This is a genomic window from Pantoea sp. X-Soil-ISGK-421 (genome assembly GCF_059730785.1).
This window is the reverse complement of record NZ_AP035979.1, coordinates 2,526,171-2,583,841: the sequence shown is the minus strand read 5'-3', so window position 1 is coordinate 2,583,841 and position 57,671 is coordinate 2,526,171. Positions and strand designations below refer to the sequence as shown.

At 56.2% G+C, this 57,671-nt stretch carries 52 protein-coding genes, 1 tRNA gene and 1 other annotated feature (1 of these 54 only partly in view); of the genes, 40 read left to right on the top strand and 13 right to left on the bottom strand.

Annotation, left to right across the window (positions count from 1 at the left end; genetic code table 11):
* From hisD to hisL, 3 genes are all read right to left on the bottom strand, one after another.
* A protein-coding gene (gene hisD / locus AC6I8K_RS12100) for a histidinol dehydrogenase (RefSeq protein ID WP_497826792.1) crosses the window boundary here: on the bottom strand, positions 1-10 show its 5' portion. The gene continues 1,298 nt to the left of window position 1, outside the view; the window shows 10 of its 1,308 coding nt (coding positions 1-10); the start codon lies at positions 8-10; the stop codon falls past the left edge of the window.
* Between the two features lie 4 nt (positions 11-14).
* Complete coding sequence (gene hisG / locus AC6I8K_RS12095; protein ID WP_483817710.1) at positions 15-914, bottom strand: ATP phosphoribosyltransferase; 900 nt, start codon at positions 912-914, stop codon at positions 15-17.
* 53 nt (positions 915-967) lie between these two features.
* Positions 968-1,089 (bottom strand) — a sequence feature (His leader region).
* A complete protein-coding gene (gene hisL, locus AC6I8K_RS12090) occupies positions 1,065-1,112 on the bottom strand; it encodes a his operon leader peptide (protein ID WP_100396937.1) in 48 nt (15 codons plus the stop codon). Its footprint overlaps the feature before it by 25 nt.
* 176 nt (positions 1,113-1,288) lie before the next feature.
* Between hisL and AC6I8K_RS12085 the strand changes: the two genes are divergently transcribed.
* Positions 1,289-2,116, top strand: a complete 828-nt coding sequence (locus AC6I8K_RS12085) for an SDR family oxidoreductase (protein WP_483817709.1) — start codon at positions 1,289-1,291, stop codon at positions 2,114-2,116.
* 61 nt (positions 2,117-2,177) lie between these two features.
* On the opposite strand, the gene AC6I8K_RS12080 is transcribed toward AC6I8K_RS12085, so the two are convergent.
* Genes AC6I8K_RS12080 through puuD form a run of 3 tightly spaced genes read right to left on the bottom strand, consistent with a single transcriptional unit; the run spans position 2,178 to position 4,798 of the window.
* Positions 2,178-3,455 carry an NAD(P)/FAD-dependent oxidoreductase gene (locus tag AC6I8K_RS12080; RefSeq protein ID WP_483817705.1) on the bottom strand — a complete coding sequence of 426 codons (1,278 nt, stop codon included), beginning with the start codon at positions 3,453-3,455 and terminating at the stop codon, positions 2,178-2,180.
* Between the two features lie 24 nt (positions 3,456-3,479).
* Positions 3,480-4,037, bottom strand: a complete 558-nt coding sequence (gene puuR, locus AC6I8K_RS12075; protein ID WP_483817704.1) for an HTH-type transcriptional regulator PuuR — start codon at positions 4,035-4,037, stop codon at positions 3,480-3,482.
* The gene (puuD, locus tag AC6I8K_RS12070; RefSeq protein WP_497826791.1) at positions 4,034-4,798 is read right to left on the bottom strand and encodes a gamma-glutamyl-gamma-aminobutyrate hydrolase; all 765 of its coding nucleotides are present in this window, start codon (positions 4,796-4,798) and stop codon (positions 4,034-4,036) included. The genes puuR and puuD overlap by 4 nt, the downstream gene beginning before the upstream one ends.
* Positions 4,799-5,011: 213 nt before the next feature.
* Here puuD and AC6I8K_RS12065 point away from each other — a divergent pair, with 213 nt between their 5' ends.
* Positions 5,012-6,427: a glutamine synthetase family protein gene (locus AC6I8K_RS12065; RefSeq protein ID WP_497826790.1), complete on the top strand. Its 1,416-nt coding sequence runs from the start codon at positions 5,012-5,014 to the stop codon at positions 6,425-6,427.
* Positions 6,428-6,801: 374 nt separating this feature from the next.
* The gene (locus tag AC6I8K_RS12060) at positions 6,802-8,160 is read left to right on the top strand and encodes an APC family permease (RefSeq protein WP_064739198.1); all 1,359 of its coding nucleotides are present in this window, start codon (positions 6,802-6,804) and stop codon (positions 8,158-8,160) included.
* A gap of 157 nt (positions 8,161-8,317) precedes the next feature.
* Here the strand turns inward: AC6I8K_RS12060 and ygbI are convergent, their stop codons facing one another.
* Complete coding sequence (gene ygbI / locus AC6I8K_RS12055) at positions 8,318-9,079, bottom strand: DNA-binding transcriptional repressor YgbI (RefSeq protein ID WP_483817701.1); 762 nt, start codon at positions 9,077-9,079, stop codon at positions 8,318-8,320.
* A 259-nt stretch (positions 9,080-9,338) separates the two neighbouring features.
* Here ygbI and ltnD point away from each other — a divergent pair, with 259 nt between their 5' ends.
* From ltnD to AC6I8K_RS12030, 5 genes are all read left to right on the top strand, one after another.
* A complete protein-coding gene (gene ltnD, locus AC6I8K_RS12050; RefSeq protein ID WP_073991666.1) occupies positions 9,339-10,247 on the top strand; it encodes an L-threonate dehydrogenase in 909 nt (302 codons plus the stop codon).
* A gap of 2 nt (positions 10,248-10,249) precedes the next feature.
* Complete coding sequence (gene otnK / locus AC6I8K_RS12045; protein ID WP_497826789.1) at positions 10,250-11,509, top strand: 3-oxo-tetronate kinase; 1,260 nt, start codon at positions 10,250-10,252, stop codon at positions 11,507-11,509.
* Complete coding sequence (gene otnC, locus AC6I8K_RS12040) at positions 11,506-12,132, top strand: 3-oxo-tetronate 4-phosphate decarboxylase (protein WP_497826788.1); 627 nt, start codon at positions 11,506-11,508, stop codon at positions 12,130-12,132. Before otnK ends, otnC begins: the two co-directional genes overlap by 4 nt.
* Positions 12,132-12,911, top strand: a complete 780-nt coding sequence (locus AC6I8K_RS12035) for an HPr family phosphocarrier protein (RefSeq protein ID WP_497826787.1) — start codon at positions 12,132-12,134, stop codon at positions 12,909-12,911. The genes otnC and AC6I8K_RS12035 overlap by 1 nt, the downstream gene beginning before the upstream one ends.
* A gap of 115 nt (positions 12,912-13,026) precedes the next feature.
* Positions 13,027-14,379 (top strand): GntP family transporter, encoded by a 1,353-nt coding sequence (locus tag AC6I8K_RS12030; protein WP_497826786.1) that lies wholly within the window; start codon positions 13,027-13,029, stop codon positions 14,377-14,379.
* Between the two features lie 196 nt (positions 14,380-14,575).
* On the opposite strand, the gene sbcB is transcribed toward AC6I8K_RS12030, so the two are convergent.
* Positions 14,576-15,997: an exodeoxyribonuclease I gene (sbcB, locus tag AC6I8K_RS12025; protein ID WP_497826785.1), complete on the bottom strand. Its 1,422-nt coding sequence runs from the start codon at positions 15,995-15,997 to the stop codon at positions 14,576-14,578.
* 202 nt (positions 15,998-16,199) lie between these two features.
* Here sbcB and dacD point away from each other — a divergent pair, with 202 nt between their 5' ends.
* From dacD to AC6I8K_RS12000, 5 genes are all read left to right on the top strand, one after another.
* Complete coding sequence (dacD, locus tag AC6I8K_RS12020; protein ID WP_497826784.1) at positions 16,200-17,366, top strand: serine-type D-Ala-D-Ala carboxypeptidase DacD; 1,167 nt, start codon at positions 16,200-16,202, stop codon at positions 17,364-17,366.
* Positions 17,367-17,640: 274 nt separating this feature from the next.
* Positions 17,641-18,699, top strand: a complete 1,059-nt coding sequence (locus tag AC6I8K_RS12015; RefSeq protein ID WP_064739189.1) for an FUSC family protein — start codon at positions 17,641-17,643, stop codon at positions 18,697-18,699.
* 161 nt (positions 18,700-18,860) lie between these two features.
* Positions 18,861-19,181, top strand: a complete 321-nt coding sequence (gene tmaR, locus AC6I8K_RS12010; protein ID WP_008110563.1) for a PTS system regulator TmaR — start codon at positions 18,861-18,863, stop codon at positions 19,179-19,181.
* Between the two features lie 141 nt (positions 19,182-19,322).
* A complete protein-coding gene (locus AC6I8K_RS12005; RefSeq protein WP_497826783.1) occupies positions 19,323-19,511 on the top strand; it encodes a type II toxin-antitoxin system HicA family toxin in 189 nt (62 codons plus the stop codon).
* A 17-nt stretch (positions 19,512-19,528) separates the two neighbouring features.
* Positions 19,529-19,942, top strand: coding sequence for a type II toxin-antitoxin system HicB family antitoxin (locus AC6I8K_RS12000; RefSeq protein WP_064739188.1), 414 nt, complete (start codon positions 19,529-19,531; stop codon positions 19,940-19,942).
* A gap of 91 nt (positions 19,943-20,033) precedes the next feature.
* Here the strand turns inward: AC6I8K_RS12000 and AC6I8K_RS11995 are convergent, their stop codons facing one another.
* The 3 genes from AC6I8K_RS11995 to AC6I8K_RS11985 form a co-directional block, all read right to left on the bottom strand.
* Positions 20,034-20,861, bottom strand: a complete 828-nt coding sequence (locus AC6I8K_RS11995; RefSeq protein ID WP_497826782.1) for a glycosyltransferase family 8 protein — start codon at positions 20,859-20,861, stop codon at positions 20,034-20,036.
* Positions 20,862-20,879: 18 nt separating this feature from the next.
* A complete protein-coding gene (locus tag AC6I8K_RS11990; protein ID WP_497826781.1) occupies positions 20,880-22,262 on the bottom strand; it encodes a D-arabinono-1,4-lactone oxidase in 1,383 nt (460 codons plus the stop codon).
* 74 nt (positions 22,263-22,336) lie between these two features.
* Positions 22,337-22,978 carry a TetR/AcrR family transcriptional regulator gene (locus tag AC6I8K_RS11985; RefSeq protein WP_064739661.1) on the bottom strand — a complete coding sequence of 214 codons (642 nt, stop codon included), beginning with the start codon at positions 22,976-22,978 and terminating at the stop codon, positions 22,337-22,339.
* A 213-nt stretch (positions 22,979-23,191) separates the two neighbouring features.
* Here AC6I8K_RS11985 and AC6I8K_RS11980 point away from each other — a divergent pair, with 213 nt between their 5' ends.
* The 5 genes from AC6I8K_RS11980 (at position 23,192) to AC6I8K_RS11960 (ending at position 28,411) form a co-directional block, all read left to right on the top strand.
* Complete coding sequence (locus tag AC6I8K_RS11980) at positions 23,192-24,019, top strand: MetQ/NlpA family ABC transporter substrate-binding protein (protein ID WP_483817693.1); 828 nt, start codon at positions 23,192-23,194, stop codon at positions 24,017-24,019.
* Between the two features lie 12 nt (positions 24,020-24,031).
* The gene (locus AC6I8K_RS11975) at positions 24,032-25,162 is read left to right on the top strand and encodes a methionine ABC transporter ATP-binding protein (RefSeq protein ID WP_483817692.1); all 1,131 of its coding nucleotides are present in this window, start codon (positions 24,032-24,034) and stop codon (positions 25,160-25,162) included.
* Positions 25,143-25,802: a methionine ABC transporter permease gene (locus AC6I8K_RS11970; RefSeq protein ID WP_497826780.1), complete on the top strand. Its 660-nt coding sequence runs from the start codon at positions 25,143-25,145 to the stop codon at positions 25,800-25,802. Before AC6I8K_RS11975 ends, AC6I8K_RS11970 begins: the two co-directional genes overlap by 20 nt.
* 93 nt (positions 25,803-25,895) lie before the next feature.
* Complete coding sequence (locus tag AC6I8K_RS11965) at positions 25,896-27,095, top strand: M20 family metallopeptidase (protein WP_483817691.1); 1,200 nt, start codon at positions 25,896-25,898, stop codon at positions 27,093-27,095.
* A gap of 11 nt (positions 27,096-27,106) precedes the next feature.
* Positions 27,107-28,411 (top strand): NtaA/DmoA family FMN-dependent monooxygenase, encoded by a 1,305-nt coding sequence (locus AC6I8K_RS11960; protein WP_497826779.1) that lies wholly within the window; start codon positions 27,107-27,109, stop codon positions 28,409-28,411.
* Positions 28,412-28,635: 224 nt separating this feature from the next.
* Here the strand turns inward: AC6I8K_RS11960 and AC6I8K_RS11955 are convergent.
* Positions 28,636-28,711 (bottom strand) — tRNA-Asn (locus tag AC6I8K_RS11955).
* Between the two features lie 507 nt (positions 28,712-29,218).
* Here AC6I8K_RS11955 and AC6I8K_RS11950 point away from each other — a divergent pair.
* The 22 genes from AC6I8K_RS11950 (at position 29,219) to AC6I8K_RS11845 (ending at position 56,936) form a co-directional block, all read left to right on the top strand.
* A complete protein-coding gene (locus AC6I8K_RS11950) occupies positions 29,219-30,142 on the top strand; it encodes a sugar ABC transporter substrate-binding protein (protein ID WP_064739180.1) in 924 nt (307 codons plus the stop codon).
* A 33-nt stretch (positions 30,143-30,175) separates the two neighbouring features.
* A complete protein-coding gene (locus tag AC6I8K_RS11945) occupies positions 30,176-31,660 on the top strand; it encodes a sugar ABC transporter ATP-binding protein (protein WP_064739179.1) in 1,485 nt (494 codons plus the stop codon).
* Positions 31,661-31,674: 14 nt separating this feature from the next.
* A complete protein-coding gene (locus AC6I8K_RS11940) occupies positions 31,675-32,706 on the top strand; it encodes an ABC transporter permease (RefSeq protein ID WP_064739178.1) in 1,032 nt (343 codons plus the stop codon).
* A 456-nt stretch (positions 32,707-33,162) separates the two neighbouring features.
* Positions 33,163-34,080 carry a nitrogen assimilation transcriptional regulator NAC gene (gene nac, locus AC6I8K_RS11935; protein ID WP_483817689.1) on the top strand — a complete coding sequence of 306 codons (918 nt, stop codon included), beginning with the start codon at positions 33,163-33,165 and terminating at the stop codon, positions 34,078-34,080.
* A gap of 268 nt (positions 34,081-34,348) precedes the next feature.
* Entirely contained in the window at positions 34,349-35,308 is a 960-nt protein-coding gene (cbl, locus tag AC6I8K_RS11930) for an HTH-type transcriptional regulator Cbl (RefSeq protein ID WP_008109354.1), read from the top strand.
* Positions 35,309-35,513: 205 nt separating this feature from the next.
* Positions 35,514-36,971, top strand: a complete 1,458-nt coding sequence (locus tag AC6I8K_RS11925; protein ID WP_497826778.1) for an NAD-dependent succinate-semialdehyde dehydrogenase — start codon at positions 35,514-35,516, stop codon at positions 36,969-36,971.
* Between the two features lie 358 nt (positions 36,972-37,329).
* Positions 37,330-38,799 (top strand): aldehyde dehydrogenase family protein, encoded by a 1,470-nt coding sequence (locus tag AC6I8K_RS11920; protein ID WP_064739175.1) that lies wholly within the window; start codon positions 37,330-37,332, stop codon positions 38,797-38,799.
* Positions 38,800-38,829: 30 nt separating this feature from the next.
* The gene (locus tag AC6I8K_RS11915; protein ID WP_064739174.1) at positions 38,830-39,498 is read left to right on the top strand and encodes a haloacid dehalogenase type II; all 669 of its coding nucleotides are present in this window, start codon (positions 38,830-38,832) and stop codon (positions 39,496-39,498) included.
* 14 nt (positions 39,499-39,512) lie between these two features.
* Positions 39,513-40,790 carry an NAD(P)/FAD-dependent oxidoreductase gene (locus AC6I8K_RS11910; RefSeq protein ID WP_497826777.1) on the top strand — a complete coding sequence of 426 codons (1,278 nt, stop codon included), beginning with the start codon at positions 39,513-39,515 and terminating at the stop codon, positions 40,788-40,790.
* A gap of 155 nt (positions 40,791-40,945) precedes the next feature.
* Positions 40,946-42,550 (top strand): ABC transporter substrate-binding protein, encoded by a 1,605-nt coding sequence (locus AC6I8K_RS11905; protein ID WP_064739172.1) that lies wholly within the window; start codon positions 40,946-40,948, stop codon positions 42,548-42,550.
* A gap of 162 nt (positions 42,551-42,712) precedes the next feature.
* Positions 42,713-43,666 (top strand): ABC transporter permease, encoded by a 954-nt coding sequence (locus AC6I8K_RS11900; RefSeq protein WP_008109594.1) that lies wholly within the window; start codon positions 42,713-42,715, stop codon positions 43,664-43,666.
* Complete coding sequence (locus AC6I8K_RS11895) at positions 43,666-44,517, top strand: ABC transporter permease (protein WP_483817685.1); 852 nt, start codon at positions 43,666-43,668, stop codon at positions 44,515-44,517. Before AC6I8K_RS11900 ends, AC6I8K_RS11895 begins: the two co-directional genes overlap by 1 nt.
* A complete protein-coding gene (locus AC6I8K_RS11890) occupies positions 44,514-46,178 on the top strand; it encodes an ABC transporter ATP-binding protein (RefSeq protein ID WP_064739170.1) in 1,665 nt (554 codons plus the stop codon). The genes AC6I8K_RS11895 and AC6I8K_RS11890 overlap by 4 nt, the downstream gene beginning before the upstream one ends.
* A gap of 153 nt (positions 46,179-46,331) precedes the next feature.
* The gene (locus tag AC6I8K_RS11885) at positions 46,332-47,177 is read left to right on the top strand and encodes a GNAT family N-acetyltransferase (protein WP_497826776.1); all 846 of its coding nucleotides are present in this window, start codon (positions 46,332-46,334) and stop codon (positions 47,175-47,177) included.
* Entirely contained in the window at positions 47,177-48,103 is a 927-nt protein-coding gene (locus AC6I8K_RS11880) for a 2-hydroxyacid dehydrogenase (protein WP_497826775.1), read from the top strand. The genes AC6I8K_RS11885 and AC6I8K_RS11880 overlap by 1 nt, the downstream gene beginning before the upstream one ends.
* A gap of 7 nt (positions 48,104-48,110) precedes the next feature.
* Positions 48,111-49,244 (top strand): M20 aminoacylase family protein, encoded by a 1,134-nt coding sequence (locus AC6I8K_RS11875; protein WP_497827246.1) that lies wholly within the window; start codon positions 48,111-48,113, stop codon positions 49,242-49,244.
* 114 nt (positions 49,245-49,358) lie between these two features.
* A complete protein-coding gene (gabT, locus tag AC6I8K_RS11870; protein WP_483817682.1) occupies positions 49,359-50,675 on the top strand; it encodes a 4-aminobutyrate--2-oxoglutarate transaminase in 1,317 nt (438 codons plus the stop codon).
* Between the two features lie 140 nt (positions 50,676-50,815).
* A complete protein-coding gene (locus AC6I8K_RS11865; protein ID WP_007890964.1) occupies positions 50,816-51,328 on the top strand; it encodes an Lrp/AsnC family transcriptional regulator in 513 nt (170 codons plus the stop codon).
* Positions 51,329-51,522: 194 nt separating this feature from the next.
* On the top strand, positions 51,523-51,969 hold the full coding sequence (locus tag AC6I8K_RS11860; RefSeq protein ID WP_064739165.1) for a GNAT family N-acetyltransferase: 447 nt from the start codon (positions 51,523-51,525) through the stop codon (positions 51,967-51,969).
* An 18-nt stretch (positions 51,970-51,987) separates the two neighbouring features.
* A complete protein-coding gene (locus tag AC6I8K_RS11855) occupies positions 51,988-54,036 on the top strand; it encodes a hydantoinase/oxoprolinase family protein (RefSeq protein WP_497826774.1) in 2,049 nt (682 codons plus the stop codon).
* 1 nt (position 54,037) lies between these two features.
* Positions 54,038-55,993: a hydantoinase B/oxoprolinase family protein gene (locus AC6I8K_RS11850; protein ID WP_497826773.1), complete on the top strand. Its 1,956-nt coding sequence runs from the start codon at positions 54,038-54,040 to the stop codon at positions 55,991-55,993.
* Positions 55,994-56,093: 100 nt separating this feature from the next.
* Positions 56,094-56,936: an oxidoreductase gene (locus tag AC6I8K_RS11845; RefSeq protein WP_483817678.1), complete on the top strand. Its 843-nt coding sequence runs from the start codon at positions 56,094-56,096 to the stop codon at positions 56,934-56,936.
* A gap of 74 nt (positions 56,937-57,010) precedes the next feature.
* Here the strand turns inward: AC6I8K_RS11845 and AC6I8K_RS11840 are convergent, their stop codons facing one another.
* The gene (locus AC6I8K_RS11840) at positions 57,011-57,451 is read right to left on the bottom strand and encodes a transposase (protein WP_497826772.1); all 441 of its coding nucleotides are present in this window, start codon (positions 57,449-57,451) and stop codon (positions 57,011-57,013) included.
* Positions 57,452-57,671 lie beyond the last annotated feature (220 nt).

The following is a 57,671-nucleotide window of genomic DNA, read 5'->3' as shown; positions in this document are numbered from 1 at the left end:
GCGTGCTCATCGTGTTACTCCAACATTTTTTCGATTGGCAATACGAGGATTGAGCTGGCACCCAACGCTTTCAGTTTTTCCATGGTTTCCCAGAACAGGGTTTCGGTGCTCACCATGTGCATCGCCACGCGGCTTACGTCTCCGGCCAGTGGCAGCACGGTTGGACGCTCAGCACCTGGCAGCAGTGCAATCACTTCTTCCAGGCGCTCGCTCGGCGCATGCAGCATGATGTACTTGGATTCACGCGCTTTAATCACGCCCTGAATACGCGTCATCATTTTGTCGATCAGCTCTTGCTTAGCCGCAGGTAATTCGCCATCGCGCTGAATTAACACCGCTTTCGAGCGGTAGATCACTTCTACTTCGCGCAGGCCATTAGCTTCTAGCGTCGCGCCGGTTGAAACCAGGTCACAAATGGCATCAGCCAGGCCGGCGCGTGGTGCCACTTCGACAGAACCGTTCAGCAGGCAGGATTTAAAAGCAACGCCTTGTTTATCGAGGTATTTCTTCAGCAGGTGCGGATACGAGGTGGCCACGCGGGCGTTATTCAGACACTGCGGGCCGGTGTACTCTGCATCAACCGGCATCGCCAGCGACAGTCGGCAGCCGCCGAAATCCAGCCGACGCAGTGTGAAGTAACGCGGATCTTCGCCCTGGGCACGACGGTTCAGCAGCTCTTCTTCCAGCACGTTTTCACCGACGATGCCGAGATCCACCACGCCATCCATCACCAGGCCAGGAATATCGTCATCACGCACGCGCAGGATGTCGATGGGCATGTTCTCCGCAAACGCAATCAGACGCTGCTGCTGAAGGTTGATTTTGATGCCGCAGCGCGCCAGCAGTTCGCGTGATTCATCGCTTAAACGGCCAGATTTCTGCATAGCTATGCGAATACGGGTGTTATCTAACATGGTTCCTGTCCTCTTTTTCAATCCTGTCTGAACGTATTGGTTTGCGTTCGCCCATAAAAAAACCCCCGGAAGACGATCTTCCGGGGGCTCTCTTTGCGTTCGCACCACTGGAAGATCCTAATCGTCTCCCAGCACACATCGCCTGAAAGACTAGTCAGGGTGATGGTGATGATGGTGGTTGAACTGAACGCGTGTCATAGTAAATTCCGTTGCTGAATGAGTATTCATTTGCGTGCTGATTAACCTAACGAAGATGGTGGCAATTGGCAACCCTTTTTTAACTGTCAATTTCCGGAATCTCCCGAAACAGTTTGCGCTGGTTTGGCACATCTACCCGCACTAAGATGAAGTGTGAGCCCATAGCAGGAGTCGATATGAAAAAGGTCGCGATTGTAGGTCTTGGATGGCTGGGTATGCCGTTGGCAATGGCGCTAACGGCACGCGGCTGGCAGGTAACCGGCAGTAAAACCTCGCCGGATGGTGTGGACGCCGCACGCCGCTGTGGCATTGAAGCCTTCCAACTGGTTTTGACGCCAGAGCTGGAGTGTGAAGCAGAAGAGCTAGATACGCTGATGGCGGTGGACGCGCTGGTGGTGACCTTGCCTGCCAGCCGCACCGTAAAAGGCGGAGAGGATTACATGCAGGCGGTGCAGAACGTGGTGGACACCGCACTGGCAAAAAAAGTGCCGCGCATCATTTTCACCAGTTCTACCTCGGTTTACGGCAGCGGCGCGGGTGTAATGAAAGAGAGCAGCCCGCTGCAACCGGAAACCGTCGCCGGCAAAACGCTGGTGGAATTGGAAAACTGGCTACACGATCTGCCCGGCACCAGCGTGGATATTGTGCGCCTTGCCGGATTAGTGGGACCAAATCGTCATCCGGGGCGTTTCCTGGCGGGTAAAGCCGGACTGGAAAATGGCGGTCACGCAGTGAATCTGGTGCATCTGGATGATGTGGTGGATGCGATTGTGCTGTTGTTGCAAACCCCGAAAGGCGGGCACGTTTACAATCTGTGTGCCTCGAAACATCCATCGCGCGATAGTTTTTATCCCAGCGTGTCGAAGCAACTGGGGCTTGAGCCACCCACGTTTGTTTCCGAACCGGAACGTTCTGCCGGGAAGGTGATTGATGGCTCGAAGATCGCGAATGAGTTGGGGTTTGAATACAACTATGATGACCCGATGAAAATGCCGCTGGAATAGGTTTACAGGTGCGCATTAATGCGCACCCTACGATGTAGGGTCGCCATTCATGGCGACCTGGTCACACCCCAAACCGATCCCGCAACGCATACCAAGCCGCGCCCATCGCCGTCAGCGGCACCTTAAACCGCCGCCCACCCGGAAACGGCAGGTGCGGCAATTTCGCAAACGCATCAAACCTCTCCGCGTGGCCACGCAGCACTTCAGCAATCAATTTCCCAGAAAGATGGGTGCAAGTGACGCCATGCCCACTATCGCCCTGCATAAAGAACGCATTTTTCTCAACCTGCCCAAACTGCGGCATACGCGACAATGTGAGCAGGAAATTGCCGCTCCAGCGGTGGCTGATTTTGATGTCACGCAGCTGCGGGAACGTGCGCAATAGCTTGGGACGAATCAGCGCTTCGATATCATCCGGCTCGCGCGCGCCATACACCACGCCGCCGCCGTAAAGCAGGCGGTTATCGGCGGTGAGGCGGAAGTAATCGAGCAGATAATTACAATCTTCTACGCAGTAATTATTCGGCAGTAAACCCAGCGCCTGGTCGCGCGTTAAGGGTTCGGTGGTCACGATCTGCGAGCCGCACGGCATGCTTTTGCGCGTCAGGCGCGGTTCAAGCTGCGACGGCAAATAAGCGTTGCCGGCAAAAATCACGAAGGTGGCGCTGACTTCACCTTTGGCGGTTTTTACCCGATGGGGTGCGCCATATTTCACTTCTATCGCCGCCGACTGCTCATAAATACGTCCGCCGTGCCGGCGAATCGCTTCCGCTTCACCCAGCGCCAGATTGAGTGGATGCAGATGCCCGCCGCGCTTATCGAGTAAACCACCGACGTAGCGATCGGTGGCTACTTCCCGGCGAATGCCGCGCTCGTCGAGCAGCTCCAAATCGTGATTTCCGTAGCGCGCCCAACTGGCCTGCTGGCTGCGCAGATGGCCCATTTGACGTTGATTCAGCGCGGCAAAAATGCCGCCGGGACGATAATCGCAGGCGATGGCGTAACGGTCGATGCGATCGCGAATGATCTCCGCGCCTTCAAACATCATGCTGCCGAGCATCTGCGCGGTCTGTTTACCGTAGCGCTGCTCAATCACGTCCACGTCACGGCTGTATGAGTTGACGACCTGGCCGCCATTACGCCCGCTGGCGCCAAAGCCGATTTTCGCCGCTTCAAGCAGCACCACGTCGTAACCGGCTTCGGTAAGAAACAGCGCCGACGAAAGTCCGGTAAAACCGCCGCCAATAATGCAGACATCGCACTGTACCGATTCTTGCAGCTCCGGCCAGGGCGCATGAGCGTTGGCGGTAGCAGCGTAATAACTTCCCACATGTTGCATTACATCCTCCTTAAGCGCGAAATCTTAGAAATTGGCGGGCGTATGCGCGCTAACAATGCGACACGGTTGATCTGAGGTATTGGTAAAACTGTGTGGCAACCCGGTGTCAATCACATAGCTCTCTCCGCGATATAAATGATAACTCTGGCCGTTCACCACCAGCGTGATTTCACCTTCCAGTATCGTGCCGGTTTCCTCGCCGGGATGGCGTAACTTCTCACCGGTGCTGGCGCCCGGTTCGTAACGCTCTAGCAGCATCGCCAGCGCACGACGCGCGGCACCGTTATCAATCAACATCAGCGATACGCCAAGACTGCCGATCTCCACACACTCTTCCGGGCGCACAATCACCCGCGGCGTGGTATTGATTTTGGGTTCGGAGAAAAACTCCGACAGCGATAGCCCGTAAACTTTTAGCAGCTTCTGTAAAGTGCTGACGGCCGGGCTCACTTTGTCCTGTTCGATGGTGCTAATGGCGCTGTGCGTTAATCCTGATAACTCAGCGACGCGACGCTGAGACAATCCCAACGCCTGCCGGATTTGCGATAAGCGCCGTCCGGGTGCCAGAGTGGCATCATTCATGGCTGTTTTTCCTTGTGATAACAGACAGCGGCGTGGATAAAGGCCTCAAACAAACGGCGCGAAACCGGATCGCGGTCGGACTGCCATTCTGGATGCCATTGCACCGCGAGGGCGAAAGGGTGCTTTGGCAGGCTAACGGCTTCAATCAATCCGTCAGGCGCGCGCGCTTCCACGCGCAGCTGCGGACCGGTTTCACGAATTCCTTGCCCATGTAACGAATTGACTGCAAAAGATTCGGCGCTGCCAAGCAGCTGGCTCAGCATGCCACCAGCTTCTGGCTGCACATCATGTACCGGCGCGTATTGCTCATCCAGGGGCAGCGCATCGTTTTCGCGATGCTCCTGAAAAAGATGCGTCATATGCAGTTGGCGATGCAGTGCGCCGCCGTTGGCGACCACCAGCTCCTGCAGGCCGCGACAAATGCCAAACATCGGCATCTTTTTACCCACCGCATGGGTGATAAGTCCGAAGGCGAGACGATCGCGCGCTGGATCGGCATGCGCCTCTTTGCCATCTTCGCCATAGTGCCAGGGTTCAATGTTGCTGGGGCTGCCGGTCAGCAAAATGCCATCCAGCACGGTCATACTGTTTTCTAATAGATGAGGGGAATGCATTAACTGATGCGGTAATGGCAGCGGCACGCCACCGGCGAGTACGATAGCGTCGAGATATTTATTGTGAACCGTTTGACCAGCATGGCTGCCGATCATGTTTTGGCACATCACTACGCCAATCAAAGGCTTGTCAAAAATAATGCCCATAACGTCTCCACGCTGCTGTTCAATATTTTCGCCGAAACGGCACGGCTGGCATTAAAAGTGTGCAATATTTTGTCAATCTAGCAATCAGCCGTTCATTCCTCCAGCAGAATTGTTACATTTGCACACTTTTTGCGTTAGCGCTATGTTAGAAGAGTGGCTGTTATTTTGAGCATTTCGCGCACCAATTCTAAACGGTATAGGGCGGGTGGGATCATGACGAACCTCGTAGAAGTAGAAGACTTCACGCGACACAGTGAAGAGAAACGAACAAGCGCGTTCCAGCTGGAGGTCAAAACCTGGCTGGAACGCCATCCTGAAACGCAGTATGTCGATATTCTTCTTAATGATTTAAATGGGGTATTTCGCGGTAAACGCATTCCCATCTCCGCATTAGCAAAACTGGAAAAAGGGTGTTACTTCCCGGCTTCGGTTTTCGCTATGGATATTCTCGGTAACACCGTCGAAGACGCCGGACTGGGCCAGTCACTGGGCGAACCCGACCACCTCTGCATGCCGGTTCCCGGAACCTTAATACCTTCTGCAGCCGACCCCACGCACATCGCTCAGCTGTTGTTGACCATGTGTAACCAAGATGGCACTCCCTTTGACGTTGAACCCCGTAATGTCCTTAATCGACTGTGGCAACAGCTGCGTAATCGAGGATTGTTCCCGGTGGTAGCGGTAGAGCTGGAGTTCTATCTGGTGGATAAAAAGCGCGATGCGGAGGGCTTCATTCAGCCGCCATGCTCGCCGGGCAGTGACGATCGCAACATGCAGAGTCAGGTTTATTCGGTCGATAATCTCGACAATTTCGCCGACGTTCTGCGTGATATCGATCATCTTGCCAGGCTGCAAGGGATTCCCGCCGACGGTGCGCTGGCAGAAGCCTCGCCCGGCCAGTTTGAAATTAACCTGCATCACGCGCGCGACGTGCTGAAAGCCTGTGACCACGCCATTCAATTGAAGCGGCTGGTGCGGCAAGTGGCCGAGAATCACGGCATGACGGCGACGTTTATGGCTAAACCTTACGAAGAGTATGCAGGCAGTGGCATGCATGTTCACATCAGCATGCTGGATGCCGCCGATCATAACGCCTTCGCGCTGGACGATGGCAGCGATTCACCGCTGATGAAACGTGCGCTGGCGGGGATGATTGATCTGATGCCGGCTTCAATGGCCCTGCTGGCACCGAATGTGAACGCCTATCGCCGCTTCCTGCCGGAAGCTTATGTGCCGCTGCAGGCGTCGTGGGGGCACAATAATCGCACGGTCGCACTGCGTGTGCCCTGTGGCGATGCGGATAACCACCGCATCGAGTATCGCGTTGCCGGTGCAGATGCAAATCCCTATCTGGTGGTGTCAACTATTCTTGCCGGTATTTTGCACGGTCTGGATAATCAGCTACCTTTACCGCATGCGGTGCAGGGCAATGGGCATGAAGCAGAAGGGCTGGCATTACCGATTCGGCAAAGTGATGCGCTGTATGAATTCGAGAATAGCTATCCGCTGCAGAAGCTGTTGGGCGAGCGTTTCAGCGGGGTATGGCACAGCTGCAAACAATATGAGTTGATGCAGTTTGAGCGCTTAATCACCTCGACGGAAATCGACTGGATGCTAAAGAATGCCTGACCGCGTGAAGAATTGATCTAACGTCTTGTGCCGATGGCATAAGTTGGGGCAAAATACGCGCCCTGCAAAATGAGAACTAACCGACGTTAACCGCGTCGGTTATTTTTTTGCATGATGTAGTACTCACTGACATTCAAACGAGGCCGGACACGCATCCGGATAGATAGATACTGACAAACACGCTTGTGCGTGAGATTTGAGGAAAACAAAGATGGGACTGTTTAACATTGCACCAGCTCAGGCTGGTTCTCGCTTCCGTGATGACTACGGCGCCGCGACAATCGCAAACACGTATTTCACTTCTCACTGCAGCAAATTGCGCAGTATCCCTGTAGCTCAGCCGATCGCGGTTGTCGCTTGCGGGGGCCTGAACAATGTCGCTTAACACCTCTGCCGCACCTCAGCGTGCACATCTGAAAAAATCCCTGACCTTGATCCCGGTTGTCATGATGGGCCTGGCGTATATGCAGCCAATGACCCTGTTTGATACCTTCGGTATCGTGTCTGGATTGACCGACGGCCACGTCGCCACCGCGTATGCTTTCGCCCTGATCGCGATTCTGTTTACTGCCGTGAGCTACGGCAAGCTGGTACGCCGCTTCCCATCTGCGGGCTCCGCTTACACCTATGCTCAGAAGGCAATCAGTCCGCATGTCGGCTTTATGGTTGGCTGGTCATCACTGCTGGACTACCTGTTCATGCCGATGATCAACATCCTGCTGGCGAAAAGTTACTTTGAAACGTTGGTGCCTGGCATTCCGTCATGGATTTTCGTGGTGCTGCTGGTGGCCTTCATGACCATCTCTAACCTGCGTGGAATCAAAACCGTTGCCAACTTCAACAGCGTGATCGTGGTGCTGCAAGTGGTGGTGATGGTAGTGATCACCGGTATGGTGGTTTACGGTGTGGCACACGGTGTGGGCGAGGGGACATTGACCAGCAGCAAACCGTTCTGGTCTGAGAATGCGCACGTGGTGCCGATGATTACCGGTGCGACCATTCTGTGCTTCTCGTTCCTCGGCTTTGACGGCATCAGTTCGCTGTCGGAAGAGACCAAAGATGCAGAACGCACCATCCCACGCGCGATTTTCCTCACCGCGCTGATTGGTGGTGTGATCTTTATCGGTGTCTCTTACTTCCTGCAGCTGTACTTCCCTGACATTTCGCGTTTCACCAACCCGGACTCTTCACAGCCAGAAATCATGCTGTTCGTGGCGGGTAAAGCGTTGCAGATTGGCATCCTGATCTTCTCAGTGGTGACAGTGCTGGCGTCGGGTATGGCCGCGCACGCCGGTGTTTCACGTCTGATGTACGTGATGGGCCGTGATGGCGTGTTCCCGCAGCGTTTCTTTGGCTTCGTGCATCCGAAATATCGCACGCCGTCACTGAACGTGCTGCTGGTCGGTGCGGTGGCGCTGATGGCGATCAACTTCGACCTGGTGACCGCAACGGCGCTGATTAACTTCGGTGCACTGGTGGCGTTTACCTTTGTGAACCTGTCGGTGATTGCGCAGTTCTGGATCCGTGAGAAGCGTAACAAGACGCTGAAAGATCACATCAACTATCTGCTGCTGCCGGTCATGGGCGCACTGACAGTCGGTGCGTTGTGGATTAACCTGGAAGAGACCTCAATGGTGCTCGGCCTGGTGTGGGCGGCGATTGGTATCATCTACCTCGCGTTTGTTACCCGCACTTTCCGCAATCCGGTTCCGCAGTTCAGCGAAGAAGTGTGATTTGATTGAAGTCGCTGTCCCCCATCCTGGCCTTCCCCCGCAAGCGGGGGAAGGAGACGCTGCCACATGAAACTCCTAACTCGCATGTAGCAGCATCTTCCTCCCCCATCAATGGGGGAGGACCGAGGAGGGGAACAGCAAGCACAATTTAAAAAACTCAACCCGCTAACACCAATTCCCAACGCCCCGCACTCAACGCTTCACGTCCCGCTTTACTTAGCTCTGCATCCGTAATTAATGTATCAAACTGCTCCAGCGGCAACGCCAGATGCGTCGCAATCTTGTTGTACTTGGAACTGTCGCTCAGCAACACGCGCTTGCTACTGACATCGCTCGCCGCCTGCTTGACCGGCACTTTATCTTCATCTGGCGTATACAGTCCGCGCGTGCCCCAGCATGATGCGGAGATAAACGCGATATCGATCGCCAGCTGACGCAAACTGCGTGCTGCCGCTTCACCCACGCTGGAACGGTTCTCACGGCACACCGTGCCGCCGGTGTGAATCAGCTTGCAGTCGCTACTTTCCATGAGTAGACGCGCAATCACAAAATCATTGGTCACCACCAGCAAATCGTCACGCTCTATCAACTCGCGTGCCAGTGCTAACGTGGTAGTGCCGGCATCAAGATAAATACAGCTATTACGCGGAATGTGGCGCGCAGCATACTGGCCAATCGCCATCTTCTCACCGCTGTACATATTGGTTTTTGCCAGATGCGACGGCTCCGCCGCCAGGCGATCCGCCGAGCGCACACCACCAGAAACCGACAACACCGCGCCTTGCTCTTCCAGTTTCTGCACATCGCGACGAATCGTCATATGTGACACGCCCAATCTTTCGGTCAGCTCAGCAATGCTCACCACGCCGCGTTCAGCAACCAGCGTTAAAATTTGTTGATGACGTTCAATCGGAATCACCCTGCTCTCCCTGAATTATCATTTTTTCACATTGTAGATCATCGATTCACAGCTCGCAGCACAATTTATCTTCACGAATTTTCTGCAGAAATCCCACGCAGACCGGATCCTAATCAATCAGGTTGAGGTGTGAATTCATGTTAAGCAGTGCGCAGCGAAGTTAATTTTTGTGATATTACGCACGTTTATTGCGCAGTAACTGCGGCAGACTTAACACCAATGAACAAATTATCACTTAAATTAACAATGGAGGTGTGCTGTGTCAGCAACCGTGAATAACATCGGCGTGATTGGTTTAGGTTCCATGGGCATGGGTGCGGCGCAGTCTTGTATCCGTGCAGGATTGAACACCTGGGGCGTTGACCTAAATCCGCAAGCGCTGGAAACCCTGCGTCAGGCCGGTGCGCGCGATGCACAGACCTCCGCTGCCCGTTTTGCTGCTGAACTGGATGCGGTGCTGCTGCTGGTGGTCAACGCCGCGCAGGTCAAAGCGATTCTGTTTGGTGAAAACGGTGTGGCCGCGCAGCTCAAGCCCGGCACCGTGGTAATGGTCTCTTCCACCATCTCTTCACAGGATGCGCAGGCGATTGAACAACAGCTGGCGCAGCATCAGTTGCTGATGCTGGATGCGCCGGTTTCCGGCGGTGCAGCCAAAGCCGCAGTCGGTGAGATGACCGTAATGGCATCCGGCAGCGATGAAGCCTTTGCACTGCTAAAACCGGTGCTGGATGCGGTAGCGGCGAAGGTCTATCGCGTCGGCAGCGAGATCGGTTTGGGCTCTACCGTCAAAATCATTCACCAGCTGCTGGCGGGCGTGCACATTGCCGTGGGTGCCGAAGCGATGGCACTGGCCGCGCGGGCCGGGATTCCGCTCGACACCATGTACGACGTGGTGACCAATGCCGCCGGTAACTCGTGGATGTTTGAGAACCGCATGCGTCACGTGGTGGATGGCGATTACTCGCCGAAATCTGCAGTCGATATCTTCGTCAAAGATCTCAACCTGGTCGCGGATACCGCCAAATCGCTGCACTTCCCGCTGCCGCTGGCCTCTACCGCGCTCAACATGTTTACCGAAGCCAGTAATGCCGGTCACGGCCGTGAAGATGACAGCGCGGTGATCAAGATCTTCAGTGGCATCACGCTGCCGCAGGCAGAGGAGAAGTAATCATGCGTTTAGGCGTTATTGCAGACGATTTTACCGGAGCCACTGACATTGCCAGTTTCCTGGTGCAGAACGGTCTGCCGACTATTCAGTTCAACGGCGTGCCCGATGCGCACGACGCACTGCGCGCGCAGGCGATTGTGATCAGCCTGAAGTCGCGTTCTTGTCCGCCTCAGCAGGCGATTGAGCAAACATTGGCGGCGCTGGCGTGGCTACAACAGCAGGGCTGTGATCGTTTCTACTTCAAATATTGCTCGACCTTCGACAGCACCGAGCAAGGCAATATCGGTCCGGTGACCGATGCGCTGCTGGCGGCATTAGGCGAAACGCAAACGGTGATTTCGCCGTCGCTGCCCGTTAACGGGCGTACGGTGTATCAGGGCTATCTGTTTGTTGCCGATCAGCTGCTGTCTGAATCGGGCATGCGCCATCATCCGGTCACGCCAATGACCGACAGCAATCTGGTGCGTTTGATGACGCGTCAGGCCAAAGGTCAGGCGGCGGTGATCAACGCGGCGCAGCTGGATCAAGGTGCCGAGGTGGTGCGTGCGCAGCTGGATGCCTTGAAAACACAGGGCATTAACTATGTGGTATTGGATGCGCTGCACGAGCAGCATCTGCTGACGCAGGGCGAAGCGTTGAAAGAGACGCGTCTGGTCACCGGCGGTTCAGGATTGGCGATCGGGATTGCCCGCGCCTGGGCAACGCAGCAGCAGAACAGCGATGCCGAGCAGGCGGGTCGTCCGCAAGGCGACCGTGCGGTGGTGATCTCCGGTTCCTGTTCGCAAATGACCAATCGTCAGGTTGAGGCGTATCGCCAGCACGCGCCATCGCATGAAGTGCGGGTGGAACGTTGCCTGGACGATGCCGAAAGCTATGCACAGGAACTCTGCAATTGGGTCGAAGCGCATCATCAACCTGCGCTGGCTCCTTTATTGTTCGCTACTGCCGATGCGCAGCAGCTGCAGGCAATTCAGCAGCAGTTTGGTGCGGCGCGCAGCAGCGAAGCCGTTGAGCAGCTATTTGCCGCGGTTACGCGTGAACTGAAAGTTCGCGGCTGGCAGCGCTTTATCGTGGCGGGCGGCGAAACCTCGGGTGTGGTGGCACAAAGCCTCGGCGTCACCGCGTTCCACATCGGACCGATGATTTCGCCGGGCGTACCGTGGGTGCGCGATATCCATCAGCCGCTGTCGTTGGTATTGAAATCCGGCAACTTTGGCGATGAACAGTTCTTTGCTCGCGCACAAACGGAGTTTTCAGCATGACCGAACAACAAGCACGCGAAGAAATGGTGCAGCTTGGCGCCTCCTTCTTTCAGCGCGGTTACGCCACCGGTTCGGCAGGCAACCTGTCGCTGCTGCTGGAAGATGGCAACTTGCTGGCGACGCCAACCGGATCGTGCCTCGGCGAACTGCAGGCCGATCGCCTGGCAAAAGTGACGCTACAAGGCGAATGGATCTCCGGCGATAAGCCATCGAAAGAGGTCGCTTTTCACCGCGCGCTCTACCTGAATAATCCCGAGTGCAAAGCGGTGGTGCACCTGCACAGCCACTATCTGACGGCGCTCTCCTGCCTCAACGATCTCGATAGCGAAAACTGCATCCGGCCGTTCACGCCCTACGTGGTGATGCGCGTCGGTGATGTACCGGTAGTGCCGTATTACAAGCCGGGCGATCAGCGTTTAGCTGACGATCTGGCCAATCTGGCCTCGCGCTACAGCGCCTTCCTGTTGGCCAATCACGGCCCGGTAGTGGTGGGTAAATCTCTGCGCGAAGCCGCCAATAACACTGAAGAACTGGAAGAGACCGCGCGTCTGATGTTCACGCTCGGCGACCGCTCGATTCGTTATCTGACCGATAGCGAAGTGGCGGAATTGAGGAGTTTCTAATGCCTAAGTTTGCAGCCAATTTATCCACGCAGTTCGGTGAACTGCCGTTTATCGAACGCTTTGCCGCCGCGGCTAACGCCGGTTTTCGCGGCGTCGAGTTCTTGTTTCCATATGACTATCCAGCCGAGGCGATCAAAGCCGAGCTGGAGACACATCAGTTGGAGCTGGTGTTGTTCAACACCGCGGCTGGCAATGTGCAAGCGGGTGAATGGGGCGTTTCTGCCATTCCCGGCCGTGAAGAGCAAGCGCGCGCCGATATCGATCGCGCGCTGGAGTATGCGTTGGCGTTGAATTGTAAGCAGGTGCACATCATGGCGGCCACCGTGCCGAACGGTGCCAATCGTGCAGAATATGAAGCGACATTCGTGCAAAATATGCACTATGCCGCTGAGCGTTTTGCGCCGCATGGCATTCGCCTGCTGCTGGAAGCGCTAAATCCGGTCACCAAGCCGAATTATCTCTATTCAAGTCAGTACCAGACGCTGGCGATGATGGAACGCATCGATCGTCCGAACGTATTTACCCAGCTCGATCTTTTTCATGCGCAGTTGGTGGACGGCAATCTGACGCATCTGATCCGTGAATATGCGGGCCGTTATCGCCACGTCCAGATCGCGTCGGCACCACATCGCCACGAGCCGGACGAAGGCGAAGTTAACTATTCGTATCTATTTAATCTGCTGGATGAAGTGGGCTACGACGGTTGGGTGGGATGTGAATATTTCCCGCGCGGCCGCACCGAAGCCGGTCTCGGCTGGTTCGCGCCATACGCTAAGTAAATCAATACCCTTCCAGCACAGTGCGTAGAAGCACTGTGCTGGATAAGTCATGCCTGAATCTGTCAATGCCAAAGAAAACTGTACCCAAAAAATACTTATAAAATAGAGGATTATCATGTCAACCGCGTTGTTGTTAGCTATCGCTACCGCCAGCATCGTGATCTTGCTGTTGCTGGTGATTAAAACCAAAGTTCACCCCTTCGTGGCGCTGCTGATTGTTAGCCTGCTGGTGGCGATTGCTACCGGCATCCCGGCGGATAAAATTATGGAAACCATCTTTAGCGGGATGGGCAACTTGCTGGGGCACATCACTATTATCATCGTGTTGGGGGCGATGCTGGGCGCAGTCATTGAAGCTTCGGGCGGCGCAGAGTCGCTGGCGCAGCGCTTCAGCAAATCGCTGGGCATTAAGCGCACCGTAGCAGCGCTAACCATAGCCGCCTTTATCCTCGGTATTCCGGTCTTCTTCGAAGTCGGTTTCATTATCGTCATTCCGCTGATTTACGGCTTCACCAAAGTGGCGCGCGTGTCACCGCTGAAGTTTGGCCTGCCAATGGCGGGGGTGATGCTGACGGTACACGTGGCGTTGCCAACCCATCCGGGCGCAGCCGCAGCCGCCGGTATTCTGCATACCGATATGGGCTGGCTGATGATGCTCGGTATTTTGATTTCAATCCCGGTCGGAATCGTCGGTTACTTCGTCGCCAAAGCGATGAACCTGCGTCAGTATCATCTTTCGGTGGATGTGTTGGAGCAGTTGCAGCTGGCGAAACCGGAAGGCACGCCGAAAAACGACGCGTCACCGCCGGGTGCGCTCACCATCACCGGTCTGATTGTGGTACCGATTCTGCTGATCGTGATGGGGACCGTGGCGCACACCACGCTGGCTGAAGGCAGCACGCTGCGCTCGGTGATGACGGTGATTGGCACACCCGCGATTGCGTTGCTGATTGCGCTGGGTTTGGCGGCATGGCTGCTGGGCGTGCGCCGCGGCTGGAGCAAGGAGAAGCTGGAAGATCTGACCGGCCGTGCGATTCCCAGTTCCGCCAGCGTGATTCTGGTGGCGGGCGCGGGCGGTGCCTTCGGTAAAGTGTTGGTGGAATCGGGCGTGGGCAAAGCGCTGGCATTAACGCTGGAAACCTTGCACCTTCCGTTGCTACCCGCTGCGTTTATCCTGTCGCTGGCGCTGCGTGCCTCGCAGGGATCGGCAACGGTCGCGATTCTCACCACCAGCGGTTTGCTGAGCCAGGCGGTGGGTGACGTGACGGAAATGCAGCGCGTGCTGATCACGTTAGCGGCCTGTTTCGGCGGTTTGGGCTTGTCGCATGTCAATGATGCTGGATTTTGGGTGGTGACGCGTTATCTGGGCTTGTCGGTAGCCGACGGTTTGAAGACCTGGACGGTATTAACCACCGTGATGGGCCTGAGCGGATTTGTATTAACGTGGCTGGTGTGGGGAATGATTTAAGTTTCCGGGTCGCCATAAATGGCATAACGCTCGTTAGTTAAGAGATGAAACCCCAATCACCGGGCGCACACATTGTAGCGGCGCAATTCATTGCGCGATAAATCGCGCCGCTACGGAATGTGCGGTGATTTGATACGGTGCTTAACTGATCGGCATTACGCCATTTATGGCGACCGCTTTTAAAAAGCGCAGAGGACTAAGAAACCAACTCCTGCGCATACAAATACAGCGCTTTCAACTGCGCCATCTTATCCGTATTTCCCTCGTGTAAACTCGCCAGCGACTCCAGCTCCAGCAAAAATGCCTGCACGCGTTCGGCATTCAACGCTTCGCGGCGATGCTGCAGCCAGCGCTGCTGCTCGGCGTCATCCAGCGTGCCGGGGAAATTACGCGCACGATAGCGGAACAGCAGTTTAGCGATGCGCTTATCTTCAAAGGTCAAATCCAGCGCCGGAAGGTTCTGCGGCGGCGTCTGGCGGATAATGTTCATACCAGCACGATCGGCATCGCTAAAGAAACCGTCATACAGCTGGGCATCCACATCATCCGATGGCGTGAACGGCTCGGCGTCGGCAAATAGCGCCACCACTTTCTCTCGCACTTCAGCATGTTCACGCAGCAGCTTGAGGTTGGCGAGGCACTGCTGGCGATCGATGTTCAGGCGCTCGGCATCTTCCGGACGCAGCGTACTCGCGGGTGCCAGCACCGGACACTTATTGATATGCACCAGCTTGATCGGCACGGCAGGCAGATCGCCCAACTCGCTATGACGGGTATACAAACGTTCACGCAGTTCGTCAGATTCCAGCGCCAGCAGCGGCGACATATCACCGGCCAGGTCGGCGACAATCAATGCATTACGATTATCCGGATGCCAGGCCAGCGGCACAATCCAGCTGGTATTGCCACGTGCCGCGCCGAACATGCCGGAGACGTGCACCAGCGGTTTCATCTGCGGGATATCAATCAGCGTTATCAGTTTCTGTTTGTTGCGATGGGTAAACAGAAACTCAAACAGCTTCGGCTGCTTCTCTTGCACCAGTTTGGCCATGGCCAGCGTGGCATAAACGTCAGACATCGCATCGTGCGCCTGTTCGTGTGCCACGCCATTGGCTTTGGTGAGATGTTCCAGCTTAAAGCTCGGGAAGCCATCGTCATTTTCCGGCCACTCAATACCTTCCGGGCGTAACGCGTAACAAGCGCGCATCACGTCGAGCAAATCCCAGCGCGAATTGCCGTTCTGCCAGCTCCAGCCGTACGGATCGAAGAAGTTGCGATAGAAGATATTGCGCGTCACTTCATCATCAAAGCGCACATTGTTGTAACCAATCACACAGGTTTGCGGCTCGCTAAACAGGCCGTGGATGCGTTCGGCAAACGCCGCTTCTGTCACGCCGCGCGCTTTGGCGGTTTGCGGCGTAATGCCGGTGATCATTACCGCTTCCGGCTGCGGCAGATAATCGTCGGCCGGTTGGCAATAAAATACCTGCGGTTCACCTACCGCGTTGAATTCTTTATCGGTACGCAGGCCGGCAAACTGCGCCGGACGGTCTAGCGATGGGCTTTTGCCGAAGGTTTCATAATCGTGGAATAAGAAGGTGAACTCAGAGGCGGGCACGGCGTTATCCTGGCAATGGAGAATCAACGCACAGGATAGTCGTCCCTGGGTAGCAGTACAACCTCGATCATCCTCGCTGCGAGCGGGCACGCAGCATTTATGCGCAGTTCATACTTTTTTTCAATTTATTCAGATCTGTAAGCGCTATTTGCCGTACAACGTGCGGCGGTAAATTCATTTTTTTGATTTCGAGGAAGAAGTGTTGAAAAGGCGTCTGCTGGTAACTGTATCTGGAATGATTGTTTGGGCATCGTTGGCGCAGGCTGACGACAGCATGCCGTTTCCCCTGACGCCTCCGCCGATTGATGCGGCGTCGTGGGTGCTTATGGACGCCACTACCGGGCAAATTCTCACTGCGGGCAATCCGGATGAAGAGCGCAACCCGGCCAGCCTGACCAAACTGATGACCGGCTATGTCGTTGATCGCGCTATCGATCAGAATAAAATCAGCCGCGATGACAAAGTCACCATCGGCAAAGATGCGTGGGGCGCGGGCAATCCGGTGTTCAAAGGTTCTTCGCTGATGTTCCTCAAACCGGGCGATCAGGTCACGGTGCGCGACCTGATGCGCGGTGTGATCATCGATTCAGGTAACGATGCCTGCGTGGCGCTGGCGGATCACGTGGCCGGCAGCGAAGGTAGCTTCGTTAACATGATGAACAGCTATGTGCAGAAGCTGAATTTGACGCACACCCATTTTGAAACCGTGCATGGTCTTGACGCGCCGGGCCAGCACACCACCGCACGCGATCTGGCAACGCTATCGCGCGCGATTATCAGCGGCGAGCCCGATTTCTACGCCATGTACGGTGAGAAAACCCTGACCTGGAACGGCATCACGCAGAACAACCGCAACGGTTTGTTGTGGGATCAAAATCTGCACGTCGATGGCCTGAAAACCGGGCATACCGAAAGCGCGGGTTTTAACATCATCGCGTCTAACGTCGTCGGACGTCATCGCCTGATCGCCGTGATCATGGGCGGCAAAAGTTCGAAAGGCCGTGAAGATCAGGCGCGCAAGCTGCTGGTGTGGGGCCAAAACACCTTTGATACGGTGCAACTGTTCCACGCAGGGAAAAAAATCGGTACGGAAAACGTCTGGTACGGCAATCCGCATAAAGTGGATGTCGGTACCACGCAGGATATCTACCTGTCGCTGCCGCGCAGCGAAGTCGCCAACGTGATGGCCAAATACGTGATTGACCGTAAAGATCTGGAAGCGCCGCTGAAAGCGGGCGAGCAGATTGGGGAAATTCAGGTGATGGACAAAGATAAGCAGTTGGCAAGCTATCCGCTTTATGCGCTGCAAGCGGTTGATCAGGCAGGCATCATTACGCGCATCAGCGATTACGTGAAACAGAAACTGTAATCCGTCGCATAATTTTGCGTCATCGCCGTCGCCGTGCTGCGGCGGCGTGATTCTGGTCGCCATAACTCACGCGCCCGTAGGGTCGCCATTCATGGCGACCGTTTCAAACATCGCACCTAACATGAAGCGTTACATCAATGTTTCCATTGATAAGGTTAGATGTAACGCACATGTTGAATTTCACCAAAACTCGAAAAAAATTGCGTTCAACACTGATGGTGCACCAACCGCCAGGGTAACATAGCGCGCAAATTTGTATCGTTCCCGGACAACCATGTTACGCGCTGACAAGCCCATCTCGCAGATTGAGTTCTGGTTCTACCGCCACTATCGCACCGTACACGGCGTGCGCATTGCCATCGCCTTTGTACTGTGTTTCCTGTTTGTGCGGCTTACCGACATTCCAGAAGGCACCTGGCCGCTGATTACGCTGGTGGTGGTGATGGGGCCAATTTCAACCTGGGGCAACGTGTTGCCGCGCGTAGTACAGCGTATTAGCGGCACCTTCGCCGGTCTGATTTCCGGGTTGATTGCGCTCAAGCTTGAGCTGTTTTCATTGCCGGTAATGCTGGTATGGTGCGCCATTGTGATGGTGGTCTGCGGCTATTTGACGCTGGGAAAACATCCCTATATGGCGTTACTGATCGGTATCACGCTCGGTGTGGTGGTTGGCGCACCGGCCGGGGATTTCACTATCGCCATGTGGCGCGGCGGTGATGTGATTCTCGGTTCGTTGATGGCACTGCTGTTCAGCGCCATTTGGGCACAACGCGCGTACACCCATTGGCGCATCCAGCTGTCGGATGCGTTTATCGCCATGGCCAAGCTGCATCACACCGGCTTCTCTGCTAATTTGCTGGAAAAACCACGGCTAAACAAACCCTTCCAAAAGTTGCTAAGTGGCGTGATTAAGATGCGCGCGTTATTGGAACCGGCAAGCAAAGAGACACGCATTCCCAAATCGGTGTTTGAGGCAATCCAAACCATCAATCGCAATATGGTGAACACCATGCAGATGCAGATTGATGCGTGGTGGTCATCGCGTGAAAGCCATCTGATTATGCTTAATGCTCCCACGTTGCGCCGCACGCAGCAGATGACGGAAGACACGCTGAATGCGCTGGCCACGCTGATGGTCAAAGGCGAAACCGAGCAGATCACCGCTAACAGCCACGCGCTCGATGAGATTACTCAAGAGTTGGAGCAGCTGATTGCCAATCGCAGCAGACGCCCGGAAACCACGGCGATTTACGGCTACGTTTGGCTGAGTCTTGAACAGGCGCGTCAGCTGGAGCGTATGACTGATTTAGTGCGTCTGGCGCTACGTAAATAGTTTTCTCAGGCAATGACTTAATGTGAATCACCCATTCTTTGCGCTAAGATAAGCGCCAGTCCGAATTTAGCGGTGAGAATTGCAACCCTGGCGGCCAAGCCGCTAAGCTAAACGTTATGACTATTCCGCCTGCCAACGCAGGCCTAAAGAAAGGTGCCAACATGGAAAATGCCAAGCAATCATTTCAGGACGTACTGGAGTTTGTGCGTATGTTCCGTCGTAAAAACAAGCTGCAGCGCGAAATCGTGGATAACGAGAAGAAAGTCCGTGATAACCAGAAACGTGTGTTGCTGCTGGACAACCTGAGTGAATACATCAAACCCGGCATGAGCATCGAGGCGGTTCAGGAAATTATCGCCAGCATGCGTGTGGACTATGAAGATCGCGTTGATGAATACATCATCAAAAACGCTGACCTCTCCAAAGAGCGTCGTGAGCTGTCGAAGAAGTTGAAAGCGATGGGCGAGCCAAAAGCACAATAAATTTCCATCCACCATTAATCATGAGGTCGTCATTTATGACGACCTTTTTATTTGGGAAAAAGATAACCCCAATAACTCTTCTTGCGATTTGGGGTTATTGGGGGTATCTTTTGTGCTTTCAGGACGCTGTAAGGCAATGGCATGGATAGCAGATCATTAATGGCCGAGATCAAGGCCGATGGCTGGGAACTGATACGTGTGAACGGTAGCCATCACCATTTTGTCCATCCGGTTAAAAAAGGGCTGGTGACGATACCGCACCCCAAAAAGGATTTGCCGACCAAAACGGTGAAAAGTATCAGGAAACAAGCCGGACTGACTGTCCATTAATTCGAAAGAGGTGACATATGTTTTATCCCATCGCGATTGAGGCTGGCGACCAAAGCACGGCATTTGGCGTCACGGTGCCGGATTTGCCGGGCTGTTTTTCTGCTGGAGATACGCTGGAAGCGGCGGTAACAAATGCCAAAGAGGCGATTATCGGCCATCTGGAGCTGCTGGTAGAATTAGAGCAGGACATCCCGGCGGTTTCTGAATTGAAATCGTTGATGAAAGATCCGCAATATGCAGGTTATGTTTGGGTACTTATTGATGTGGATGTCACTCGCATTTTGGGCGGGTCCGAGAAAATAAATGTAACCTTGCCAAAACTGCTGATTGATCGCATTGACCGCTGCGTAGCAACGCATCCCGAATTCAAAACCCGTTCAGGTTTTTTGGCACAGGTCGCGCTCGAGCGCATTGCGAAGACCAGCTCATAAGCTTCGTCGGGAACCCATTTATGGCGAACTGGCCCGCAGTAATGGGCAATTCACATGAAACAGCGCGATGTATCGCGCTGTTTTTTTTGTATTATTCCGCCGCTAACTCCCACCACAGCTTATCCATTGCGTAATAGCGGTCGCGTTCCGATTCAGGCTGATTCAAATCGCGTTTCCACGGTTTTGCCAGAATGAAATGCAGGTTCTTCACCTCATCTTCACGCCACATTGCGCTGTGCTGGAACGGTAATGTTTTCAGCGCGTTGTAGATATAAGGCAGCGGCAACCAGCGGTTTTCGAACACTTCATTAAGCAAATCTTGCTCTGAGAACGGATAGCGGCGCAGATCGGTAATGCCCGCCACTTTTTCCTGCAGCCACTCAAACACCGCCAGATCTGGCTTCAGCACCAGGAAACCGCCGTTGAGATAACGATCGAGCGTGGACGGTGCGGTTTCGCCACGATCCTGCCAGGTATAATGACAATTCTCGGGCTGCCAGCTTGCGGGATAGCTGGCGATCTTATTGGGATTGCAGCGGCACGCGTGACACGCCGCCAGCGCATGTTCGCCCAGGTCGAGCGTAAACAGCTCATCCATATTGCGCAGCACCAGCATGTCGGCATCCAGAAACACCACGCGCTCACAATCAACCAGCTCCCACGCACGCAGCTTGCTCCACACTTCACCAAACTGCGCTGAAGCATAATGCTGCTCCAGTTCGGCATTCGGCATCAGCGGCGCGACAGGATGAATCACACAGCCCAACGCCTGCAACGCTTCACGCGTCTCCAGATCGATAGCGTCGGTGACCATCACAATCAGCGGCCAGCGTGTTTCACTGCGCTTAAGCGAGTGTTGCAGTGCCTTAACACCAATAAAATAGTCTGGCTGCGTTAACAGCGTTACCCATGCAAACATGGTTTCTCCCTTTCAAACTTAATCAAATAAAGCAGTGACATAATCATTGCTAAAACGGCGTTGTGGATCGAGCTGATTGCGCACGTCGCGGAAAGCGTCCCACTGCGGATAGAAATCGCGCCACTGGTAACGTTGCGGATCGTAATATTTGCCCCAGTGCGGACGTCCGCCTTCGGCTGCCAGCAGTTTCTCCACTTCGGTGAGAAAGTGCAGGCCATCTTCAGACAGCGATCCATCATCGGCGTAATAGACCACGAAGCCGAAGAAGCAGGTGGCATGCTGATACGCCGGGCTGAGCCAGGCTTCGGACGCGCCGGTGCAACGCAGGATAATCGGATAGTGCATATGCGGATGATTTTCGGCATACCACGCTTTGATCTTGCTGATAATCTGCGGCGTTTTCGCCAGCGGCACGCCGATCTCGACGTTAATTTGCGGCACGGCAATGCCGCGACAAAACAGCTGATAGATATCGCCGCTGACGTCGGTAAAATCACGGAAACGCGTCACGGTGCGGAATTGTTTGCCGCCTTTGCCGTGAATCTGTGTATCGCGATGCATCTGCGCCAGCGTCTGGTCGATGGTGTCGTTCAGGCTGCTGTCGGTGTTGTCGCCATGTTCAATCACCTCGCGCTGATTGGCGTGCCAGGCTTGCGACTCTTCATCGCTGGCCTCGTGCGCATTCCACACGTGCATCAGGTTGTCATCGACAAACCACCAGGCTTTGCTCATCTCATACTGATTATTCCACTCGACCAGATCCTGCTCCAGCGTATCGGCTGAGACGGCAAACTTGTGGCACGTAAACAGACGGAAAGGGCGCGTGCGCAGCGTAACGGCGGTGACGATACCGAGCGTGCCAAGTGAAACCTGCGCTGCAGCGAAATCGGGCTCGCCGCGCACAAATTCGCGCACGCTGCCATCGGCCAACACCATACGAATGCGCAGCGCTTCGTCAGCCAGTGAGCTTTGCCCCAAACCCTGACCGTGCGTGCCGGTGGCCATCGCACCGGCCAGCGTTTGTACAGCAATCACGCCCGGCGACGAGGCCAGCATGCGATCCCTCTCGGTTAACGCGCTGTAAACCTGCTCCAGCGGCGTGCCGGCGCCAAAGGTGACGCTATCTGCATCTTGCTCAATTACGCCGTTAAACGCGCTAAGGTCCAACAACAAATCCTGCTCATCCACGCCCAGCATGCGGCCTGGCGACAAGCGGCTACCCAGCACGCGCACTTTGCCCTTGGCAGCGCGCAGCAACTGTTGTAGCTCCGCTTCATTTTGCGGCTGTTGTAACTGCGTACGCAGACCAACCACCGTGTTCTGCGCCCAGTTCCACAGTGCGCTGTCCTGGTCAGTATTGTGCGTATGGCGTAAGGGATAAAGGTGGGGGTCTTTGTTCACTACGGCGTTCCTTAAATTGAGGTCTGTGACGGTCCCAGGATTTTAAGCGTAGACCATCACTGCGCAGCCGCAGCCTACGGGGCTTTGCGCACATAACGCAGCGTCGCCGTGACCGCGAGTTGGCGATTGCGACGAATGCTGTCTTCTTCACTGTCGTTGGGTGTGAAGAGTGTGTGAAAGGTGTAGCGATTGGAGACGTGATGCACGCAGATGCTGCTCAGTAAGCGGTGGACATCCACGGTGTCGAGGCCTTCAATAAACACCCCTTGCTGCTGACCGCGCGCCAGAATGTCATCGAGCACATCCAGCGCGCTTTTATTCAGCGTTTTAATGCGTTCAGATTGCATGATGTAGCGCCCGCGCAGCAGGTTTTCGGTACACACCAGCCGCATAAAATCCGGGTGCGATACGTGGTAGTCGAAGCTGGCTTCCACCAGTTTGGTCATCGCCCGTTCCGGCTCCATCTCTGCAAGGTTCAGACCGGTTTCATGCTGGCGAATCGCCTGATACACCTGCTCCAGCACCTCAATATACAGCTGCTCTTTATTGCCGAAGTGATACACCACCATACGTTTGGTGGTCTGCGCGTGCTCAGCAATCTGCTCCAGTCGCGCGCCTTGCATGCCGAACTCGGCAAACATTTTCAGCGCGCCGGCCAGGATGCGTTTCTTTAGCCCTTCAGGGTCATTTTTTCGTTTGGTTGTGGTGTCCGACATAGCGCTCAGTAACAAGTCCAGCAAAAGGGAAAGGATAACACAGCCATGTTCTCGCTTGTGGCGATGCGAGCGGCGCTGCGGCTTTATGCTTTTCAGGAATAGCATTTCTGAATAAATCATAATGTAGGAATAAGCAACTGCGTATACTGCGGTCATCTGTCGTTACGACAGCTTATTTTGACTCGCGCAATTATAACGATAGGGAAGCATTTTATGCACACACGTCTGTCAGCAGTAAAAAATAAATTCATGTTAACGGCCGGCGCCGTGTTGTTGGCCAGCGCCGCGTTGTCGTCGTTATCCATCGCGCACGCGGCGGATAAAACCTCGATCAAAGTCGGCATCATCAGCGGCGAAGATGAAGACGTCTGGCGTGAAGTGATCAAACAGGCGGCGGCAAAAGGCTTAACGGTGAAAACCGTGATCTTCAACGATTACAACCAGCCAAACGAAGCGCTGCAAAACGGCGAAGTGGATGCCAACGCCTTCCAGCATCAGCCGTTCCTCAATAACCAAATCAAGGTCAATCACTACGACATCGTGCGCGTCGGCGATACCGCAGTGTGGCCAATTGGTCTCTATTCGAAGAAAGTGAAAAGCGCCAAAGAACTGAAAGAGGGCGCAGTGATTGGCGTACCCAACGATCCCTCTAACGAAGCGCGCGGCTTGGTGCTGCTCGAACAACAAGGGCTAATCAAATTGAAGCCCGGCGTTGGCATCGCGGCGACCACCGCCGATATCACGTCTAACCCACATCATCTGCAAATCAAAGAGCTGGATTCCGGCATCATCGGCCGCTCCGTTCCTGACCTGGACGCCGCCGTGGTCAACACCGATTGGGCGCTAAAAAGTGGCCTGACCGCCGCAGACCGCATTGCACAAGAGCCGGTAAAAGATAACCCGTATAACAACTTTATTGCGGTGAAGAAAGAGAACGTCAGCGCACCGTGGGTGAAAACGCTGGTGGCTTCTTATCAGAACGATGCCGTGAAGACTGTGTTTGACAAGGTCTATAAAGGCACCGGTGAGACGGCCTGGTAAGGAACGAAAAAGATGACGTTATTCTCAGCAGCCGAAACGCCCTATACCGCCATCAAACGCGGCGTGGCGGAAAGTATCCATGACGAGGCGCAGGTGACGTTTCGTGACAGCAGCAGCGTGGTGCGTCTGCAAGGCGTGTCACGTCGCTTTGGACAAACCCAGGCGCTGCGCGATATCTCGTTGACGGTGCAGAAAGGCGAAATTCTTGGCCTGATTGGTCGCAGCGGTGCGGGGAAATCCACGCTGATCCGCTGTCTCAACGGGCTGGAACAACCTGATGAAGGCGTCATAGAAATCGAAGGCCGGAACATCACCGGCCTGTCGGAAAAGCAGCTGCAAACGGTGCGCAGCCGCGTGGGCATGGTGTTCCAGCACTTCAATCTGCTGTCGGCGAAAACGGTAGCGCAGAACGTCGCGCTACCGCTGAAAATCGCCGGCATGGATAAAGCGCAGCGCCAGCAGCGCGTGGCGGAACTGCTGGCGCTAGTGGGACTGGCGGACAAAGCGCAAAGCTATCCGGCGGCGTTATCCGGCGGACAAAAACAGCGTGTCGGCATTGCCCGCGCACTGGCAGCCAGTCCGGCGCTGTTGCTGTGTGATGAAGCGACATCCGCGCTTGATCCGGAAACCACGCGCTCGATTCTGGCCTTGCTCAAATCACTGAATCAAAAACTCGGCATTACCATTCTGCTGATCACGCATGAGATGGAAGTGATCAAATCGGTGGCGCACCGCGTGGCAGTGATTGATGCCGGGCACATTATCGAACAGGGGCCGGTGTGGCAGGTGTTTGCGCATCCGCAATCGGACCTGACGCGCACGCTGTTGCGCGGTTTGCTGCCACAGCTGCCGGAAAATATTGCCGCGCGCCTCAGCGATCAACCGCAGGGCGACGTCATTTATAGCGTGCATTTTGCCGGCGACGATGCGCAGGGTGATCTGCTCACCCGCTTTGCTGGCGCGCTGCCGGGCAAATTCCGCCTACTGCAAGGCGGCATCGATCACATCCAGCACTACGCGGTAGTGCGTTTCTTTATTGCGCTCCCGGCGGCGAACGCGGCCGACGAGCAACAGATTCTCAGCTGGCTGCACGCGCAGCAGGCTCAAGTGGAGTTGGTGGGTTATGTCGCCAGTGATGATTGATCTTTTACTGAATGCGTTAGGCGAAACGGTATTAATGACCGCGATTTCCGGCCTGTTTTCGCTGGTAGCCGGTTTGCCGCTCGGCCTGATTTTAGTGATGACCAGCCCCGGCGGTATTGCCGAGCATCGCGGCGTGAACCGCGTGCTGGGTCTGATTATCAACAGCTTCCGCTCGCTGCCGTTCATTATTTTGTTAGTGGCGTTGATTCCGTTTACCCGTTTTCTGGTCGGCACGTCGCTCGGCACCTGGGCGGCGATTGTGCCGCTGTCGATTACCGCCACGCCGTATTTTGCGCGCGTAGCTGAAGTGTCGCTGCGCGAGGTCGATCGCGGGCTGATTGATGCGGTACGCGCCATGGGCGCCAGCAAGTTGCGCATTGTCTGGGACGTGCTGATCCCGGAAGCCTTACCCGGCATTTTGTCTGGTTTTGTGGTGACGCTGGTGGCGCTGATTGGCGCTTCGGCGATGGCCGGCGCGATTGGCGCAGGCGGGCTGGGCGATCTGGCGATCCGTTACGGTTATCAGCGTTTTGAAACCTCGGTGATGATTGCGGTGATCGCGGTGCTGATTGTGCTGGTGTGCGGCATTCAGTGGGTCGGTGACCGGTTGGTGCAGCGTATTGATAAGCGGCATGCGTAATCGGTGGCCATGAATGGCCACCCTACAAAACCCACACGGTTCCATCGTAGGGCCGCCATTTATGGCGACCGCCACGCAAAAAGGAGAATGCCCATGACGCTGAACCCTCTTCAGCTCACGCTCGAAAGCAGCCTCGAACAACACAGCGCAACCTACATCACGGTCGCGCAAGCCATCTTCCAAAAGCCCGAAACCGGCAACAACGAATATTTCGCCAGCGAGCAGCTCACGCAGTTGCTGACCGCGCAGGGCTTTGAGGTCACGCGTAACGTTGCCGGGCATGAAACCGCGTTCTATGCGGTGAAAGCCAGCGACAAACCCGGGCCAACCATCGCCTTTCTCGCCGAATATGACGCGCTAATCGGCATTGGACACGCCTGCGGTCACAACCTGATTGGCACCACCAGCGTGGCGGCAGCCATCACACTTTCGCAGGTGCTGGATCAAACCGGCGGACGGGTGGTGGTGCTGGGTACGCCAGCGGAAGAGGGCGGATTAGCCGGGCCGGGCGGCCCTAAAGGCAACGTGAAAAAGCGCTTTGTCGAAGCCGGATTACTTAACGATGTCGACGTAGCGCTGATGGTGCATCCATCAGGTAAAACCCGACTAACCGAATCCACGCTGGCCAATAATCATCTCTATTTCCACTTCTACGGCAAGCCATCACATGCTGCCAGCGCGCCACATGAGGGCATCAATGCGCTGGATGCCTTGGTGCTGCTGTACAACGGCATCAGCGTGCTGCGTCAGCAACTGCCCGACGGCGTGCGCGTGCACGGCATTATTACCAACGGCGGTCAGGCCCCGAACGTGATCCCGGAATACGCGTCGGCGCATTACTACATCCGCGCGGACAGCCGTGAAGTGGTCGAATCACTTGAACCGCGTCTGCGCGCCATTGCCGAAGGCGTGGCGCTGGCGACCGGCGCGCGCGTCGAGATTGATCATCAAATTGGTCCCCGTGATTTCAAACTCAATCCGGCGCTGGATGCGCTGCTGCTGGAGGCGTTTAGCGCGGCAGGCGAACAGGTCGATTTATCCCCGCAGAAGAACAAAGTCTCGACCGATGCCGGCGATATCAGTCATGCAGTACCGACTGCGCATCCGTGGCTGAAAATCGGCCCCGACGATCTGATTTTCCATACCGTGCCATTCCGTGAAGCGGCCAACTCTGAGCGTGGCTATCAGGCGCTGCTGATTGGCGCCCGCGTGCTGGCGCGCACCGGCTTACGTCTGCTGACCGATGCGGACGCCTTAAACACCGTCAAAGCGGATTTCGCGCGACAACTATAAAGGAGCGTGTTGTGTCGCAAACTTATCGCAGAAAATTGAAAACGCTGGTCGGCGCCAGCAGTGTGATTTCCGCCGCCAATGATAACCAGCCGGGCGTCGGCATCGCGCGTGCCATTGAGCTGGCGAAGATTGCCGAGCGCGAAAAGATTACCGGACTGTTCACCGCCGATTTACTGCAAGCCGATCCGGCAGGATTAGCCGGCACCACCGGCACACAAGATCCGCTGATTGCGCTGGCGGCTTTGAGCCAGGTGACGTCGCACATCGGGTTGATTGCCACCGTCAGCACCAGCTGGCTACATCCCTACAATCTGGCGCGTCAGGTCGGCACGCTGGATCACATCAGCGGCGGTCGTGCGGGTTGGAACGCGGTGACCTCATCGGTTGGCGAAGAGAACTTTGGCGAAAGCCAGCTGCCGCCACCGCAGGAACGGTATGCGCGCGCCACCGAATTTATCGAAGTAATGAACGCGCTGTATGACGCTAACGAACGCGCGGCGGTGCAGCGCAATGCCAGCGGTGGCATTCGTCTCGATCACACCAAACTGCATCCGATTAACTATCGCGGCGACTATTTCCAGGTGGCGGGTCCGCTCAACGTGCCGCCGCCACCGCAGCGCCGTCCGGTGCAGTTCCAGGCGGGCCAGTCTGAAGCAGGCGTAACGCTCGGTGCACGTTACGCCGAAGTGATTTACACCTCGCAACCGACCTTCGAGGCCGCGCAGGCGTTTGTCGCTGATGTGCAGCAGCGTGCGCGACGTGTTGGCCGCGAACACAATCCGCCGCTGATCATGAATTCGTTCCACGCCATCATTGGCGACAGCGACGCCGACGTAGCGCGCCGTTTGCGCGATAAGCATGAGCGCATCAACTATGAACAGGGGAGGTTGCGTGTGGCCGATATGCTGGGCGGTCAGATCGATCTGCGTGAGTTGCCGCTCGATCAACCGCTGCCCGCCGCGTTTATTCCCGAGCTGGCGCAGGTGCATCGTCGTCAGGGGCGCGCGGCCATTTTCCGTGACTATGCGCTGGAAGGATTAACCTTGCGTGAGCTGATCATCAAAGCCGAAGAGACCGGCCACTGGTTTGTTGCCGGTACGCCAGAAATTTTGGCCGATGCCATCGAACAGCGTTACCGCGCCGGCGTACTGGATGTGATTTCGCTGCATGGACTCGGCCAGCCCGATCAGCAGGATTTGCTGCTTAACGGCCTGCTGCCGGAATTGCGTCGCCGCCAGCTGATCGATACTGATTATGTCGGCAACGATTTCCGCAGCAGTCTGGAGCTGGTGGCTTTGCCACGCGGCATCGATTAACGAATGATTAAATGAAAAAGCCCGCCCAGGTGATCCTGGGCGGGCTTTTTCATTTAGAGCGCACGCCTTGTAGCGGCGCAATTCATTGCGCATTGCCGCACTGCGCATGAGAACCGCGCGATAAATCGCGCCGCTACAAAAGCATGCGAGTAGAGAAGAGTGGCGTCAGACAATACAGAAAAACAAAAAGCCCGCTTAGTTTCCTAAGCGGGCTTCTCTAAATTTGGCTCCTCTGACTGGACTCGAACCAGTGACATACGGATTAACAGTCCGCCGTTCTACCGACTGAACTACAGAGGAATCGTGTGAACGAGGCGCATATTAGCGATGCCGATCCCCGTTGTCAAAGCCCTACTGCACACTTCTGGTTTAAGTGCGCGTAAAAGCAGCGGAATGCTGCTTTTCTGCCTTGAATGATCAGATTCTAAACTGCCAACAGGATCTCAATTTAAACGCAATTCCTTTGAGATGTTAGATGCATGTCAAAGTTTTGTTATTTGCCGATTTTAAAACAATCATTTCAGTGCTTTTATGATGAAAGTTTCAAATGTCAATTGGATGAAATAAATGAACTGCTTATCATCACCGGCGAAACGACTTCATTCATCTGAAACGACATTTCGAAAATAACTAGCTGATAAGTAGTGAGTTACACCGAAAATATGCAGTAAACCGATAGCGTTAGACCAGAAGCCTTACCTCTACAACCACAAAAAAAACGCCAGCGACGTTGGGTGAATGTAAAAGATATTTTTCATTCGCGGTCTCAGCCAACCTGAGCATGTTAACGAATAAGAAGGGTTACCTATGAAATTCAAAAAAGCGTTATTAACTTCCCTGTTAGTTTGCATGTTACCTGCCGCTGTCATGGCAAAAGATCTTCAGGTGGGCGTTTCTATGGCGCTGTTTGATGACAACTTCCTCACCATTCTGCGCACCGCAATGCAAAAAGAGATGCAAAAAGACAACATCAAGGGCCAGGTTGAAGACGCCAAAGGCGATGTTTCACAGCAGCTGCAGCAGGTACAGAATTTCATTGGTCAGGGCGTTGACGCCATCATCGTTAACCCGGTGGATACCAACGCGGTAAAACCCCTGGTAGATGCAGCGGCGAAAGCCGGTGTACCGCTGGTATTTGTTAACCGCAAACCGGCGGGCGAGTTGAAAGACAAAATGGCGTTTGTCGGTTCTGACTCTGAGCTGGCGGGCCGTCTGCAGATGGAAGCGCTGGCTAAAAAGATGAACGGCAAAGGCAATGTGGCCATTCTGTTGGGCGACCTTGCCAACGAATCGACTCGTGAGCGCACCAAAGGTGTTGAAGCGGTAGTGGCGAAATATCCGGGTATCAAAGTGATACAGAAACAGACCGCGAAATTTACCCGTAACGATGCGGTAGACGTGGTGAGTAACTGGCTGACAGCGGGCGATGACATTCAGGCGATTGCCTCCAACAACGATGAAATGGCCATCGGTGCACTTCAGGCTTTGGGCAAAAACCCCAACCACATCCTGGTGGCGGGTGTTGATGGCACCCCCGATGCACTGCAGATGATCAAGAATGACAAAATGGTCGCGACGGTGTTCCAGGATGCTAAAGGCCAGGGTGAAGGCGCTGTCCAAACGGCGGTCAAACTGATTAACGGCGAGAAAGTGCAGAAAGTGGTCGATATTCCTTTCCAGCTGATCACCAAAGAAAACTACGAAAAATTCGCCAGTCAGAATCAGAAATAAACCGTAACCGACTTAGCCGTACGGAGGTGATGTATGACCGCTTTTGCGCTTGAAGCCGAAGGCATCAGCAAGTTCTTCCCTGGAGTGAAGGCACTCGACAATGTCTCACTGCGTATTAAACCGGGGTCGGTACATGCCCTGATGGGTGAAAATGGCGCGGGCAAATCCACTTTAATGAAATGCCTTATCGGGATGTATCGTCCCGATAAGGGCACCATTCGCATTAAAGGGGAGCCAGTGCAGTTTCAGGACACCATGGATGCGCTGCGTTCCGGTATCTCCATGATTCACCAGGAGCTGAATCTGGTGCCTCACATGACCGTGGCTGAGAACATCTGGCTGGGTCGCGAACCGATGAAGTACGGCTTTGTTGATCACGGCAAGCTAAATAAACAGACCCAGGAACTGCTGAACAAACTGAATATCCGCCTGAAAGCGGAACGGATGGTCGGTGAACTGAGTATCGCGTCGCAGCAGATGGTGGAAATTGCCAAAGCGGTCTCCTGGAACTCGGACATCGTGATTATGGATGAACCGACGTCGGCACTGACGGAAACTGAAGTGGCGCATCTGTTCACCATCATCCGTGACCTGCGCGAGCAGGGTAAAGCCATTATCTATATCAGCCATAAAATGGACGAGATTTTCGCCATCACCGATGAGATCAGCATCTTCCGTGACGGCGCGTGGGTGGGCAGCAATAACACCAGCGAATACACCCGCCAGTCACTGATTACGCAGATGGTGGGCCGTGAACTGACTCAGCTGTTCCCGAAATTCAACGGTGAAATCGGCGAAGATGTGCTGACGGTGCGCAATCTCACCTGCAAAGACCGCTTCACCGACATCAATTTCACGGTGCGCAAAGGCGAAATCCTCGGCGTAGCGGGATTGGTGGGTGCCGGGCGCAGTGAAGTGATGGAAAGCCTGTTCGGCATGGAGCGTTTTGACAGCGGTGAGATTCTCATCGATGGCGTGCCGGTCAAAATCGATTCACCTTCAACGGCGATAGAGAAGGGCATGGCGTTCCTCACCGAAGACCGCAAAAAGTCGGGGCTGTTCCTGGTGTTGTCGGTGATGGAGAACATGAGCATCGTCAACATGCCCGACTACACCCATAAAAGCGGTTTTGTCAGCCACATCAAAATGGCTCAGGACTGCATGGATCAGATTCGCAAGCTGAACATTAAAACCCCAACCATGGATCAGATCATCAATAACCTCAGCGGGGGTAACCAGCAGAAGGTGTTGATTGCCCGCTGGCTGCTGGCGCAACCAAAGATCCTGATTCTCGACGAACCCACGCGCGGTATTGATGTGGGAGCAAAAGCGGAAATCTACCGTTTGATTAGCGAACTGGCGAACCGCGGTGTCGCCATCATCATGGTGTCGTCCGAGCTGCCAGAGATTATCGGCATGAGCGACCGCGTGATGGTGATGCACGGCGGACGTATAACCGGCATCCTCGATAAAGAAGAGGCCAATCAGGAATCCATTTTGTCGTTGGCATCCGAGTGAGGCGTGAGACATCTATGAGTAACGTAAAAATTACGGCCCCGCAGGCCGCAGAACAGGGTTCCTTCTTTAGCAGCTTGCGTCACAAGATGCCAAAAGACACCGGGATTTTTGTTGTGATGGTGGGCATTGCCCTGATCTTTGAAATTGCCGGTTGGTACGTGCGTGATCAATCTTTCCTGATGAACACCAATCGCTTAGTGCTGATTATTCTGCAGGTGGCGATCATCGGGATTATCGCGGTGGGCGTGACCCAGGTCATCATCACCACCGGTATCGACTTGTCCTCCGGTTCGGTTATTGCGTTAACTGCGGTGGTGGCGGCCAGTCTGGCGCAAACCTCGGACAGCCTGTCACCGATGTATCCCTCGCTGGTTAACCTGCCTGCGGTTATCCCGATTATCGCCGGGATTGGCGTGGGGTTGTTGTGTGGCGTGATGAACGGCGTGCTGATCACCAAAACCGGTATTCCTCCGTTCATCGCCACGCTCGGCATGATGGTATCGGCACGCGGTTTGGCGCAGTACTACACGCAGGGTAACCCCATCAGCTTCCTGTCAGATGGCTTCACCTCCATCGGTCAGGGCGCCATGCCCGTTATCATCTTCCTCGTGGTAGCGTTCCTGTTCCATATCGCGCTGAAACACACCCGCTACGGCAAATATGTCTACGCGATTGGCGGCAACATGACCTCCGCCAAAGTGTCCGGTATCAACGTTAATAAATACCTGATCATCGTCTATACCATCGCCGGTGCGCTTTCAGGGCTGGCGGGCGTCGTGCTGGCGGCGCGCGTGAGTAGCGGCCAGTCAAGCATGGGGATGGCGTACGAGTTGGATGCCATCGCGGCGGCCGTTATCGGCGGCAGTAGCCTGATGGGCGGCGTAGGGCGCATTACCGGTACGCTGATTGGTGCGGTGATTCTTGGCCTGATTAAGAGCGGCTTCACCTTTGTCGGTGTGGATGCTTACGTGCAGGACATCATTAAAGGCATCATTATCGTTGCCGCGGTTTCAATAGATATGCATAGAAACCGTAAAAAACGTTGAGAGTGTGGTCGCCATGAATGGCGACCCTAGGGGCTTTTGTAGGGTGCGCATTTATGCGCACCTTTTTAATGGCCGCAGAGATTTGAGAATAAGTTTTCCTGCTGGTTAATCCTCTTCTATTTCGCTCATTTTGTTTCGTTACCGCTATTTCTGCCCTTTTTCGGCTATTTCTGCACCATACCCGCTCATCGCGTCATCACTTTTTTGCACACCTGACTCGCATTTTCCGCACCATCATGGTGCGATTGGCTGAGTTCTTAATCCTTATGCGTCATCGCACACGCTTATTAACTCCTTTGAGGTAATCACAAACGCTTATTTTCCGTGCCTTTAGGAAAAATCCTGCTACGCAATTTTGTATTGCCAACAAACCTGGCCTGCATATTGCAACTTCATTTCCATAAGCCAGCAGGCTGAAACACCCAACCTGGGTATTCGGGGATTGACGGAGGCAACATGAATTTAAGACGACTCAAGTATTTTGTAAAAATCGTCGATATCGGCAGCCTGACTCAGGCAGCAGAAGTGCTGCACATCGCGCAGCCTGCGCTTAGCCAGCAGGTTGCGACGCTGGAAAATGAACTCGATCAGCAATTGCTGATCCGCACCAAGCGCGGTGTCACGCCAACTGAAGCCGGTAAAATTCTTTATGCTCATGCTCGTACCATCTTGCGTCAGTGTGAACAGGCGCAAACGGCGGTAATCAACGCCGGTCAGGCCTTGAACGGCCAGGTTTCCATCGGTTTAGCACCGGGCACTGCGGCGTCCACGCTCACCATGCCGCTGCTGCAAACGGTGCGTGAACAGTTCCCGGATGTGCTGGTGTATCTGCATGAAAACAGCGGCACGTCGCTGAATGAAAAAGTGATGAACGGTCAGTTGGATATGGCGGTGCTTTATGACCGTGCGCCAACCGCGGGCATTAACAGTATTCCTTTGATGAAAGAAGAGCTCTATCTGGTCGGCGCAACGGCGTGCCCGGGGGCGACGGTCGATCTGGCGGACGTGGCGCAGATGAGCTTGTTCCTGCCACGTGACTACAGCGCGGTGCGTAAACGCGTTGATGAAGCCTTCTCGCTGCGTCGCTTGAGCGCGCGCATCATCGGTGAAATCGAATCTATCTCCACGCTGACCGCCGCCGTTGCCAGCGGCATGGGTGTCACGGTGTTACCGGAATCAGCCGCGCGGGCGCTGGTGAGTTCAACCCATGCGTGGATGGCGCGTATCAATAGCCCATCGCTGAATTTGCCATTGTCGCTGAATATCTCGGCGCGTCTGCCGCTGTCGCCATCGGCGCAGGCAGTGAAGAATATTCTGCTGTCGCTGCTGAACAAGCCAGCGGTTGAGGATCGTGAATTGATGTTGGTGGGATGAGTTAAACGCATATTTTCCCTCACCTTAATCCTCTCCCGCGTGCGGGAGAGGGAACCGATCCCACCCCTATCCGTTAAATAAATGACCTATCCTTCCACTCGCTCCATCAACTCCCTCGCTCGCTGACGGCTAAGGGCGGGGATGAGGGCGTCCGTCAACTCTCTCCCTTATTACTATTCCGCATAACAAACCGTTTTTTATTATTTGTTGCCATGACGCCAACTTCATAACATGGACGAAACAGGGGCAGGAACCAGGAGAAAAGGGTGTGAATTTCCAGCAACTTAAGATTATACGTGAAGCGGCCCGTTGCGAGTTCAACCTGACCGAAGTGGCGAATACGCTGTTTACCTCCCAGTCCGGGGTAAGCCGCCATATTCGCGATCTGGAAGATGAACTGGGCGTGGAAATTTTTATTCGTCGTGGCAAGCGACTGTTAGGCATGACCGAACCGGGCAAGGCGCTGTTGACCATTGCTGAGCGCATCCTTGATGAAGCGGGCAAAGTACGCCGCTTAGCGGATGTGTTTACCAATGAAACCAGCGGCGTGCTGACCATCGCCACCACGCATACCCAGGCGCGTTACAGCCTGCCGCGCGTGATCAAAGCGTTTCGTCAGCTCTATCCGAACGTCCGTCTTGAACTGAATCAGGGTTCGCCGCAGGAGATCGTTGCCATGCTGCTGGCGGGTGAAGCCGATATCGGCATTGCCTCCGAACAGCTGGTGAATAACAGCAGTCTCGCGGCGTTCCCGTGGTTCAGCTGGCATCACTCACTGTTGGTGCCGCACGATCATGAACTGTTGCAGCATCAGCCGGTGACGCTTGCCAGTCTCAGTCGCTATCCGCTGATCACCTATCGTCAGGGGATTACCGGCCGTTCGCGCGTCGATCGTGCGTTTCAGGCGGCAGGACTCAGGCCAGATATCGTGCTTAGCGCGCAGGATTCTGACGTAGTAAAAACTTACGTCGAACTCGGTCTTGGCGTCGGTATCCTCGCCGATCAGGCGTGCGATATTTATGAAGGTGAAGATCTGGTAAAAATCGACACGCATCATCTGTTCGATGCCAACACCGTGTGGCTTGGGCTGAAGCGGGGTCAACTGCAGCGCAACTACGTGTGGCAGTTCCTCGAACTGTGTAACGCCAATCTGTCGCTGGAGGAGATCAAACGTCAGGCGCTCTCCTACGAAACCGAAAACGAACCGGCAATCGATTTCCAGATTTAAGCTGCTTTCCGGTCGCCATTTATGGCGACCCCACAAAACCTCACCAAACATTCGTAGGGTCGCCATTTATGGCGACCAAAACACACAGCATAAAATTTCTTTTCCCACCGCAAAACAGACGCCAATCAACATTCCCTCCAGCAGAAAAACATCCTGCGCTGTCGCGTCACGTTACAGTGAAATGACGAAGATACAGGGGATTGTCATGTCGCGAATTCAACTCAAAGATACGGAATTACTGCGCCAACAGGCGCTGTTTGGCGGTCGCTGGCAGGATGCGCATCAGGGCGCAACGCTGCAGGTGATCTATCCCGGCACGCAGCAGCCGATTGCCACCATTCCGGCACTGGGTGCGGCGGAAACGGAGCAGGCGATAGAATATGCCGAGTCGGTGCGCGTCAGCTGGGGCAAAACGCCCAACGCCACGCGCGCCGCGCTGCTGGAGAAATGGCACCAGCTGATTATTGAAAATGCCGATGACCTGGCGATCATCATGACCGCCGAGCAGGGCAAACCGCTGGCGGAGGCCAAAGGTGAAGTGCTGTACGGCGCCAGCTTTGTGAAGTGGTTCGCGGAAGAAGCGCGCCGTATCTATGGCGACACCATTCCCGCGCCGAGCGACGATCGCCGCATACTGGTGCTGAAACAGCCAGTTGGCGTGGCAGCGGCGATCACGCCGTGGAACTTCCCGATTGCAATGATCACCCGCAAAGTAGCACCGGCTTTAGCCGCGGGTTGCCCGATTATCGTTAAACCTTCTGAACTCACGCCGCTGTCGGCGCTGGCGCTGGCGGTGTTGGCGGAACGCGCGGGTTTCCCGAGCGGCGTATTGCAAGTGCTCACCGGTTTACCGACTGAAATTGGCCGCACGCTGACCGCCAGCGGCACGGTGCGCAAAATCTCCTTCACCGGCTCCACCCGCGTGGGTCAGCTGTTGATGCAGCAGAGCGCCGACAGCATTAAACGCCTGAGCCTGGAACTGGGCGGCAACGCGCCGCTGATTGTGTTCGATGATGCCGATCTGGATATCACCATTCCCGGCGTAATGGCGAGTAAATTCCGCAACGCCGGACAAACCTGCGTCTGCGCTAACCGCATTCTGGTGCAGCGCGGCATCTATGAGCGCTTCAGTACACGCTTGTTGGACGCGGTGTCGGCGCTCAAAGTCGGCGACGGTTTTGCGCCGGACAGCACCATTGGGCCACTGATCAACGATCGTGCGGTGGAGAAAGTTAACAGCCATATCGACGATGCGCTCAGCCAGGGCGCGACCTTGCTGCACGGTGGCATCAGCGCGCCGAATGGCACCTTTGTCGCACCAACGGTGTTGGGCAATGTCACCAGCAGCATGCGTATTGCACATGAAGAAACCTTTGGTCCGGTGGCACCGCTGTTTGTCTTCGACACTGAGGAAGAGGCGATCCGCATGGCGAATGACACGCCTTACGGACTTGGCGCCTATTTCTTCACCGAAAATATTCGCCGGGCATGGCGCGTGGCAGAAGCATTAGAATTTGGCATGGTCGGATTTAATACCGGTGCAATATCATTAGATGCCGCCCCCTTCGGTGGAATTAAATTATCCGGATTAGGTCGTGAAGGATCGCGTTACGGAATTGAAGAGTATCTGGAACAAAAAACCTTTCATATTGGCAGTCTTTAATTTTCGGTCGCCATAAATGGCGACCACGAAAACAGCGCCTCGGGTTCGCGGCGCTGTTTTATTTTGTGCTCCGCGTCATATTTCCCCGCTTATCCCCGTTTTAGTGCAAGTTTCATGCGAGATGCACCGCCGCGATGCACATAATTTGTGAAGTAAATCATCTGTTTATTCCTTCGGCAATTACGCAAAATTTCGCTCATCAATACGGCAGAAAATTTTTTTGCGCTGTTTTTTACGCATTTTTATTTTTCATTGGGCTGGCATACTTTCTGCATTAGCTTATTAGCGTGACAGAAAAACGCAGTGCAAATCGTTAATTAGCGCGTCTGTGATGGGTGTAACAAATAAGGAATTTTCCATGTTAAGTTTCGACCCTGAAAAAGTTTCACTTCCTGCCGGTCATTATATTGGCGGACAACATCTTAAAACGGCGGGCGCGCGTTTTGCCGTTAAACGTCCGTCCGACGGCAAAGTCTATGCCGAACTCTCCGAAGCCCAGATTGAGGATGTTGATCGCGCCGTCACCACCGCCCATCAGGCGTTGAAAACCAGCGGCTGGGGCAGCTGTGCTCCACGTGCCAGAGGTAAAATTCTGCGGCGCTGGGCCGATCTGATTGAAAACGATGCGTTACTGGCCCAGCTCGAATCACTCGGTTCAACGCGCCCGATCAGCGATGTCATCCAGCACGAAATTCCTTTCACCGCCGAAGCCATCCGCTTCTACGCCGAGTGCGCCGACAAATACAGCGGAGATCTGTTCCCCACCCAGGAAAGCAGCCTCGGCATGCTGATTGCTGAGCCGTATGGTGTGATCGGCGCCATTACGCCGTGGAATTTCCCGCTGTCGATGGCGTCATGGAAATGCGGTCCGGCGCTGGCAGCAGGAAATGCGGTGGTCCTGAAACCGTCTGAACTGACGCCGTTCTCCACCGTGCGCATGGCCGAACTGGCGGTGCAGGCCGGTTTACCGGCGGGCGTACTGAATATCGTGCAGGGCAGCGGCGCGGTGACCGGCAGCGCGCTGGTTACGCATCCGCTGGTGCGCAAAGTCTCCTTTACCGGGTCAACCGCCACGGGCGCACGCATCATGGGCGATGTGGCGCAGCACGGCATGAAACCGGTCACGCTGGAGCTAGGCGGCAAAAGCCCGCAGCTGGTGTTCGATGATGCCGGTGATATTGACGTGCTGGCGCAGCGAATTCTGCGCGGCTTCACCGCCAACGGCGGTCAGGCGTGCGTAGCCGGAACCCGTTTAATTGTGCAGCGCGGTATTGCGCAGCCGCTGCTGGATAGATTGGTCGCGCTTTGTCAGCAGCCGCGTCCCGGCATGACCTGGCTGGAGAGCAGCCGCTATGCGCCGCTGATCGATGAGCGTCAGGGCAACAAAGTGGCTTCGGTGATTGCCGATGCCAAAGCGCAGGGCGCTGAAGTGCTGGTGGGTGGCGAACGCTTCGCCGACACCGCCGAAGGCTGGTTCTGGCAGCCGACGCTGCTGTGCGGTGTCGCCAACGATAATCCGGCGGTGCAGCAGGAAATTTTTGGTCCGGTACTCACCGTGCAACCGTTCGACGATGAAGAGGAAGGGTTGGCGCTGGCGGCCCATGAAACTTACGGCCTGTGCGCAGGCGTACATACGCTGAGTCTGCCGCGGGCGCTGCGTGCGGTGCGTGCACTGGAATCCGGCACCGTGTGGGTTAATCGCTACGGGCGATCCGGCGATTTCATTATCCCGACCGGCGGCTTCCTCGGCTCGGGCATTGGCAAGGATCTGGGACGTCAGGCTTTCCAGGCCTGTCAGCGCCAGAAGAGCGTGTTAATCGATTTCTAATTTTTGTGTTCTCAACCGCGAGGTCGCTTCATGGCACTGTTTAAACCGAAATTCATCACCTTTGATTGCTACGGCACCCTGATCAATTTTGACATGGCAGGCGCAGCTGAACGCTGCTTCAACGATCGTGTGTCCGCGCAGGAGATGCGGGCGTTCACCACCGATTTTGCCCGTTACCGTTTTGATGAGGTGCTGGGCGCGTGGAAGCCTTATTACGACGTGGTCAGTGATGCCATTCAGCGCACCTGCAAAAAGTGGGGCGTGAAGTGGAGCCAGGCAGATAGCGACTTTATCTACACCGACTGCGCCACGTGGGGCCCGCATCCCGATGTCCCCGCCGGCTTAGCCGAAGTGGCCAAAGCGTTCCCGCTGGTGCTGCTCACCAACTCGATGAACGATTTGATCCCGCATCACGTGCCGCGTCTGGGCGCGCCGATCCATATGACCATCACCGCCGAAGAAGTCGGCGCCTACAAGCCGCAGATGAAAGGCTTTGAGTACATGCTGGATAAGCTGAATTGCGGCCCGGACGAGATTCTGCATGTCTCATCCAGCCTGCGTTACGACCTGATGACCTGCTACGACATGGGCATCAAAAACAAGGTATGGGTCAATCGCGGTCATGATCCGGCCAATCCGGCGTATGAATACACCGAAATCAACAATATCGGCGGTCTGCCCGCTGTGGTTGGACTCTAAGCCCGGAGGCGGCGATGAAACTCGAATCATTCTGGCAAGCCACAGCACCCACCTTTAGCGGCGCAGCTACTGGCCCGTTGCCAGGCGTGGCCGACGTGGTGGTGATTGGCGGCGGTTTTACCGGCATCTCGACTGCGCTTAACCTGGCACGCAGCGGCATCAATGTGGTGGTGCTGGAAAGCGGCGAAGTGATGAGCCAGGCGTCGGCGCGGAACGGTGGACACTGCAACACCGGCGTGGCGCAGAACTTCGCCTCGCTGGTGGAGAGCCAGGGAATCGAGCAGGCCAGCCGCTTCTATCGCGCTTATGACGATGCGGTGAGCTATGTCGAACAGCTGGTGCGCGAAGAAAACATCGATTGTGATTTCCGCCTGTGCGGCAAGCTAAAACTGGCCAGCAAAGCGTCGCATTTTCCCGGTCTGCGCAGCGCGTGGCAGTTGATGCGCGACACCGTCGACCCGGAAATTGAATTGATTAGCAAAGATGAGATTCGCCGTGAAGTGGGCAGCGAGGCCTTTCACGGTGGCCTGCTGCAGAAGCGTGGCGGCCAGATGCACATGGGCAAGTTTGGCATTGGCCTGGCAGAAGCGGCGGCGCGCAGCGGGGCAAAAATCTACCCGCATCACGCCGTTACCGCTTTAACCCGTCTCGATGGCCATCGCCACCGCGTGACCACCGCGCAGGGCGAAATCGTTGCTGACAAAGTGATGATGGCCACCGGCGTCTCCAACGACGGGCCTTTCCCGTGGTTCCAGCGCCGCATCGTGCCGGTCGGCAGCTTTATTGTGGTGACGGAACCGCTCGGCGACGAATTGATCAATCAAGTGCTGCCCAACGATCGCACCTACGTAACCTCACTGAATATCGGCAACTACTTCCGTACCACGTCCGACCGTCGGCTGGTGTTTGGCGGACGCGCGCGCTTTGCGGTCAGCAACCCGACCTCAGATACGCGCAGTGGCGACGTGCTGCGGGCGGCGATGACCGCGCTGTTCCCGCAGCTCGGCAAGTCGCGCATCGATTACTGCTGGGGCGGCATGGTGGACATGACCGCCGATCGCCTGCCGCACGCCGGTGAACAGGACGGTGTGTTTTATTCCATGGGCTACAGCGGCCACGGTACGCAGATGTCGGTGTGGATGGGCCGCGTGATGGCCGATCTGCTGGCGGAAAAACGCAACGAAAACCCCTGGCAGCGCGATACCTGGCCTGCGCTGCCCGGTTACCACGGTAAACCGTGGTTTTTGCCCCTCGCGGGGCTGTATTACAAAGCCAAGGATCGGTTGTCGTGACACGCCGTGTGCCAAAACCGCGCGATAAATCGCGCCGCTACAACAAGGTGCACAAACCGTAGCGGCGCAATTTATTGCGCAATGTTGGCGAGGGACATTGCGTTCCTGGAATTCGAAAAACGAAATCAACAACAAATCATATTGAGGGTGTGCAGATGAGTAAATTCGATAAAGAGTCTGACGCTGTAAATCCGGCCCTGAACCGCATGTTGACCGAAGGGTCGATGTCGCGCCGTGGTCTGATGAAGTTGTTGTCTGCCGGTGCGGTGATGAGCAGCGGTCTGGTCGCTTTCCCGCAGATGAGCTTTGCGGCAACCACGCCGGTGAAAGGGGGCAAGCTGCGCGCCGCCATGTCCAACGCCTCCGCCACCGATACGCTCGACCCGGCTAAAGGCAACAACAGCGGCGATTACACCCGTCAATTTATGGTGTACAGCGGTTTAACCGAACTGGACAAAAGCCTCGCGGTGCAACCGGCGCTAGCGGAATCCATCGACTCCAGCGACGGCATCACCTGGCAAATCAAACTGCGCAAAGGCGTCACCTTCCACGATGGCAAACCGCTGACCGCCAAAGATGTCATCTATTCACTGAGCCGCCACAAAGATCCGGCCGTCGCGTCCAACGCCTTCAAACTGGCCGATCAGTTCAAAACCTTTACCGCGGTTAACGATAATGAAGTGAAACTGGAACTTAGCCAGGCCAACTTCGACGTGCCGTTTATGCTGGCCAGCGCGCCGTTCCTGATCGTGCAGGACGGCACCAAAGACTTCAGCAAAGGCATTGGCACTGGTCCGTTCAAGCTGAAAGAGTTCACGCCGGGTGTGCGTTCCGTCGGAGTGAAAAACCCGAACTACTACAAGCCGGGCTTGCCCCATCTCGACGAAGTCGAGCTGCTGGGCGTCACCGATCAGGCGGCACGCGTCAATGCGCTGATGTCGGGCGACCTGCATATCGTCTCCACCCTGAGCGCCGCCGACTGCAATCGCATCAAAGCGACTGCCGATTACGGCGTGCTGGAGAGTAAATCCGGCATGTACACCAACCTGATTGTGCGCACCGACGTCAAGCCGGGCAGCAACGAAGACTTCGTGCTGGCGATGAAATATCTGCAGCCGCGCGAGATTCTGGTGAAAACCGTGCTGCAGGGTTACGGCGACATCAGTAACGATACGCCGGTGCCGCCGTGGCATCCGCTGTATAACGCCGATCTCAAACCGCGCCCGCTGGATGCCGAGAAAGCCAAATTCCATATCGAGAAGGCCGGCATGAAAGGCGCAACGATTGAGATCATCACCACGCCGAACATTGAAGGCTCGGTGGAGGGCGGCCAGCTGATTCAGCAGGTTTCGCGTAGCACCGGACTGAATATCAAAGTGCGCCGCGTGCCGTATGACGGCTACTGGTCAACCCATTGGACCAAAGATCCGGTCGGCTACGGTTCAATCAATCCGCGCCCGACGCTGGATATGCTGTTCTCGCAGTTCTATCTCTCATCGGCGGCGAACAACGAATCGGGCTGGAAGAACGCGCAGTTTGACCAACTGGTGGTGGCAGCGCGCGGTGAGCGCGAGCAGACCAAACGCAAGCAGATGTACGGTGACATGCAGAAGCTGATTTACGATCACTGCGGCACCATCATCCCGACCTTTATCAGCTCCACCGATGGCTACAGCAAGAAAGTGGGGGGCGTGGAAGCCTGGCCGAGCGGCATGATGATGGGCTATCGCTTCCATGAGTTCGCCTGGCTGAATGCCTGACGTAGGGTCGCCATTCATGGCGCAATGGTTGTCAGTTAAGCAATAAATTGGCTGGTTATGCAGGAGCGCATGAATGCGCACCCTACAAAACCGCATCGTAGGGTCGCCATTCATGGCGACCGCATAATCAGCGCCTGATGATTCCGTACAAGGAGATCGCCGATGAACCGATACATGTTGTTCCTGATTGCCCGGCGTGCAGGCGCAGGCATCCTGACCTTGCTTATCGTCTCGGCGGTGGTGTTCTTTATCACCAGCCTGCTGCCCGGTGACGCTGCGCAGATGATTCTGGGACAAAACGCCACGCCGGAAACGGTAGCGGCGTTACGTCAGCAACTGGGGCTGGATCAGCCGCTGCTGGTGCGCTATTTCACCTGGCTTACCGGCATGTTGCAGGGGGATTTTGGCACCTCGTTCGCCAGCCATCTGCCGGTGTTGCAGCTGGTTGAGCAGCGCATTCCCGCCACGCTGGAGTTAGCCGGCATTACCACGGTGATTTGCGTGCCGCTGGCACTGATTATCGGCATCGTGGCCGCGATGAATCGTGGCTCGGCGCTGGATCGCTTTCTGGTGATCAGCACCATGGCCACCGTTGCGGTGCCGGAATTTCTGGTGGCGACAGTCGCGGTGCTGATCTTCGCGGTGAAACTGCATTGGGTGTCGGCGATGTCGTTCGGCAGCCCAGACATGGACGTGATCAGCTACCTCAAAGCCTACGCGCTGCCGGTGCTGACGCTGTGCTGCGTGCTGGTGGCGCAAATGGCGCGCATGACGCGCTCCGCCATCATCAACCAGCTCGACAGCCCGTATCTGGAGATGGCGCTGCTGAAAGGCGTGTCACCGTTGCGTGCGGTGTTGCGCCACGCGCTGCCGAATGCGGTTGGGCCGATTGCTAACGCCATCTCGCTCAGCCTGTCGTATCTGTTCGGTGGGGTGATCATCATCGAATCGATCTTTAGCTATCCCGGCCTGGCGAGTGCGCTGGTGGATGCGGTCAGCAACCGCGATCTGCCGGTGGTGCAGCTGTGCGTGATGCTGTTCGCCGCCTGTTATCTGGTGCTGCTGCTGGCGGCGGATATTCTCACTATCGCTTTTAACCCGAAATGGAGAAGCTGATGAATACGTTACTGCTGCCTGTCCGTCTGTTTCAGTCGCTATCGCTTTCGGGCCGTATTGGACTGCTGATCTCGCTGTTTTGGCTGCTGATGGCGCTATTTGGTACGCAACTGGCACCGCACAATGTCGAAGATATCGGCGGCGGGCCGATGCTCGGTGGCATGACGTCTGCCAACGTGCTCGGCACGGATTACCTTGGGCGCGATATCCTCAGTCGCATTCTGTATGGCGCGAAATTTTCCATCGGCCTGGCGCTGACCGCCGCGCTGTGCGCCAGCATCATCGGTACATTACTGGCACTGCTGGCGGCGGTCGCCGGGCGCTGGCTAGAAGAGTTGCTCGGACGCGTTAACGATGCGCTGCTGGTGCTGCCAGGCAAAGTGCTGTCGCTGATGATTGTCGCGGTGTTCGGTTCATCGCTACCGATGCTGATTCTTACCGCCATCTTTACCTACTGGCCCGGCGCGTTCCGTATCGCCTTCGCCATGGCCAGCAGCCTGCGCAATATGGATTACGTGCGCGCGTCGCGTTTACGCGGTGAAAGCCGCTGGTACGTGGCGATCCACGACATTCTGCCCAACATGGTGCATCCGATGCTCACCGACTTTGGCCTGCGCTTTGTCTACATTGTGTTGCTGCTAAGCGGATTGAGCTTCCTCGGCCTCGGCGTGCAACCGCCGTATGCCGATTGGGGCACCCTGGTGCGTGAGAACCTGCAAGGCTTGTTCAACGGCTCACCTGCGGTGCTGATGCCGGCCGTGGCCATCGCCAGCCTGACGATTGGCGCTAACCTGTTTATTGACAGCCTGCAGCAGATGCGTCCGTTGACGCTGGCGAAGGAGGGAGCATGAACGTGACGCCACATACCGCCATGCCGGTGATCGCGGTTGAGAACCTGCGCGTCACCGCGCAAACCGACAAAGGTGAAGAGATCGATCTGGTTTCTGATATTCGTTTCACAGTGCAGAAGGGTGAAGTGCTGGCGCTGATTGGTGAATCCGGCTCCGGCAAAACCACCATCGCCATGGCGCTGATGGGCTATGCGCGTCACGGCTGCCGCATCGCCGACGGTAATATTCACATGGCTGGCACCGATGTGCGCAGCCTGTCGCCGGGCCAGCTGCGCGCGTTTCGCGGCAACAAAGTGGCCTACATCGCACAGAGTGCGGCGGCGTCGTTTAATCCCGGTATGCGCATTCTCGATCAGGTGATTGAGCCGGTGGTGATCCACGGCACCATGAAGCGCAAAGACGCGAAACAGAAGGCGATTGCGCTGTTCCGCGAGCTGGCGCTGCCCAATCCTGACACCATCGGCGATCGCTTTCCGCACCAGGTCTCCGGCGGTCAGCTGCAACGCCTGATGACGGCGATGGCGCTGATTGGCGATCCGGATGTGGTGATCCTTGACGAACCGACCACCGCGCTTGACGTCACGACGCAGGTTGAAGTGCTAAAGGCGTTTCGCCGCGTGGTGGCGCAACGTGGCGTGACGGCGATTTACGTCAGCCACGATTTAGCGGTGGTGGCACAGATGGCCGACCGCATTCTGGTACTGCTGCGCGGCCAAATGGCCGAGTACGGCACCACTGAAAAATTAATTGGCGCACCGCAGGCGGAATACACGCAGCTGCTGATGGATGCGGCGCGGCAGAAAGAGCGCCCCAGCAGTTGGACCTGTGCTGAGGCGGATATGCAGCCGCTGATGGAAGTGCGCGATCTCAGCGCCGGTTATGGCCCGCGAGACAGTGATGGTCAACCGAAAATTCGCATTCTCGAAGATATCAATCTGAAGCTGTGGAAAGGCCAGGCAATAGGCATTATTGGCGAGTCCGGTTCGGGCAAGACTACGCTGGCACACGCCATTGCTGGACTTAACGCGCCGAGTCATGGCCACATTCTGTTCAATGGCCACTACATCAACGGTGATATGCATAAGCGTCCGGACAATGAACTGCGCCGCATTCAATATGTGTTCCAGATGGCCGATACCGCGCTCAATCCGGCGCACAGCGTCGAGCAGATTCTGACGCGTCCGCTGACGTTGTTTCACGGGCTGAAAGGCGCCGATCGCGATCGCCGTCTGCATCAGCTGCTGGATCTGGTCAAGCTACCGCGCACCGTGTTGTGGCGACGCCCGTGGGCGCTGTCGGGCGGACAGAAACAGCGTGTTAATCTGGCGCGCGCGCTGGCCGCCGAGCCGGATTTGATTCTGTGCGATGAAGTGACATCGGCGTTGGATACCGTGGTTGCAGCGGCAGTGCTGGATTTAATCAGCGAACTGCGTCGCGAGCTGGGCTTGTCGGTGCTGTTTATCAGCCACGACATGCACGCGGTACGCGCGGTGTGTGACGATATCGTGGTGATGCAGTCGGGCAAAATTGTCACGCAGATTTCGCGCGCGGATTACGACAAACCCACCACCGAATTGTATTTTGAACGTCTGAAGCGTGCGGTGCCAGAGCTGCGTCAGGGCTGGCTGGATGAGCACGAAGAAGTGTTGAAGGCAGAGTAAATGCCAGGTCGCCATGAAAAGCGAAATGCCGACCAGTTAAGCGCCGTATCAAATTACCGCACCTTCCGTAGCGGCGCGATTTATCGCGCAATGAATTGCGCCGCTACGATATGTGCACGCCATTTATGGCGACCTCATTTGCAAGGAACAACCATGATCACACTACGCGCCATGACGCAAAACGATATTGAACACGGCTTTGCCATCACTCAGCAGCTCAAGTGGCCGCATCGCCGCGAAGACTGGCAGCAGGCGCTGGCGCTGGGCGAAGGTGTGGTGGCTGAAGAGCAGGGCGAATTTGTCGGCAGCGCGTTGGGCTGGCGCTGGGGCGAGCAGGCGGCCACCATTGGATTGGTGGTGGTGAATCCGCAGTTTCAGGGACGCGGCATCGGCAAGCAGTTGATGCTGGCACTGTTGGAAAAATTCCCGGATTACAACATCCGCCTGCACGCCACCGAAATGGGCAAAGGGCTATACCAGAAACTCGGCTTTGAGGTCACCGGCCACATTCAGCAGCACCAAACGCGTGAACTGGCGGCGGTGCCAAACGTCACCATTCCGGCGGGTTTAACGCTGCGTAATGCACAAGCCGCAGACGCCGATGGGCTGATCGAACGCGATCATCAGGCGCACGGCATGTGGCGTCCCGCGTTGATTCACAGCCTGATTACCGATGCTCAAACTCTGTTGCTGCAGGATGCGGAACAGCGCGTACACGGCTTTGCCAGCCTGCGCCGCTTCGGTCATGGCTGGGCGATTGGCCCGGTGATCGCGCTGAATAGCGACAGCGCGCAAACGCTGATTTCCGCTTTGATGCAAGGCCTGCGCGGCGAGTTCGTGCGTATTGATACCGATGGCGCGCTGCCGTTAGCGGGCTGGCTGGAAACGCTGGGCCTGGCGCAGGTGGATGCGCCCACTACTATGATTCGGGGAACGCCGTGGTCACCGCAGGCCGGTGAGATGCAGGCGTTTGGGTTGATGACCCAGGCGATGGCCTGATGCATATCGTCTACAAGTCAGAAGCGACGCGCGGCGCGCACTGGCAGCGCTGGCTGGCCGAACACGCGCCGGATATCCAGCTGCACATCTGGCCGGATATCGGCGATGCCGAACAGGTTGAACTGCTGGTGGCCTGGCAGCCGCCGGAAAACCTGATGGGCACCTTTCCTAACCTCAAAGCGCTGCTGTCGGTGGGGGCGGGTGCGGATCAGTTCGATCTCCGTCAGCTGCCGGCGGATTTGCCGGTGGTGCGCATGATCGAACCCGGTCTGACGCAAGGCATGGTCGAATATGTCACGTTTGCGGTGCTTGGCTTACATCGTGATATGCCGCGCTACTTTCAACAGCAACGCGCCGAGCAGTGGCAAACCCATCCCGTTCGCACCGCTAGCCAGCGACGTGTTGGCGTGATGGGGCTGGGCGAACTCGGCCAGGCTTGCTTAAAACAGCTGGTGTCATTGGGTTTTGACTGTGCTGGCTGGAGCCGCACGCCACGTGAGATCAGCGGCGTGCGCTGCTGGCATGGCAGCGATCAACTGGGCGATTTTCTTGCCCACAGCGACATTCTGGTGTGCTTGCTGCCGCTCACCGACAGCACGCGCGGACTGCTCAACGCGCAGCTGTTTGCGCAGTTACCCGACGGCGCGGCGCTGGTGCAGGTGGGACGCGGTCCGCAGCTCCATGAAGCGGATTTACTGGCGGCACTGGCGAGCGGCAAACTCAGTGCGGCGGTGATTGATGTCACCGATCCCGAGCCGCTGTCCGCCGGACATCCCTTCTGGCAGCATCCGGCGATTTGGCTTACGCCGCATATCGCCAGTCAAACACAAACCGACAGCGCTGTCGCCGCGCTACTCGACAATCTGCGCCGCTATCAGCGCGGCGAACCGATGGTCGGCCTGATCGATCGTAACCGGGGATACTGAGATGCAACTGGAACAATTTGTCGCGCTGCGACGGGATCTGCACGCCCATCCCGAGCTGGGTTATCGCGAGCAGCGCACCAGCGACATCGTGGCGCAGCTGTTGCACGAGCACGGCATTGAGGTGCATCGCGGCGTCGGTAAAACCGGCGTGGTCGGTGTACTCAAACGCGGCAGCGGCCCGCGCATGATTGGCCTGCGCGCCGATATGGATGCATTGCCAATGCAGGATAACGGCAGCCAGCCGTGGAAAAGCGTGCAGGATAATGTCTGTCACGCCTGTGGACATGATGGCCACACCGTGATGCTGCTGGGCGCGGCAATTGAATTGGCAAAGCAGGGCGATTTCGACGGCACGCTGGTGTTTATCTTCCAGCCTGCCGAAGAGGGGCAAGCGGGCGCAAAGGCGATGATTGATGACGGCCTGTTTCAGCAGTTTCCCTGTGATGCGGTGTTTGCCCTGCATAACTGGCCGGAACTGCCGCTCGGCGAAGTACAGACGCGGCCCGGCGCGATCATGGCGGCGGCCGACCGTTTCGATATCACCGTCAAAGGCGGCGGCGGACATGCCGCGCAGCCGCACCTGACGCGCGACACCTTGCTGGCGACCAGCGAACTGGTGGTGCAGCTCAACACGCTGGTGGCGCGTGCACTCGATCCCTGCGAACCCGGCTTGCTCAGCGTAACCCGCATGCAGGGCGGCTTCTCGCACAACATGATCCCGGCGGAAGCCAGCATCACCGGCACGGTACGCACCTTTAGTCCGGCGGCGCAGGACATTATCGAACATCGTCTGCGTGAAATGGCGCAGCACGTTACCGCCGCACACGGCTTGCAGGCTGAGGTGACGTATCTGCGTTATTACCCGGCCACGGTGAATGATCCGGCGATGGCGCAACTGGCGTTGAACGCGCTGGCGCAGGCCGGTATTCAGGCGCAGCTGGCCAAACAGCCCGCGCTCACCTCAGAAGATTTTGCCTTTATGTTGCAGGCGTGTCCCGGCGCGTATCTGTGGATCGGCTCTGCGCCGAGCCAGCCTTTGCATCACTCAACTTACGATTTTAACGATGCGCTGATCCCGCGCGGCATCCAGACGTTAACGGCGCTAGCCCGGCATGCGCTGGGTGCAGAATTTCCCTGCTGAAACGCCTGGGATTTTGACAGGAAATGCCGCTGCCTGGCGGATTACGGCAGCGTGAGAAACCAACGGGTTGCGATACTTGAGCCAACCGAACGTTACGTGGAAAGGGGTTTTAAAATGCAGAATGTCATGGCGGAGCAGCAAACATATTCCGATAACAACCTGTTACTGGACGCGCGTGAGCAGCATGTGCCACGTGGCGTGGTCACCGCGCACCCGCTGGTGATTGAGCGGGCGAAAGGCAGCGAAGTGTGGGATGTGGAAGGCAATCGCTATCTCGATTTCGTCGGCGGTATCGGCGTGCTGAATGTCGGTCACAACCATCCGGCGGTGGTCAACGCGGTCACTAAACAACTTGGTCTGGTGTCGCACGCCTGTTTTCAGGTGGTAGCGTATCCGGGCTACATCGAGCTGGCCAGGCGCATGAATGCGCTGGTCGGCGGCGGTGAAGACTTCAAAAGTGTGTTCTTCACCAGCGGCGCGGAAGCGGTAGAAAATGCCGTGAAGATTGCGCGTGCGCACACTAAACGCAGCGGCATCATCGCGTTTGACGGCGCGTTCCACGGCCGTACGCTGCTCGGCACCACGCTGACCGGCATGTCCACGCCTTACAAACAGAATTTCGGTCCGTTCCCATCCGATATTTATCGTTTGCCGTTCCCGAATGCGTTTCACGGCGTAAGTGATGATGACTGCCTGCAAGCGCTGGATCAGCTGTTCGCGGTGCAAATTGCGCCAGAACGTGTGGCAGCGATCATTATCGAACCGGTGCAGGGCGATGGCGGCTTCCTGCAGGCCGGCGCTAACTTTATGCAGGCGCTGCGCCGCATTACCGAGCAGCACGGCATTGTGCTGATTCTCGACGAAGTGCAAACCGGCTTTGGCCGTACCGGCAAGATGTTCGCCTTCCAGCATCTTGGCATCACGCCGGATTTGGTCACCGTGGCGAAAAGCATCGGTGGCGGTTTACCGATTTCGGGCGTGGTGGGTAAAGCGGCGATCATGGATGCGCCACTGCCAGGCGGCCTGGGCGGCACTTACGGCGGTAATGCGTTAGCCTGTGCGGCGGCATTGGCGGTATTGGATTTGCTGGAAAACGAAAACCTGCTGGCGCGTTCGAATCAGCTCGGCGAACAGCTTAATGCGCGCCTGCAGCAGTTGGCCGAAAAGTACGCTTGCATCGGTGATGTGCGCGGCATTGGCTTTATGCAGGCGGTGGAGATTATTGATTTCGAGACGAAAAAGCCGGATGCGGCGATGACGCAGAAAATCCTCGATTGCGCCTGCCAGGAAGGTTTGCTGCTGATTAAGTGCGGTATTCATCGCAACACCGTGCGCTTCCTCGCGCCGCTGGTCACCACCGATTCGCAGCTGGAAGAGGCGTTGCATATCTTCGATATCGCGCTGGCGCGTGCCAGCGGTCGACTCGGCTAAAAAGCGCTTCCTCATTGAAATTATTGCAGTAATTTGAAAACCTCCTGCTGGTTTAACCAGTTAACGAGATAGCACATTTACCTTAAAGCGTGTTATATCTTCGGGAGGTTAAACCTAATCGGTTGGCAATGAGGGGTGCTATGAACGGCTTAATGAAACTCGACCGCATCGACATCAATATTCTGGTGCAACTCCAGAAAGATGGCCGTATCAGCAACGTCAATCTCGCCGATGCCGTAGGGCTTTCGCCCAGTCCGTGCCTGCAACGTGTGAAGCGTTTAGAACAGGCCGGGTTTATCAACGGTTATGAAGCCCACATCAATCTCACCAAAATCACTGATTCCGTGACGGTTTTTACTGAAGTCACGCTTTCTGGCCATCGCCGCGAAGATTTTATGAAATTCGAAAACGCGGTACGCGAGGTGGATGAGCTGATGGAGTGCCACCTGATTACCGGCGGTTACGACTATTTGCTGCGCTTTATTACCCGCAGCATTGAACATTACCAGGAAGTGATTGAGAAGATGCTGGATGCGCAGATCGGCATCGATAAATACTTCAGCTATATCGTGATTAAGTCACCGATCATGAAAAGCAGCGTACCGTTACGATCGCTGATTTCGAAACAGAATTCGGTGGAGTTTGGCGTTTAATGATTTAACCCGGTCGCCATAAATGGCGACCCTACAATTTACACCAGGTCAGAAAGCTAGCCTTTTTCCCCCGCAGCATAAAATTTCTTCCCCCGCTAAAATTCCCTTTATCTTGCCGGTTTTCGCTGCGGCTTCGGCGGCGTACGCCTGGCACTCGCCTTTACACTCAATCTAAGACCAGACAAGGAGTTGCCATGACCTGCTTAACCATCGCCGATCAGCAGTGGCAGCGTGATGCATTCACGATTTCCACTGAACGCCAACGGCTGGATATGGATTGGATTCACCAGCAGCTGACGGAAAAATCGTATTGGGCCAAAGATCAATCGCGTGCCAAAACCGCACGCGCTTTTGCCGGTTCGCTGGCGTTTGGCGTTTACCATGAAAATCAGCAAATTGGCTTTGCGCGCCTGGTCACGGATTACACCCGTTTCGGCTGGCTGTGCGATGTGATGATCGATGAAAACTGGCGCGGTCATGGGCTGGGAAGCTGGCTGGCGAGTTGTGTGCGGGCGCACCCGGAACTGGCCACCGTACACCGCTGGATGCTGTCGACCAATGATGCCCATCCGCTGTATCAGCGCCTTGGCTGGCGCGTGGTGCAGGAACCACAAAAACTGATGGAATTTCCCCCCTCCTGATACTGGAGCTTTCACACCATGGGTTACCGCGTTGGCGTCGATATTGGCGGATCGTTTACCGATTTTGCCGTGCTGGATGAACAAACCAATCAGATATACACCTTGAAAGTGCTGTCGCGACCGGATCAGCCCGGCAGCGAAATCCTCACCGGGTTAACCCAACTGCAGCAGCGCGACGCTATCGAACCGCAGCAGATTGACTACTTCACCCACGGCACCACCGTCGGCATCAATGCGGTGATCCAGCGGCGTGGCGTGCGATTGGCGCTGTTTGCCACTGACGGTTTTTGCGATGTACTGGAGCTGGCGCGTTTGAAGATCCCGCACATTCACGATCTGTTCTCGCGCCGTCCGGCACCGCTGATAACGCGTGATCGGGTATTTGCCATTCAAGAACGCACCGATCGCCACGGCAATGTGTTAACCGAGGTGGATCGACAAAGCGTGCTGGATGCGATTGCCGCCGCGCGCGCCGCCGGTTGCCAGGGCATTGTGGTGGCGCTGCTGCACAGCTATCGCAACCGCCACAATGAAGCAGCGGTGAAAGCCATTATTAATCAACACGCGCCCGAACTGCTGACGTCCTGTTCTGCCGATATCTGGCCGATTATCCGTGAATACGAGCGCACCATTACTGCGACCATCAACGCCTATGTGCAGCCGATGGTGATCAATTACCTCGAATCGTTTGAGCGCGCGCTGAAAACGATGGGCGTCAAACCGTCGCCGCGCATCACCAAATCCAATGGCGGCGTGATGGGCGTCGAGCAGGCAAAAAACGAATGCGTGCAGATGGTGCTCTCCGGCACCGCGTCTGGCGTCATCGGTGCCAGCTTCCTCGCCAGCGCCTGCGGCTTCGATAAAATCCTCAGCCTCGATATTGGCGGTACCAGCGCCGATGTGGCGGTGATCGTGGAGGGTCAGGTCGCGCAGGGCAACGGTGAAATCATCGGTGATTTCCCAATCTATATTCCGTCGGTGGCGGTGACGTCCGTTGGTCAGGGCGGCGGAACGCTGGCGTGGATCGATAACCAGGGCGTGCTGCAAATGGGGCCGGACAGCGCCGGTTCGCTGCCGGGACCGGTGTGCTTCCAGCGCGGCGGCACGCAGCCAACTGCCACTGATGCCTTTGCCGCCTGCGGCATGATCGGCCACGGCGATCTCGGTTATAACGCGGTGAAAGTGGATGTTGCAGCGGCGCGCGCAGCGTGGCAACCGCTAGCGGATGCGTTGGGTGTCACAATAGAAGAGACCGCCGAAACCGCTATCGAGCTGGCGGTCTCCAGCATGTACGGCGACACCAGCGGCTTGCTGTCGCGCTTCGGCCTTGATCCGCGTGAGTTTTGGTTCCTCGCCTTTGGCGGCGCTGGCCCGATGATGGGCTGCTTCCTCGCGCGCGAGTTGAATATGAAAGGCGTGATTGTGCCGCCGACGCCGGGCGTGTTGTCAGCGCTCGGTGGTTTGGTGGCGGATATCCGCAACGACTTTATCCGCACGCTGTATAGCGATCTTGATGCCTCGCTGGCGGATCGCCTGGCGACCGAAGCCAAAGCGCTGAGTCTGCGCGCGCGTGACTGGCTCAGCAGCCAGCATGGCGCCAGCATGCCGTTCACGCTGCATTACAGCGCCGACATGCGCTATCGCGGCCAGTCGTTTGAAATCGAAGTGGCGCTGGAGCCTCAATGGCTGGCACAGGCCGATGTGGCGGCGTTGCACGCTGCCTTTGATCGTCAGCATCAGCAGCTGTTTGGTCATTTTGATGCCAGCGCGCCGGTACAAATCATCAATCTGCGCGTAGTGATCGCCTCGCCGACGCCAAAACCCACGCTCAATCCGCTGGCCGTTGCTGATGCGCCGGTGGAGGTCGCGCAGCAGGTGCGCGCGTGGATCGACGGTGCGGCGCATCAGGTTGATGTGGTGCTACGCGCCACGCTGCGTGCCGGACATCAACTGCTCGGCCCGGTGATTGTGGCGCAGGATGACTGCACTACCTGCGTACCGCCCAATATGAAAGTGGATGTGGATAGCTTTGGCAACCTGCTGATCACGCCAGTGGAGGCGAACTAACATGGCGATTGACGGACGTAACCTGCAAATTCTGGCGAACTACTGCGCGGCCGCCGCTGATGCCATGGCGTTTACCCTGATGCGTACCGCGCACTCAACCTTTGTCAAAGAGACGGAAGATTTTTCCTGCCAGATCGTCAGCCGTGACGGCCTGGCGTTCGCTTCACCACGCAGCTTTGGCGCGCCCTGGTACAGCGGCATCGATTACGGCCCGGTATTGGCGCTGATCGACAGCTACGAGGAAGGCGATATCTGCATCACCAACGATTCCTACGCCGGTAACGTCGCCACGCACTCGCCGGATATCCATATCTGGAAACCGGTGTTTCATGGCGGCGAGATTGTTTGCTTTGTGGTGGGGCACATTCACAACACCGATGTCGGCGGCGCGGTGCCAGCGTCTCTTTCGCGCTCGCTCACCGAGATCGTGCAGGAAGGGATTCGTATTCCGCCGCTGAAAATCGTGCGTAACGGCGCCTTGAATGAAGAGGTGGCAGGCATCATGCGTCTCAACGTGCGCGTGCCGGAGCAAAACTGGGGTGACTTCAAAGCGCAAATTGCCTCAGTTAACGTGGGTGAGCGCAAGATCCACGACATCATTGCGCGCTTTGGCGTGGATGATTTCCTGCAGGGGATTGCAGGGATTCTCGATTACGCCGAAGCACAGGCGCGCAGCATTATTGCCACCATTCCGGATGGCGAATATTTCTACGCGGATTTCGCCGATGAGGATGGCGAAGGCGGTTTTCCGTGCCGTGTGGCGATTACCCTACGTGTGAACGGCGACACGCTAGAGCTGGATTATACCGGCAGCGATCCGCAATTAGCCTCTTCATTGAATATGCCGACCGGCGGGCGCGAGCGTCATCCGCTGGCATTGGTTGGCGTCACTTACGTGCTCGCGACGCTTGATCGTAATCTGTTACTCAACGCCGGAACGCTGCGCCCAACCCGCGCCATTTTACCGCCAGGCACGGTGATGAACTGCGAAGCACCGGCTGCGGTCGGCATGCGCTCGCTGACCTGCGCGCTGTCGCAAATCGCTACGCTCGGCGTGTTCTCGCAGGCAATTCCCGATCGCTTACCGGCTAACTCGCCGGGCGGCAACTCGATCATGAACATCCGCACCACCGACAGCGCCAACCGCAGCGTCGTGGCCTCGTTGGGACCGGTCGGCGGCGGCGCAGGCGGCACGCCGCGGCACGATGGTCCGGACGGTTCCGGCGGCTTATCCGCCTTCCTGAAAAACACCCCCATTGAGATCAACGAAGCCGAAGTGCCGATCCATTTTCATCGCTACGGCTTAGCCGCCGACAGCGCGGGGGCGGGCCGCTATCGCGGCGGTTTGGCCACCGAGATGGCATTTGAAATCTTTGCCCCCAATACCACGGTGACGGCGCGTAACCGTAATCGTTCGGTGTTTGCCTCGGCGGGCGTGCTGGGCGGCGAATCCGGCGGCCTGTCGCATTTCCGTACCCTGCGTAACGGCACCGCCATTGAACACGGCAACACCGATGTGATCCATTGCCAGCCGGGCGATATCGTCGAGGTGCGCGGACCCGGCGCGGGCGGCTATGGTTTGCCGGTGGAGCGCGATGTGCAGCAGGTATTGCAGGATGTGCGCTGCGGCTTTGTCTCTGAGCAGGTGGCACGCAACCACTACGGTGTGGCGCTACGCGACGGCGAAATTGATGAAGCCGCAACCGCGCGACTGCGGGCGGAGATGCCCGCAACCGCAGCGCAGCATTTCGATCACGGTGCGGCACGCACTGCGTTCGAAGCCGTCTGGACGCCGGAGCGCTATCGTTTACTGACGGTATTTCTGGCGGCTGCGCCGGTCAGCTGGCGGCATTTCCTTAAGCAGCAGGTATTTGCCGCGGTGGCGGCAGACCACGACGTGCCGATGGAAGTTATCTTCTATCGTCTTAAACAGCGCTATCCGGCGATGATGACGTAGTCGCACGCAACGCTAATTGGCACGCAACGGCTTTGCCATAGTTACTCTCTTGGCCCGATGCGGTTTTATCGGGCCCATTCGCATAGAAGGGGACGTCATTATGGCTTCAGCAAACACACCGGTTTGGTTCATTTCAGGTTGTTCAACCGGCTTTGGCCGCGAACTGGCGCAACAGGCCATCGCGCGCGGGTTTAAAACAGTAGTGACCGCACGCGATGCGGCGAAAATAGAGGATCTGGTTTCGGGTCACGATAATGCTTTGGCACTGGCGCTGGATGTTACCGATCAGACCAGCATCGAACAGGCGGTGAGCGCGGCTATTGAGAAGTTCGGTAGCGTAGATGTGCTGGTGAATAACGCCGGTTACGGTTACCAAAGCTCGGTGGAAGAGGGCGAAGAGAAAGAGATCCGCGCCCAGTTCGATGCCAATGTCTTCGGCCTGTTTGCGCTCACCCGCGCAGTGCTGCCGGCAATGCGTAAGGCGCGCAGTGGCCACATCATCAACATCACTTCCGTGGCCGGATTTATTGGCTTTGCCAGCTCGGGCTATTACTCCGCGAGTAAACACGCGGTGGAAGGTTGGTCTGATTCACTGGCGCTGGAAACCGCACCGCTCGGCATTCATGTTACCTGCGTCGAACCCGGCCCGTTCCGCACCGACTGGGCCGGTCGCTCGCTGCATCAAACGCCGAGCAAGCTGCCGGAGTATGCCGACACCGCCGCTGCCCGCATGAAATCTACCGCCGAATACAGCGGCACCCAGGCCGGCGATCCGGCACGCGCGGCGCAGGCGATGATCGCCATCACCGAGCATGCCAACCCACCGCGCCATCTGGTGATGGGCGCCTGGGGTTATGATGCGGTGACCAACAAGCTAAAAGAGCGTTTGGCGCAGATCGAGGCGTGGAAACAGACCTCGATTGAGACGGATTTTCCTTCTTAAGGTGCGCGATGAATCGCGCCGCTACACATACGTGCATACATACGTAGCGGCGCAATTTATTGGCATTCTTTTACTTATCTGTAATAACGGTCCGATTCCCACCGCAACGGATTCTGTTCAATATATTGTCGGGTAAAGAATAATTCTCGTTCATCACGAATAATCCGTTCGTGAAAATTATATTGCCAGATAGATTGCTGACATATTCGGCTTACACCCGCTTTATATAAAGCCATTATACGTGACAGCGTAAGAGCGTTTTCATCAGTTAACCATAATATCCCGTGCAGATGGTTGGGCATCAGAATGAACACATCTAATTTAATGCCTGATATTCGAGTAGAGAGCGTGCTCCATTCCTGTTCTGCTACAAGGCCTATGGATGAGGGAATCAATCGTGTACTTTCGATATGACCAAAGATTGATTCACGTAAGCGAGTGACTAACGTAATGAAATATGCGCCTTGTGAGCTGTAATCATAATTTTTTAAGCGCGTGTTCTTCCTCAGATTCATTGTTATCTCCTTTTTTAAGGAGAGTGAGTCATAAAATTTGCCATGTCATTCTTTGCTTTTATTTTATGGATGTGGATTCCAAATTATTGATTCAAAATAAAGCGCGCGATGTGTGAATGATGTATCCAACAGCAGCCCGCACCGCAGCGGCGCAATTCAGCACACACCGTAGCGGCGCAATTTATTGCGCCATGCCGGGATGAGCACGGAGCTGCGGCGG

Bases quoted from the DNA above. Each gene is read 5' to 3' on its own strand.
- hisG (WP_483817710.1), bottom strand. From the start codon at position 914: ATGTTAGATAACACCCGTATTCGCATAGCTATGCAGAAATCTGGCCGT.
- AC6I8K_RS12085 (WP_483817709.1), top strand. From the start codon at position 1,289: ATGAAAAAGGTCGCGATTGTAGGTCTTGGATGGCTGGGTATGCCGTTG.
- AC6I8K_RS12080 (WP_483817705.1), bottom strand. From the start codon at position 3,455: ATGCAACATGTGGGAAGTTATTACGCTGCTACCGCCAACGCTCATGCG.
- puuR (WP_483817704.1), bottom strand. From the start codon at position 4,037: ATGAATGATGCCACTCTGGCACCCGGACGGCGCTTATCGCAAATCCGG.
- puuD (WP_497826791.1), bottom strand. From the start codon at position 4,798: ATGGGCATTATTTTTGACAAGCCTTTGATTGGCGTAGTGATGTGCCAA.
- AC6I8K_RS12065 (WP_497826790.1), top strand. From the start codon at position 5,012: ATGACGAACCTCGTAGAAGTAGAAGACTTCACGCGACACAGTGAAGAG.
- AC6I8K_RS12060 (WP_064739198.1), top strand. From the start codon at position 6,802: ATGTCGCTTAACACCTCTGCCGCACCTCAGCGTGCACATCTGAAAAAA.
- otnK (WP_497826789.1), top strand. From the start codon at position 10,250: ATGCGTTTAGGCGTTATTGCAGACGATTTTACCGGAGCCACTGACATT.
- otnC (WP_497826788.1), top strand. From the start codon at position 11,506: ATGACCGAACAACAAGCACGCGAAGAAATGGTGCAGCTTGGCGCCTCC.
- AC6I8K_RS12035 (WP_497826787.1), top strand. From the start codon at position 12,132: ATGCCTAAGTTTGCAGCCAATTTATCCACGCAGTTCGGTGAACTGCCG.
- AC6I8K_RS12030 (WP_497826786.1), top strand. From the start codon at position 13,027: ATGTCAACCGCGTTGTTGTTAGCTATCGCTACCGCCAGCATCGTGATC.
- AC6I8K_RS12015 (WP_064739189.1), top strand. From the start codon at position 17,641: ATGTTACGCGCTGACAAGCCCATCTCGCAGATTGAGTTCTGGTTCTAC.
- tmaR (WP_008110563.1), top strand. From the start codon at position 18,861: ATGGAAAATGCCAAGCAATCATTTCAGGACGTACTGGAGTTTGTGCGT.
- AC6I8K_RS12005 (WP_497826783.1), top strand. From the start codon at position 19,323: ATGGATAGCAGATCATTAATGGCCGAGATCAAGGCCGATGGCTGGGAA.
- AC6I8K_RS12000 (WP_064739188.1), top strand. From the start codon at position 19,529: ATGTTTTATCCCATCGCGATTGAGGCTGGCGACCAAAGCACGGCATTT.
- AC6I8K_RS11995 (WP_497826782.1), bottom strand. From the start codon at position 20,861: ATGTTTGCATGGGTAACGCTGTTAACGCAGCCAGACTATTTTATTGGT.
- AC6I8K_RS11985 (WP_064739661.1), bottom strand. From the start codon at position 22,978: ATGTCGGACACCACAACCAAACGAAAAAATGACCCTGAAGGGCTAAAG.
- AC6I8K_RS11980 (WP_483817693.1), top strand. From the start codon at position 23,192: ATGCACACACGTCTGTCAGCAGTAAAAAATAAATTCATGTTAACGGCC.
- AC6I8K_RS11975 (WP_483817692.1), top strand. From the start codon at position 24,032: ATGACGTTATTCTCAGCAGCCGAAACGCCCTATACCGCCATCAAACGC.
- AC6I8K_RS11970 (WP_497826780.1), top strand. From the start codon at position 25,143: ATGTCGCCAGTGATGATTGATCTTTTACTGAATGCGTTAGGCGAAACG.
- AC6I8K_RS11965 (WP_483817691.1), top strand. From the start codon at position 25,896: ATGACGCTGAACCCTCTTCAGCTCACGCTCGAAAGCAGCCTCGAACAA.
- AC6I8K_RS11950 (WP_064739180.1), top strand. From the start codon at position 29,219: ATGAAATTCAAAAAAGCGTTATTAACTTCCCTGTTAGTTTGCATGTTA.
- AC6I8K_RS11945 (WP_064739179.1), top strand. From the start codon at position 30,176: ATGACCGCTTTTGCGCTTGAAGCCGAAGGCATCAGCAAGTTCTTCCCT.
- AC6I8K_RS11940 (WP_064739178.1), top strand. From the start codon at position 31,675: ATGAGTAACGTAAAAATTACGGCCCCGCAGGCCGCAGAACAGGGTTCC.
- nac (WP_483817689.1), top strand. From the start codon at position 33,163: ATGAATTTAAGACGACTCAAGTATTTTGTAAAAATCGTCGATATCGGC.
- AC6I8K_RS11925 (WP_497826778.1), top strand. From the start codon at position 35,514: ATGTCGCGAATTCAACTCAAAGATACGGAATTACTGCGCCAACAGGCG.
- AC6I8K_RS11920 (WP_064739175.1), top strand. From the start codon at position 37,330: ATGTTAAGTTTCGACCCTGAAAAAGTTTCACTTCCTGCCGGTCATTAT.
- AC6I8K_RS11915 (WP_064739174.1), top strand. From the start codon at position 38,830: ATGGCACTGTTTAAACCGAAATTCATCACCTTTGATTGCTACGGCACC.
- AC6I8K_RS11910 (WP_497826777.1), top strand. From the start codon at position 39,513: ATGAAACTCGAATCATTCTGGCAAGCCACAGCACCCACCTTTAGCGGC.
- AC6I8K_RS11905 (WP_064739172.1), top strand. From the start codon at position 40,946: ATGAGTAAATTCGATAAAGAGTCTGACGCTGTAAATCCGGCCCTGAAC.
- AC6I8K_RS11900 (WP_008109594.1), top strand. From the start codon at position 42,713: ATGAACCGATACATGTTGTTCCTGATTGCCCGGCGTGCAGGCGCAGGC.
- AC6I8K_RS11895 (WP_483817685.1), top strand. From the start codon at position 43,666: ATGAATACGTTACTGCTGCCTGTCCGTCTGTTTCAGTCGCTATCGCTT.
- AC6I8K_RS11890 (WP_064739170.1), top strand. From the start codon at position 44,514: ATGAACGTGACGCCACATACCGCCATGCCGGTGATCGCGGTTGAGAAC.
- AC6I8K_RS11885 (WP_497826776.1), top strand. From the start codon at position 46,332: ATGATCACACTACGCGCCATGACGCAAAACGATATTGAACACGGCTTT.
- AC6I8K_RS11880 (WP_497826775.1), top strand. From the start codon at position 47,177: ATGCATATCGTCTACAAGTCAGAAGCGACGCGCGGCGCGCACTGGCAG.
- gabT (WP_483817682.1), top strand. From the start codon at position 49,359: ATGCAGAATGTCATGGCGGAGCAGCAAACATATTCCGATAACAACCTG.
- AC6I8K_RS11865 (WP_007890964.1), top strand. From the start codon at position 50,816: ATGAACGGCTTAATGAAACTCGACCGCATCGACATCAATATTCTGGTG.
- AC6I8K_RS11860 (WP_064739165.1), top strand. From the start codon at position 51,523: ATGACCTGCTTAACCATCGCCGATCAGCAGTGGCAGCGTGATGCATTC.
- AC6I8K_RS11855 (WP_497826774.1), top strand. From the start codon at position 51,988: ATGGGTTACCGCGTTGGCGTCGATATTGGCGGATCGTTTACCGATTTT.
- AC6I8K_RS11850 (WP_497826773.1), top strand. From the start codon at position 54,038: ATGGCGATTGACGGACGTAACCTGCAAATTCTGGCGAACTACTGCGCG.
- AC6I8K_RS11845 (WP_483817678.1), top strand. From the start codon at position 56,094: ATGGCTTCAGCAAACACACCGGTTTGGTTCATTTCAGGTTGTTCAACC.
- AC6I8K_RS11840 (WP_497826772.1), bottom strand. From the start codon at position 57,451: ATGAATCTGAGGAAGAACACGCGCTTAAAAAATTATGATTACAGCTCA.